General features: G+C 58.4%; 53 protein-coding genes and 2 pseudogenes (1 of these 55 running past the window's edge). 27 read left to right on the top strand and 28 right to left on the bottom strand.

Annotated elements, in window-relative coordinates; all coding sequences use genetic code 11:
• Positions 1-300: 300 nt before the first annotated feature.
• Both E3W21_RS22870 and E3W21_RS22875 read left to right on the top strand, forming a co-directional pair.
• Entirely contained in the window at positions 301-1,275 is a 975-nt protein-coding gene (locus tag E3W21_RS22870) for a D-glycerate dehydrogenase (RefSeq protein WP_134421954.1), read from the top strand.
• A 139-nt stretch (positions 1,276-1,414) separates the two neighbouring features.
• On the top strand, positions 1,415-1,924 hold the full coding sequence (locus E3W21_RS22875; protein WP_134421955.1) for a DUF2165 family protein: 510 nt from the start codon (positions 1,415-1,417) through the stop codon (positions 1,922-1,924).
• 27 nt (positions 1,925-1,951) lie between these two features.
• Here E3W21_RS22875 and E3W21_RS22880 read toward each other — a convergent pair whose 3' ends face one another.
• The gene (locus E3W21_RS22880) at positions 1,952-2,854 is read right to left on the bottom strand and encodes a DMT family transporter (protein WP_134421956.1); all 903 of its coding nucleotides are present in this window, start codon (positions 2,852-2,854) and stop codon (positions 1,952-1,954) included.
• A gap of 138 nt (positions 2,855-2,992) precedes the next feature.
• Between E3W21_RS22880 and E3W21_RS22885 the strand changes: the two genes are divergently transcribed.
• Complete coding sequence (locus E3W21_RS22885) at positions 2,993-3,868, top strand: AraC family transcriptional regulator (RefSeq protein ID WP_134421957.1); 876 nt, start codon at positions 2,993-2,995, stop codon at positions 3,866-3,868.
• 149 nt (positions 3,869-4,017) lie between these two features.
• On the opposite strand, the gene E3W21_RS22895 is transcribed toward E3W21_RS22885, so the two are convergent.
• The 8 genes from E3W21_RS22895 to E3W21_RS22930 all read right to left on the bottom strand — a co-directional run bounded on the left by E3W21_RS22895 (position 4,018) and on the right by E3W21_RS22930 (position 12,226).
• A complete protein-coding gene (locus tag E3W21_RS22895) occupies positions 4,018-6,447 on the bottom strand; it encodes a TonB-dependent receptor (protein WP_134421958.1) in 2,430 nt (809 codons plus the stop codon).
• A gap of 234 nt (positions 6,448-6,681) precedes the next feature.
• Entirely contained in the window at positions 6,682-7,671 is a 990-nt protein-coding gene (locus E3W21_RS22900) for a FecR family protein (protein ID WP_134421959.1), read from the bottom strand.
• Entirely contained in the window at positions 7,668-8,231 is a 564-nt protein-coding gene (locus E3W21_RS22905) for an RNA polymerase sigma factor (RefSeq protein WP_134421960.1), read from the bottom strand. Before E3W21_RS22905 ends, E3W21_RS22900 begins: the two co-directional genes overlap by 4 nt.
• A 4-nt stretch (positions 8,232-8,235) precedes the next feature.
• Positions 8,236-8,562, bottom strand: coding sequence for a DUF3325 domain-containing protein (locus E3W21_RS22910; protein ID WP_134421961.1), 327 nt, complete (start codon positions 8,560-8,562; stop codon positions 8,236-8,238).
• Entirely contained in the window at positions 8,563-10,143 is a 1,581-nt protein-coding gene (locus tag E3W21_RS22915; RefSeq protein ID WP_134421962.1) for a PepSY domain-containing protein, read from the bottom strand.
• On the bottom strand, positions 10,140-10,445 hold the full coding sequence (locus E3W21_RS22920) for a DUF3649 domain-containing protein (RefSeq protein ID WP_134421963.1): 306 nt from the start codon (positions 10,443-10,445) through the stop codon (positions 10,140-10,142). Before E3W21_RS22920 ends, E3W21_RS22915 begins: the two co-directional genes overlap by 4 nt.
• A 212-nt stretch (positions 10,446-10,657) precedes the next feature.
• Positions 10,658-11,065: an HPF/RaiA family ribosome-associated protein gene (locus E3W21_RS22925; protein WP_008150614.1), complete on the bottom strand. Its 408-nt coding sequence runs from the start codon at positions 11,063-11,065 to the stop codon at positions 10,658-10,660.
• 213 nt (positions 11,066-11,278) lie between these two features.
• Positions 11,279-12,226, bottom strand: coding sequence for a LysR substrate-binding domain-containing protein (locus E3W21_RS22930; RefSeq protein ID WP_134421964.1), 948 nt, complete (start codon positions 12,224-12,226; stop codon positions 11,279-11,281).
• A 135-nt stretch (positions 12,227-12,361) separates the two neighbouring features.
• On the opposite strand from E3W21_RS22930, the gene E3W21_RS22935 reads away from it, so the two are divergent.
• The 3 genes from E3W21_RS22935 to E3W21_RS22945 all read left to right on the top strand — a co-directional run bounded on the left by E3W21_RS22935 (position 12,362) and on the right by E3W21_RS22945 (position 15,973).
• A complete protein-coding gene (locus tag E3W21_RS22935; protein WP_129438349.1) occupies positions 12,362-13,738 on the top strand; it encodes an L-serine ammonia-lyase in 1,377 nt (458 codons plus the stop codon).
• A 229-nt stretch (positions 13,739-13,967) separates the two neighbouring features.
• Complete coding sequence (locus E3W21_RS22940; protein ID WP_134421965.1) at positions 13,968-15,269, top strand: serine/threonine transporter; 1,302 nt, start codon at positions 13,968-13,970, stop codon at positions 15,267-15,269.
• Between the two features lie 386 nt (positions 15,270-15,655).
• On the top strand, positions 15,656-15,973 hold the full coding sequence (locus tag E3W21_RS22945) for a DUF3509 domain-containing protein (RefSeq protein WP_129438355.1): 318 nt from the start codon (positions 15,656-15,658) through the stop codon (positions 15,971-15,973).
• Here E3W21_RS22945 and E3W21_RS22950 read toward each other — a convergent pair.
• Entirely contained in the window at positions 15,970-16,470 is a 501-nt protein-coding gene (locus tag E3W21_RS22950) for a phosphate-starvation-inducible protein PsiE (protein WP_008150634.1), read from the bottom strand. The two genes, E3W21_RS22945 and E3W21_RS22950, sit on opposite strands and share 4 nt — an antisense overlap.
• Positions 16,471-16,778: 308 nt before the next feature.
• On the opposite strand from E3W21_RS22950, the pseudogene E3W21_RS22955 reads away from it, so the two are divergent.
• A pseudogene (locus E3W21_RS22955) lies at positions 16,779-17,033 on the top strand (YebG family protein); the annotation flags it as partial.
• Positions 17,034-17,195: 162 nt separating this feature from the next.
• Here the strand turns inward: E3W21_RS22955 and E3W21_RS22960 are convergent.
• The 4 genes from E3W21_RS22960 to E3W21_RS22975 form a co-directional block, all read right to left on the bottom strand.
• On the bottom strand, positions 17,196-18,305 hold the full coding sequence (locus tag E3W21_RS22960) for a dihydrolipoamide acetyltransferase family protein (RefSeq protein ID WP_134421966.1): 1,110 nt from the start codon (positions 18,303-18,305) through the stop codon (positions 17,196-17,198).
• 16 nt (positions 18,306-18,321) lie between these two features.
• Complete coding sequence (locus E3W21_RS22965; protein WP_134421967.1) at positions 18,322-19,308, bottom strand: alpha-ketoacid dehydrogenase subunit beta; 987 nt, start codon at positions 19,306-19,308, stop codon at positions 18,322-18,324.
• A complete protein-coding gene (gene pdhA / locus E3W21_RS22970) occupies positions 19,301-20,395 on the bottom strand; it encodes a pyruvate dehydrogenase (acetyl-transferring) E1 component subunit alpha (RefSeq protein WP_134421968.1) in 1,095 nt (364 codons plus the stop codon). The genes E3W21_RS22965 and pdhA overlap by 8 nt, the downstream gene beginning before the upstream one ends.
• A 115-nt stretch (positions 20,396-20,510) precedes the next feature.
• Complete coding sequence (locus E3W21_RS22975; RefSeq protein WP_129438370.1) at positions 20,511-21,530, bottom strand: Glu/Leu/Phe/Val dehydrogenase dimerization domain-containing protein; 1,020 nt, start codon at positions 21,528-21,530, stop codon at positions 20,511-20,513.
• A 183-nt stretch (positions 21,531-21,713) separates the two neighbouring features.
• On the opposite strand from E3W21_RS22975, the gene E3W21_RS22980 reads away from it, so the two are divergent.
• Positions 21,714-22,517: a SirB1 family protein gene (locus E3W21_RS22980; RefSeq protein WP_134421969.1), complete on the top strand. Its 804-nt coding sequence runs from the start codon at positions 21,714-21,716 to the stop codon at positions 22,515-22,517.
• A gap of 108 nt (positions 22,518-22,625) precedes the next feature.
• On the opposite strand, the gene maiA is transcribed toward E3W21_RS22980, so the two are convergent.
• Genes maiA through hmgA form a run of 3 tightly spaced genes read right to left on the bottom strand, consistent with a single transcriptional unit; the run spans position 22,626 to position 25,886 of the window.
• Positions 22,626-23,261: a maleylacetoacetate isomerase gene (gene maiA, locus E3W21_RS22985; protein WP_134421970.1), complete on the bottom strand. Its 636-nt coding sequence runs from the start codon at positions 23,259-23,261 to the stop codon at positions 22,626-22,628.
• A gap of 12 nt (positions 23,262-23,273) precedes the next feature.
• Complete coding sequence (gene fahA, locus E3W21_RS22990) at positions 23,274-24,578, bottom strand: fumarylacetoacetase (protein ID WP_134421971.1); 1,305 nt, start codon at positions 24,576-24,578, stop codon at positions 23,274-23,276.
• Positions 24,579-24,581: 3 nt separating this feature from the next.
• Positions 24,582-25,886: a homogentisate 1,2-dioxygenase gene (gene hmgA / locus E3W21_RS22995; RefSeq protein ID WP_129438377.1), complete on the bottom strand. Its 1,305-nt coding sequence runs from the start codon at positions 25,884-25,886 to the stop codon at positions 24,582-24,584.
• Between the two features lie 165 nt (positions 25,887-26,051).
• Between hmgA and E3W21_RS23000 the strand changes: the two genes are divergently transcribed.
• A complete protein-coding gene (locus E3W21_RS23000) occupies positions 26,052-26,843 on the top strand; it encodes an IclR family transcriptional regulator (protein ID WP_129438379.1) in 792 nt (263 codons plus the stop codon).
• Between the two features lie 52 nt (positions 26,844-26,895).
• On the opposite strand, the gene E3W21_RS23005 is transcribed toward E3W21_RS23000, so the two are convergent.
• The 4 genes from E3W21_RS23005 to E3W21_RS23020 form a co-directional block, all read right to left on the bottom strand.
• Positions 26,896-30,411, bottom strand: coding sequence for a dermonecrotic toxin domain-containing protein (locus E3W21_RS23005; RefSeq protein WP_134421972.1), 3,516 nt, complete (start codon positions 30,409-30,411; stop codon positions 26,896-26,898).
• A 161-nt stretch (positions 30,412-30,572) separates the two neighbouring features.
• Complete coding sequence (locus E3W21_RS23010) at positions 30,573-33,128, bottom strand: LuxR C-terminal-related transcriptional regulator (protein WP_134421973.1); 2,556 nt, start codon at positions 33,126-33,128, stop codon at positions 30,573-30,575.
• 244 nt (positions 33,129-33,372) lie between these two features.
• Entirely contained in the window at positions 33,373-34,740 is a 1,368-nt protein-coding gene (locus E3W21_RS23015) for a DUF1329 domain-containing protein (protein WP_134421974.1), read from the bottom strand.
• Between the two features lie 23 nt (positions 34,741-34,763).
• The gene (locus tag E3W21_RS23020) at positions 34,764-36,557 is read right to left on the bottom strand and encodes a DUF1302 domain-containing protein (RefSeq protein ID WP_134421975.1); all 1,794 of its coding nucleotides are present in this window, start codon (positions 36,555-36,557) and stop codon (positions 34,764-34,766) included.
• A gap of 754 nt (positions 36,558-37,311) precedes the next feature.
• On the opposite strand from E3W21_RS23020, the gene E3W21_RS31950 reads away from it, so the two are divergent.
• The 4 genes from E3W21_RS31950 to E3W21_RS23035 all read left to right on the top strand — a co-directional run bounded on the left by E3W21_RS31950 (position 37,312) and on the right by E3W21_RS23035 (position 40,743).
• Complete coding sequence (locus tag E3W21_RS31950) at positions 37,312-38,547, top strand: hypothetical protein (RefSeq protein WP_256661627.1); 1,236 nt, start codon at positions 37,312-37,314, stop codon at positions 38,545-38,547.
• A gap of 32 nt (positions 38,548-38,579) precedes the next feature.
• Positions 38,580-39,482 carry an S-type pyocin domain-containing protein gene (locus E3W21_RS31955; protein ID WP_256661628.1) on the top strand — a complete coding sequence of 301 codons (903 nt, stop codon included), beginning with the start codon at positions 38,580-38,582 and terminating at the stop codon, positions 39,480-39,482.
• Positions 39,479-39,751, top strand: coding sequence for a bacteriocin immunity protein (locus E3W21_RS23030; protein ID WP_256661629.1), 273 nt, complete (start codon positions 39,479-39,481; stop codon positions 39,749-39,751). The genes E3W21_RS31955 and E3W21_RS23030 overlap by 4 nt, the downstream gene beginning before the upstream one ends.
• 224 nt (positions 39,752-39,975) lie before the next feature.
• Positions 39,976-40,743: an N-acetylmuramoyl-L-alanine amidase gene (locus tag E3W21_RS23035; RefSeq protein WP_134421976.1), complete on the top strand. Its 768-nt coding sequence runs from the start codon at positions 39,976-39,978 to the stop codon at positions 40,741-40,743.
• A 77-nt stretch (positions 40,744-40,820) separates the two neighbouring features.
• On the opposite strand, the gene E3W21_RS23040 is transcribed toward E3W21_RS23035, so the two are convergent.
• The 5 genes from E3W21_RS23040 to E3W21_RS23060 form a co-directional block, all read right to left on the bottom strand.
• Positions 40,821-41,732 (bottom strand): SDR family oxidoreductase, encoded by a 912-nt coding sequence (locus E3W21_RS23040; RefSeq protein ID WP_134421977.1) that lies wholly within the window; start codon positions 41,730-41,732, stop codon positions 40,821-40,823.
• A 111-nt stretch (positions 41,733-41,843) separates the two neighbouring features.
• Positions 41,844-42,746: an alpha/beta fold hydrolase gene (locus E3W21_RS23045; RefSeq protein WP_134421978.1), complete on the bottom strand. Its 903-nt coding sequence runs from the start codon at positions 42,744-42,746 to the stop codon at positions 41,844-41,846.
• Complete coding sequence (locus E3W21_RS23050) at positions 42,746-43,528, bottom strand: class II aldolase/adducin family protein (RefSeq protein ID WP_134421979.1); 783 nt, start codon at positions 43,526-43,528, stop codon at positions 42,746-42,748. Before E3W21_RS23050 ends, E3W21_RS23045 begins: the two co-directional genes overlap by 1 nt.
• Positions 43,529-43,675: 147 nt before the next feature.
• Complete coding sequence (locus tag E3W21_RS23055) at positions 43,676-44,362, bottom strand: LrgB family protein (protein ID WP_134421980.1); 687 nt, start codon at positions 44,360-44,362, stop codon at positions 43,676-43,678.
• Positions 44,352-44,750 carry a CidA/LrgA family protein gene (locus E3W21_RS23060; RefSeq protein WP_134421981.1) on the bottom strand — a complete coding sequence of 133 codons (399 nt, stop codon included), beginning with the start codon at positions 44,748-44,750 and terminating at the stop codon, positions 44,352-44,354. The genes E3W21_RS23055 and E3W21_RS23060 overlap by 11 nt, the downstream gene beginning before the upstream one ends.
• Positions 44,751-44,846: 96 nt before the next feature.
• Between E3W21_RS23060 and E3W21_RS23065 the strand changes: the two genes are divergently transcribed.
• Positions 44,847-45,743, top strand: coding sequence for a LysR family transcriptional regulator (locus tag E3W21_RS23065; RefSeq protein WP_134421982.1), 897 nt, complete (start codon positions 44,847-44,849; stop codon positions 45,741-45,743).
• On the opposite strand, the pseudogene E3W21_RS23070 reads toward E3W21_RS23065, so the two are convergent.
• Positions 45,727-46,179 (bottom strand): annotated as a pseudogene (locus E3W21_RS23070) (flavodoxin); the annotation flags it as partial. The gene E3W21_RS23065 and the pseudogene E3W21_RS23070 overlap by 17 nt on opposite strands.
• Before the next feature lie 154 nt (positions 46,180-46,333).
• Between E3W21_RS23070 and E3W21_RS23075 the strand changes: the two are divergent.
• On the top strand, positions 46,334-46,810 hold the full coding sequence (locus E3W21_RS23075) for a PAS domain-containing protein (protein WP_134421983.1): 477 nt from the start codon (positions 46,334-46,336) through the stop codon (positions 46,808-46,810).
• 54 nt (positions 46,811-46,864) lie between these two features.
• Positions 46,865-47,470: a hypothetical protein gene (locus tag E3W21_RS23080; protein WP_129438411.1), complete on the top strand. Its 606-nt coding sequence runs from the start codon at positions 46,865-46,867 to the stop codon at positions 47,468-47,470.
• 1 nt (position 47,471) lies between these two features.
• On the opposite strand, the gene E3W21_RS23085 is transcribed toward E3W21_RS23080, so the two are convergent.
• Positions 47,472-48,431, bottom strand: coding sequence for a MerR family transcriptional regulator (locus E3W21_RS23085; protein ID WP_134421984.1), 960 nt, complete (start codon positions 48,429-48,431; stop codon positions 47,472-47,474).
• Between the two features lie 211 nt (positions 48,432-48,642).
• On the opposite strand from E3W21_RS23085, the gene E3W21_RS23090 reads away from it, so the two are divergent.
• From E3W21_RS23090 to E3W21_RS23140, 11 genes are all read left to right on the top strand, one after another.
• Entirely contained in the window at positions 48,643-49,212 is a 570-nt protein-coding gene (locus E3W21_RS23090) for an antibiotic biosynthesis monooxygenase (RefSeq protein ID WP_134421985.1), read from the top strand.
• A 183-nt stretch (positions 49,213-49,395) separates the two neighbouring features.
• A complete protein-coding gene (gene folM, locus E3W21_RS23095) occupies positions 49,396-50,106 on the top strand; it encodes a dihydromonapterin reductase (protein WP_134421986.1) in 711 nt (236 codons plus the stop codon).
• A gap of 22 nt (positions 50,107-50,128) precedes the next feature.
• Positions 50,129-50,689 (top strand): GTP cyclohydrolase I FolE, encoded by a 561-nt coding sequence (gene folE, locus E3W21_RS23100; protein WP_129438419.1) that lies wholly within the window; start codon positions 50,129-50,131, stop codon positions 50,687-50,689.
• 2 nt (positions 50,690-50,691) lie between these two features.
• Positions 50,692-51,063 carry a dihydroneopterin triphosphate 2'-epimerase gene (gene folX, locus E3W21_RS23105; protein ID WP_129438421.1) on the top strand — a complete coding sequence of 124 codons (372 nt, stop codon included), beginning with the start codon at positions 50,692-50,694 and terminating at the stop codon, positions 51,061-51,063.
• 65 nt (positions 51,064-51,128) lie between these two features.
• On the top strand, positions 51,129-51,425 hold the full coding sequence (locus tag E3W21_RS23110; protein ID WP_008150700.1) for a DUF1244 domain-containing protein: 297 nt from the start codon (positions 51,129-51,131) through the stop codon (positions 51,423-51,425).
• On the top strand, positions 51,418-51,756 hold the full coding sequence (locus E3W21_RS23115) for a HopJ type III effector protein (RefSeq protein WP_134421987.1): 339 nt from the start codon (positions 51,418-51,420) through the stop codon (positions 51,754-51,756). Before E3W21_RS23110 ends, E3W21_RS23115 begins: the two co-directional genes overlap by 8 nt.
• A 218-nt stretch (positions 51,757-51,974) precedes the next feature.
• Positions 51,975-53,225, top strand: a complete 1,251-nt coding sequence (locus E3W21_RS23120; protein ID WP_134421988.1) for an aspartate aminotransferase family protein — start codon at positions 51,975-51,977, stop codon at positions 53,223-53,225.
• A 131-nt stretch (positions 53,226-53,356) separates the two neighbouring features.
• Entirely contained in the window at positions 53,357-54,331 is a 975-nt protein-coding gene (locus E3W21_RS23125; RefSeq protein ID WP_134421989.1) for an amino acid ABC transporter permease, read from the top strand.
• 60 nt (positions 54,332-54,391) lie between these two features.
• On the top strand, positions 54,392-55,120 hold the full coding sequence (locus tag E3W21_RS23130) for an amino acid ABC transporter ATP-binding protein (RefSeq protein ID WP_134422119.1): 729 nt from the start codon (positions 54,392-54,394) through the stop codon (positions 55,118-55,120).
• 46 nt (positions 55,121-55,166) lie between these two features.
• Positions 55,167-55,994, top strand: coding sequence for a transporter substrate-binding domain-containing protein (locus E3W21_RS23135; protein WP_134421990.1), 828 nt, complete (start codon positions 55,167-55,169; stop codon positions 55,992-55,994).
• Between the two features lie 137 nt (positions 55,995-56,131).
• A protein-coding gene (locus E3W21_RS23140) for an FAD-binding oxidoreductase (protein ID WP_134421991.1) crosses the window boundary here: on the top strand, positions 56,132-57,038 show its 5' portion. It continues 377 nt past the right edge of the window; 907 of the gene's 1,284 nt are visible here — the first part of the coding sequence; its start codon is at positions 56,132-56,134; its stop codon lies off the right edge, out of view.

Consider the following 57,038-nt stretch of genomic DNA (forward strand, 5'->3'; position numbering starts at 1 on the left):
TTCCACGCTTCCTTCCCACACTCGGTCGCCCTCATGCAGTTGCGCTTCGCTTCATTCGCTGTGGCCAGCTCAAGAGAGGACTTTCACCTCTAGGATGGCGCCCATGCTGGGCGCACAAGTGCCTCGCCGTAAGGGCGAAACCGCCAGCCGCCGTTACCGCAGAAATGGATATGTACACCACCAACAGGAACATGGTCGGCCCAAAGGCCGCCAAGGACAAAAGAGCCCAACGGCCTCGCCCAAATCCAAAGAAGAATGTTAGCGTGCTTGGCATTCACCTGCGCCGAGAGCCCTCCTCCCATGAAAAAGACCGTCCTCGCCTTCAGCCGCGTCACTCCCGAAATGGTCGAACGCCTCAAGCAAGACTTCGACGTTATCGTGCCAAACCCGAAAAACGGCGACATCAACGCCCAATTCAACGAAGCCCTGCCCCACGCGCATGGCCTGATCGGCGTCGGTCGCAAACTCGGTCGCGCACAGTTGGAAAACGCCGCCAAACTGGAAGTCGTCTCCAGCGTCTCGGTCGGCTACGACAACTACGACGTCGCCTACTTCAACGAACGCGGGATCATGCTCACCAACACCCCCGACGTCCTCACCGAAAGCACCGCCGACCTGGCCTTCGCCCTGCTCATGAGCAGCGCCCGCCGCGTCGCCGAACTGGACGCCTGGACCAAGGCTGGCCAATGGCAAGCCACCGTCGGGGCGCCATTGTTCGGCTGCGATGTGCACGGCAAAACCCTGGGCATCGTCGGCATGGGCAACATCGGTGCGGCCATCGCCCGTCGCGGGCGTCTGGGCTTCAACATGCCGATCCTCTACAGCGGCAACAGCCGCAAGACCGAGCTGGAGCAAGAACTCGGCGCGCAGTTCCGCAGCCTTGATCAACTACTGGCCGAAGCCGATTTCGTCTGCCTGGTGGTGCCGCTCAGTGAAAAAACCAGACACCTGATCAGCCATCGCGAACTGGCGTTGATGAAGCCGAGCGCGATTCTGGTGAACATTGCCCGCGGCCCGGTGGTGGACGAACACGCCTTGATCGAAGCCCTGCAAAACAACCGGATTCGCGGCGCCGGGCTGGACGTTTACGAGAAAGAACCGCTGGCCGAGTCACCCCTGTTCCAACTGAAAAACGCGGTGACATTGCCGCACATCGGTTCGGCGACTCATGAAACCCGCGAAGCCATGGCCAACCGTGCCTTGGCTAACTTGCGCAGCGCCTTGCTGGGGGAGCGACCGCAAGATCTGGTGAACCCACAAGTCTGGAAAGTCTAACTAAAACGGGCAGGTGCTTAACCGCCTGCCCGTGACCTACACACCTTGCAATTCAGTTAACTGCTAAAAAAAAGATGCTCACTATAGACTCCCAACACTTAGTCTAACTTACGGACTTTAGTTATGGAGAGCACCTACCTTGAACCACCTTACGACCGACAAACTGATTAGATACAGCAAAGTAGTACTAATGGCCTATATAAGCTTCTTTGGCTTGATGGTGATGTACAGCAACTTTACCGACTACCCATCCAATTACGAATACGTCGGCCATATTCTCAGCATGGACACCACCCGAGAAAACCTGAACCTGAGCTACAGAGCAATCACTTCGCCGATGCTCCATCACCGCACCTATTGGTTCATCATCACTCTGGAAGTTGTTTACACGGCTTTCTGCTTGCTGGGTACTTACCATCTTTATCGAAACATCAATGCACCTGCCGCCGATTTTCACGAAGCGAAGAAGTTTGCGATCGTCGGATTATTGATTGGCCTTTTTGTCTATTACATCTGCCTGCAAGTGATCGGCACCGAATGGTTCAACATGGATGAATCTGCAATCTGGAACGCCAAGGATTGGGCCAGGCACATCGTGGACTTCATGTTTCCACTGCTGATTTACATCACGCTCAACATCGAACGCTGAAGTTTCAGCGCTCGATTAACCAAACCTTCACGCCAGTTTGCCGTTCCCTTGCACTATTGCCGCCCTGGGCTTACGAAACACCAGCACATTGCCCAGCATCACCAGTACCAAACCCATCAATGCGGGCGCGGTCCATTGGTAGCCTTCGGCAAACGCCGACACGTTCAGCGCCACGACGGGGAACAGTACGGTGCAATAGGCTGCGCGTTCCGGCCCCATCCGCCCGACCAATGTCAGGTAGGCAGTGAAACCGATCACCGACCCCGGAATCACCAGGTACAACAGCGAACCGATGTAGCGCGCATTCCATTCCATGTCGAACGGAATGCCTTTGACCAGGCACCACGCCGACAGCATGGCCGCGCCATAGGCCATGCCCCAGGCGTTGGTGGTTAGCGGTTTGAGCCCGGCTTTCTGTTGCAGGCTCGACAGCATGTTGCCCGCCGAGAAGCACAACGTCCCGAGCAACGCCAGGCCCAACCCGAGCAAGGTTTGCGGGCTCGCGGTGTGGCCCGCCACCTCAGGCCAGAACAATAGGCCAAGCCCGAACAAGCCCAGCGCACCGCCCATCAGCACATTGCGAGCGACTTTCTGACCGAAGAACACGCGTGCATTGAGTGCGTTCCACAACGTGGCGGTAGAAAACACCACCGCGACCAGACCACTGGGTATCCACTGGCTGGCAGTCAGAAAACACATGAAATTGATGCAGAACAGGCACAACCCCTGCGCCAGGCAGATCAGGTGCCCGCGACGGTTCATCACTTGCAGGCGGCGACTCAGCAGCAGCATCACGAACAGCACCAACGCTGCGAGGCCGAAGCGATAGACGATCGACACCGGAATCGCCACCACGCCCAGTTGCCATTTCAAGGCAATCCAGGTGGTGCCCCAGATCAGCACGGTCAGCAGATACAACGAAAGGTTCATGGCAAAGACTCCTGAATAGGCCTTCAGTGTCCTGCGCCAAGGCCTTTCGCACTTGCATAAACTTGCGCTTTTGTCGGGCCACAGGCTGGCAGCCGAACGGCTACGGAGTAGGATGCAAGGCGTTGGAGAGAACCGATCATGCCCGCACTGGAAACCCTGCAAGTCTTTCAAGCCCTTAACCGCTCGCCCAATGCTCGCCTGGAGCACAGCGCCGAGCTCGGTGACGGCATGGCTGCAGCCTTGTGGAGCAACCATCACGACGCCCAAGATTACGAAGCGCCGAGCCATCACACCTTGTCCTGCTACATCGCCGGCGGCACCGGGACCTTTCGCCGCGACCAGCCCGGCACCAAGGGCGGCCCCGACAAGCTGTGCATCCTGCCGGCCGAGCATCAATCGGGCTGGGTGATCAACGGCGATATTCGCCTGGCCCATGTGTATTTCAGCCCCGAACAATTTGCCCTCGGCTGCGTTACGTTGCTGGACCGCGAACCTCGCGAGCTGCAGTTGCGCGAAGCCACTTTTCTGGACGACCCGGCGCAAGCCCGGCGCTTTCGGCAAATGCTCACACTCAACTGGGACGAGCCCGGCGAACGCGTGCTCACCAGCAGCCTGGCCCATGAAATGCTCAGCCACGTATTGCTCGGCCAGGTCGGGATGCGTGAGGGGTTGCGGCTTAAAGGTGGATTGGCTGCGCATCAGCGACGGCAGTTGGTGGAGTTCATCGACAACCAATTGGCCGAGGCCATTAGCCTGGGACAATTGGCGGCGTTGTGCGCGCTGTCGGAGTATCACTTTGCGCGGATGTTTCGAGAGAGCTTTGGGTTGCCGCCGCATCAGTATGTGCTGTCGCGGCGACTGAGCCGGGCGCGGGAGTTGTTGCGTTCGACGTCGCAGCCGTTGGGGGATATTGCACTGGCGTGTGGGTTTGCCAGTGCGAGTCATTTCACCAATCGGTTTCGGCAGGCATTGGGCGGAACGCCTGGAGAGTATCGGCAGGCGTTTTTGCGGTAGGCCTGAGATTTTCGGTGTCTGGGATGCAGCCTTCGCGAGCAAGTCGAATCGTCGCACCGCCGCTCCCACATTTGATCGCATTCCCATGAGAGAACTCGGTCAAATGTGGGAGCGGGCTTGCTCGCGAAGAACGATGACGCGGTCTGCGATCAGAACTCCAACGTGCTGGACAACGAAATCTGCCGCGAATCCCCCATCGACACAAAGAACCGGCTCGCCGCCGAGGTGTAGTAGGTGCGGTCAAACAGGTTCTTCACGTTGAGCTGGAATTTGACCTTCTGCCCCTCGACTTTGGTGTCGTAAGTGGCGAATGCATCAGCCACGGTGTAGCTCGGCAAGTCGAAATCGTTCACGGCGTTACCCGCTCGCTCGCCGACATAACGCGCACCCGCGCCAACCCGCAACTGATCACCACCGACGATGGTGCCAAAGTCATAAACCGCCGACAGCGAGCCGCTATTCTTCGCTACGTTTTGCAGTTTTTTGCCTTTGTAGATCGGGTCTTCGGTGACTTCGGCATCGGTGTAGGCATAGCTGCCGATCATGCTCCAGCGATCACTCAGCTGACCGCTCAGGTCCACTTCCAGACCACGGGAACGCACTTCACCGGCGGCGCTGTAGATCGTCACGGGTCCTTCGGAGTTGGCCACCAGCACGTTGCGTTTCTTGATGTCGAACAGCGCGACGTTACCGGTGACGCGGCCCGGCATGTCGAGCTTGGCGCCGATTTCCCAGGACTTGGCTTCTTCCGGCGCGACGCTGCCGTCAAGCACGGTGCTGCTGCCGCTCAACGGCGCGATGGTCGAGTTGGGTTTGAATGACTCGGTGTAGCTGCCGTAGAACGACAGTTCATCGGTGTAGCGATACACCAGGCCGGCGCGAGGCACCCATTTCTGGCCGTTGCTGTCGGTGTTGGCCTGGAACGGTACACCTTTGCCGGCGTACTGGTCGTATTCCTGGAAGCGCGCACCAGCGACGAAAATCCATTGATCGGTCAGGTGAATCGAGTCCTGCAAAAACAACGACTCGCTGCGCAGTTCATCGGTCTGCGCACTGTCGGCCGGGCTGACCGTGGTGCCGGCGACTTCGCGGCCGTATACCGGGTTGACGTAGCTGAAGGTGCTCAGGCTTTTCTGACGGATCAGGTCTTCGCGGTAGATCTTGCGGTACTCGTCATCGACGCCGAACACCAGGTCGTGCTTCATTCCCGCGAGCTGGACATTGCCTTCAAGACTGGCGGTGGTGAAGCGGTCGGTGCTGATCGCGTTCTGAGTACCGTCCATGCTGCGAGTCAGGGTGCCTTTCTTGGTGTCGATGGCGGTGATGCGCACCTGGCTGGCGTCGTAGGATTCGCGGTTCCAGCTGTAGCCGAAGTGGGCTTTCCAGTTGTCGCTGAGCTCGTGATCGGCCTCGAAGTGATAGAGGTCCGAGCGGCCTTCCATGTTGTTGAACGGCTCGTCGAGACGACGCTCGCGAGAGATGTCCAGCGGATGATTGTCACGCGGGTCGATGATCGTGCCACGGTCGAACGGGGTCAGAAACTCGCGGTGTTCGTAGGCGAACAGCAGCTTGGTGCTTTCGCCGAACCAGGCCAGTGACGGTGCTACCAATGTCTCGCGGTGAGTGCCGAAGTTGCGCCAGTAATCTTCGTCTTCGTGGTCCAGGACCATGCGATAGGCCAACCCGGATTCGCCGAGCGCACCCGTGCTGTCGAGACCGCCACCGCTGCCGTTTTTGCCGTCGCCGTAAGTCGAACCGCGCAGGGTCAGGGCGTTGTACTGCTCAAGCTCGGGTTTCTTGCTGACCATGTTCACCACACCGCCCGGGTCTTGAATGCCATAAAGAAGCGAGGCCGGGCCCTTGAGCACTTCGACCCGGTCCACGGTCGCATTCATGCCTCGGCCCTGCACGAGCGGCATACCGTCGCGCATGATCGAGCCGTTGCGGTTGTCGCCGAAGCCGCGAGTCATCACCGAGTCCTGAGTGCTCGCCAGTGTGTTGCCTTGGGTAATGCCGCTGACGTTGGCCAGCGCGTCATCCAGATTGCGCGGCGCTTGATCACGAATGACCTGAGCCGGAACCACGTTGACGGTCTGGGGGATTTCCTGAAGCAAGGCCGATGAGCGCATCACCGAACTGGTGGGCGGTGGCTGATAGCTCATGGATTGATCGGCCACCGAGGTGATGGTCGTCGCGCCCAGGTTCAAGGCACCCTCGGTAGGCAACGGCTCCAGCACCCATGTGTGGCCGTCGGTACGGCGGAAGGTGAACCCCGAACCGCTGAGCAAACGCTGCATCGCCTGTTCGGCACTCATCTGCCCGCTGAGCGCTGGGGCGGTTAGACCGTACGGCGCCTCATCGGTGTAGACCACGCTGATGCCGGTGATCCGGCTGAAGTCGCTCAAGGCCTGGGGCAGCGGTTTGGCGGCCATCGCGAAGCTGAACTGCGCATTCTGTCGGGCACTGCCGGCCTCAGCCGCCACCGCCATACTCAACGGCAGCAATGCCAACGCCGAAAAGCTCAAGGCACACGTACCCAACCATTGTTTGACCGAACCCGATTTTGCCCTGGACTTCATTGCTCATGACCTGTGTAGAACCACAACGGAATGCGAATGACTCGCAGTTTCAGTCACTACACGAATGGGGCTTGGGTTTACCTCACCAAAATTTTGAAAATAATTTTATCGGGATTATGTATTGCTTGACTGGACGCCTTCGCGAGCAAGCCCGCACACACATTTAATTGCATTCCCTCTGAAGGAACTCGGTCGAATGTGGGAGCGGGCTTGCTCGCGAAAGGGCCGGTAGCCTTACCGCAAAATAATCAGATGCCCCAGAACCTTGTGTTGCTCAAACCCCAACACCCCTTGCAACGAACTCAGCACCGCCTGCGGATCCTTGCTCGGAAAGCTGCCGCTGATCCGCCGCGCCGCGAGTTCATCGTTGAGCAGCACAATCCGTCCCGGGTAATAACGCCCCAGGTCCTCCACCACATCAGCGAGCGTCGCCTTGTAGTAATTGAGCCATCCCTGACGCCACGCCAATTGCGCTTCGCTGTCTACCGCGTGGAGTGTTTCCGCCGAACCCTCGCCATAGGCCACTTGCTGGCCAGCGGTGAGGATTTGTTGCGCGGCGTGCTTGTCCGCCGTCACACCAACCCGCCCGGACAACACCGTGACCTGCGCGCCATGGGGTTGCAGGCGTACTTCGAATTGAGTCCCCAGCACCCGCGCCTGACCCTTTTCAGCGTCCACCACAAACGGCTCGCCGGTGTGGGTCACGCTGAAAAATCCGGCGCCGCGCCGCAGCTGAACGTGCCGCTCACCACGACTGAAATCCACCGCAATCGCGCTGTCAGCATCAAGCGTGACTTGCGACTGATCCGCCAGCGTGACGGTGCGAATTTCCCCCGGCGCCGACACATAGTCCGCGCCCAGATCATCGACCCAGCGCGACGGTTGCCAGCCAGCACCGAAGCCGATCATCAGCACCAGGCACGCCGCCATCGCCAACGCCCCCGACCAACGCCGAACGCTGGTACGGCGCGAGCGATTCATGGCGTTGAGGTAACCCTGCAAGGCAAACGCGTCTTCATCGGCCAACGTTCGGGCCGGTGTTTCGGTCAACTCCCACACCACTTGCGCCTGGGCGTAAGCCTCGGCATGGGCGGGGTCGGCCTGTAGCCAATGGCTGAAGGTGGCCTGATCGCCGCTGCTGGGCTGATCATGCAACAGACTCAGCCAGGCGAAGGCCGCCTGCTCCTGAGCAGGCGTCGGGGTGACGCGTTCGGTGTAGTTCACGGTGCTTTCCCTGGCATGCGCGGTTCGGGTTCCCGCAGGCTGGCCTTGCAAGCCTCGAGGGCGCGCATCATATGTTTTTCCACGGCGCTTTGGGACAAACCCATGGCCTTCGCGATCTCGGCGTATTTGCGCCCGTGAATACGGTTGAGCAAAAAAATCTGCCGCGTGCGCTCAGGCAGCGCGCGCAACGCCGCTTCGACGTGACGCAAGTCGTTGCCCGCCTCCAATGCCGCTTGCGGTTCGCTGCCGTGGCTGTCCGGTTGGTCCGGCATCCAACCCTCGTTGACCCGCACCCGCGTGCCTTCGCTGCGCAAATGGTCGATGGCGATGTTGCCGGCGCAGCGCAACAGGTAAGTGCTGAGCTCTTCGACCTGCACCAGCGGCCGGCGCCAGAAACGCAGGAACAAGTCCTGCACCAGGTCCGCGGCCGTCGCCCGACACCCGACTCGGCGGCTCACCAGCGCTTCCATTTGCGAACGCTGGGAAAGGAACACCTGCAGGAAATGCGCACGCGCACCGTGATGTTCATCGTCATGGGATTCCGGTGGACGGGTGATCATCAGGTCAGCCCTTTGCAAACACGGCTACGGGGCTGGCGAGCAGACTCAAACCGGCCAACACCAAGGCTAGGCGCGGGCGATACGGCATCAACAACACCAGCAGCAAAGCGCTGAGCATCAACACCGCAAACCACTCCACCAATCCAAGTCCCCAGCCCGTCGACGACACTGCGGCCCACAGCGATAACGCTATCAACAGCCAGCCACTGAGCTTCATCCCTTGGCGGCGACGGGCCGAGGGCTTGCGCCCCAAAAGTTCGGCGTGATGCCGATCCATCGATAAACAGAGCGCGGTGAAACCGCCGTAGCACAGCAACCAGGCCAAGAACATTCAGTGCGCCTCTTGCTCAAGCATTATCGATTCCGCCCGCGGCCGGGTGACGGTTCCAGCCTGCCCCGAGCGCTGCATTTTCCACGCAGCCCACGCGAAAAACAGACCACTGCCCAGGCACGTCAGATCGAAACCGGCCATGGCCCAATCGCCCTGAATCAGGGTGACGCCCAAGTGATAAGGCGTAGTCAGCGCGTTCAGCAGCGGCAGCGCACAGAACAGCAACGCCGCCAGCGCCAACTGTTCGACCCACGCTGCACGACCACGGCGGACCATGGCGTGCAACACACTCAAGCCCCAGACGATGAAGAAGCCGTTCACTTCCCAATCCGCCCGCCCGGCCATTGCGACCGGCAACAATCGATTGGCCCAGAAGAACGCCGCCACCGCGACCATCAACCCCGACATGCTGGCGATGTTCAGGACTTCCACCAGTCGCAACTCAAACGGCATCACACCGCTCTTTGCATGTTTGAGCTGACGCTTGCCGAGCCAGATCACCAGCCCGGTACCGATCATCGCAGTGCCCGCCAAACCACACATGAAGTACAGCCAGCGCAACACCGGACCGGCGAAATGGCCCATGTGCAAGCCATAGAAACTGCCGGCAATCGCCATGGGTAGTGCTTGCTTCGGCGTCGTGCTGAGTAGCTGCCCGGTCACGCCGTTGAATGTCAACGCGCTGCCAAAGTCGTGGACCACTCGGTCGGCGCCGTCACGCGCAAGAATGACCGAGGCATTCGCATCGCCCGGATTGTTGACCGTCAACCGTCCGGCCCGCCCGCCCGACCATTGCTCGCTGGCCCGTTCCAGCAGCGGTGCCAACGGTGCCAACTGACCCGGTGTACCGGCAAGTTCGGGGATACTGGAAGCAGGAAACACCTCATCGTAAAACGTATCGAAGTCACTGCCATAAGAGGCGACGATGCTCGCCGGCATCACCATCGACATGAAAATCACCAGGCTGCTGTAAGTGATCATCAAATGAAATGGCAACACCAGAACGCCCACCGCGTTGTGCCCGTCGAGCCAGGAGCGCTGGCCCTTGCGCGGTCGGAAGGTGAAGAAGTCCTTGAAGATTTTCTTGTGGGTGATGATCCCGCTGATCAGCGCGACGAACATCACCATCGCTGCGAGGGTCGACAGCCAGCGACCCCACGGATAGGGCATTTGCAACTGAAAGTGGAAGCGGTAAAAGAACTCGCCACCGCGTGTGTCCCGGCCCTGCACTTCTGCGCCTGTTTGCGGATCGAGGCGTTTTTCGGTGAATTGACCGCGCGTGCCGGGCCTGGCCGGTGCTTGCTGCCACCTCACCGACAGCCCGGGCTCGCGAGCATCCGGCAAATCGATAAGCCATCGCGAGGCACCCGCGGCGTGCTGCTCAAGGTAGTGCTGGGCCAGGGTCAAACTGGCTTCGGAGGACACTGCACGGGCGGGAATTTCCGGCTGCATCCAGTGGCTGATCTCATCCTTGAAATACGCGAGCGTGCCGGTCAGGAAAATCGCGAACAGCAGCCAGCCGAAGATCAACCCAGCCCAGGTGTGCAGCCAGGCCATGGCCTGTCGAAAGCCCTCTTTCATGAGAGGCCCATCCAGTACGTCAGCCCCGACACCGCCGCCAAAACCACGCTCGGCACGATCAATCCCAACCAGGCTTGCCACGCACTGCGACAGGCAAAGCACCAGAGTACGGCGACCAGATACACCAGAAACGAGGTCATCATCCCGGTGACCACCGCTTCGCCGCGAGCCATGGGCATCCACATCGTCAGGCTGACACTGGCCAATGCCGCAACGAGGTATCCCCCCAACACGGCGGCCAGCACTCGGGAAGTGACGGCCAGTCGGTAGGAAACGGGGAGCGCGGTGATTTTGCCTTTCATGTTTCGACCTTGAAACGGGTGAAGCCTCGTGAAGGTCACGGAGCCAACAAGGCCGTAATATTAATGATAAATATTCTCATATGCAAAATAGATCCGATGGGATCGTTGTTACGGCAGTCCAAATGATCGTTCCCACGCGCAGCACAAACAAGAACGGGCCTGCATAAGCAGGCCCGTTTTCAGTGGTGGAAAGGTAAAAGGTGAATCAGGCTTCAACCGTTTTGCGCAGCCTGTTCGTTCTCGAGAAATTCGTCTTCCAGCAGCGCATCGGCTGCGACTCTCTCGAACGGCACCACAGCGGCACGTGGTTTGCCCCGCAGTTTGCCGAACAGGTGTTCCAGCGCATGTTCAAGTTTTTCGGCCGCACCGTCGATCGCCAGTTCCAGGTTTGCGGCTTTATGGGTGACAGAAATCGGTTGGTGGCCTTTTGGCCGCGCTTCCAGCTGACAGCGCATGTCATGGGGACCGGGCTTGTCGCCGTTCTCGTCCCGCAGATGAACCTCGACGCGTGTCAGGTCCTCTTCATAACGTTCGAGCGTGCTCTCAATGGTAGTACGTACCCACTCCTCCAGTCGGATGCTGCTTTGAATATGGTTATCGCTGTTGACTTGGATTTGCATAGTTCATCCCTTATTTCAGCTAGCTCGCGAGAGGCACATCGGCTGGCCCTTGGGCGTCATCACCGTCACCTCTGACTTACACAATCGGTCTGCTCGCAGAACAATTCAACCCCTAAAAGAAGATAAATTTTCATACGCAAAAAAAGCCGGACAAGGAGCAAAAGCGCTGTTAAGGTCGGGAGTTGGGTCGCCTGACTCTTTTGTCACAATTGCTCACATCTGCCGCTCCGCCAGCGGGTGCAAGCTTCGAAATATCCCCGCCTCCTCCACAAGCCAGTCATGCACCGCACGCACGCCCGGATGGCTCAGCGCCCCCGGCGCATAGAGCAGCACATAACGCTTGTGATTGGGCACCGCCAGGCCAAACGGCACGATCAACGTCCCCCGATCCAGCTCATCATTGAGCAACGTTCGTCGCGCAATCGCCACGCCCATACCGGCAATCGCCGCTTCGATGGTCAGGTGATTGCGATTGAAGGTGTGCCCGCGCCGCACGTCCGCACCTTCGAAGCCGATAGCGTTGAGGTAGAACTCCCACTCTGCATACTCGTAACTGCCGCGCCAGGCGGTGATGTCGTGCAGCAGCGGAAAGTGCATCAGGTCCGCCGGGCCATGCAGCGGCGGCCGGCCGCGCAGCAGGCTTGGAGCACAGACGGGAAAAATCTGCTCGTCGAGCAAGGTTGTGGATAACAAACCGGGATAGCTGCCGTCATTCAGGTCAATGGCCAAATCGAAGTCGCCTTCGTGCAATGGCACGCTGCTGTCCTCGGCCACCAGCCGTAATTGAATGTCCGGGAATCGCTGCTGCAAACGCGGCAACCTTGGGGTCAACCACTTGCTCAGGAACGATGGGATCGAGCGCACTCGCAAAATCCCGCTGATCATTCCCGCGTCCAGTCGTCGCAATTCAGCATCGATGCTGCCGTAAGCCTCGTTGACCGTGATGGCCAGTCGCTGGCCCTCGGCGCTCAGTTCCACACCCCGAGCGCGGCGGCGGAAAAGTCGAAACCCAAGCCGTTCTTCCAGCTGCCGGATTTGCTGACTGACCGCACCCGGCGTGATGTGCAGTTCTTCGGCGCATCGAGTGAACGACAAGTGCCGCGCGGCACAGGAAAACACGTGCAGCCAGACGTAAGTCTGGGCGTGCAATTGGCGACTCATTGATTAGTCCTGCTAAAGGCTGTCTTAGGAAGTTTCGTTGGTCACGTAGGACCGAGGTAGGCAGTATCGCCGACATTGCGCTTGTCCTACAAAAATGGCAGCGATTTCTCTTCCATTGCTTGTATAGGCTTTAGCATGGCTATCAGTGTTTTCGATCTCTTCAAAGTCGGCATCGGCCCGTCCAGTTCCCATACCGTCGGCCCGATGCGCGCCGCCGCGACCTTCGCCCAAGCCCTGATTGACCAACAATTGCTGGCCGACGTACGGCGAGTAGAAATCCGACTTTATGGCTCGCTGTCGGCGACCGGCGTCGGTCACGCCACCGACCGCGCCTGCGTCATGGGCCTGATGGGCGAATGGCCGGACAGCATTGATCCCACGTCCATCGACAGTCGAATCCAGTCTCTGCGCGAAACTGGCGAACTGTCTCTGGCAGGCAAAACCACCATCGCCTTCAACTGGCAACGCGATCTCCTGCTGCTCGAGGAGAGCCTGCCCTACCACCCCAACGCCATGTCCCTGACAGCCTTTGGCGAAACCGGTGAGTTGTGGGAGCAAACGTACTACTCGATCGGTGGCGGATTCATCATCGAAGCGGCCGAAGCCGAGTCCGGCATCGCGCCAACCAGCGATGTGGTGCTGCCGTACGATTTTTCCAGCGCCGCCGAACTACTCAAGCTCTGCAACCTGCACGGTCTGCGCGTTTCCGAATTGATGATGGCCAATGAATTGGCCTGGCGCAGCGAAGCCGAAATCCGTCAGGGCCTACTGCACATCTGGTCGGTGATGCGCGAATGCGTCGAGCAAGGGCTGCGCCATGAAGGCATCCTGCCCGGCGGTCTGAATGTTCCCCGTCGCGCAGCGAAATTGCACCGCAGCCTGCTGGAAATCGGCAAGCCGAATGTCATCACCTCCACGCTGTCGGCCATGGAGTGGGTGAACCTGTTCGCCCTCGCCGTGAACGAAGAAAACGCAGCGGGCGGGCGCATGGTCACGGCGCCGACCAACGGCGCGGCGGGGATCATTCCGGCGGTGCTGCATTACTACATGAAATTCAACCCGGACGCGTCGGACGATGACGTCGTCGCGTTCTTTTTGGGCGCTGCTGCTGTAGGCATTCTCTGCAAGAAAAACGCCTCTATCTCCGGTGCTGAAGTCGGTTGCCAGGGCGAAGTCGGCTCGGCCTGCGCCATGGCAGCCGCCGGTCTGGCGGACGTGCTCGGCGCCACGCCGGAGCAACTGGAAAACGCCGCCGAAATCGGCCTGGAACACAACCTCGGCCTGACCTGCGACCCGGTCGGCGGCCTGGTGCAAGTGCCGTGTATCGAGCGCAATGCGATTGCTGCCGTGAAGGCAATCAACGCCACGCAAATGGCCCTTCGCGGCGACGGCAAACACTTCATTTCCCTGGACCGGGTCATCCGCACCATGCGCGACACCGGCGCCGACATGCATGACAAATACAAAGAGACTTCACGGGGCGGCCTGGCTGTTAGCTGGGTGGAGTGCTGAGGAGCATTCCGAAGCAGGTAGTTTGAAAACGTAGCGAGCGAAGGCAAGACAAGGCAAAAACAGGCAAGGACGCGGGGTTTACGGGTTGTAAATGAGCAGTCCGCGCCTGTTTTTAACGCAGTATTGCCTGCGTAGCAACGAAGTCGCCCAGCGCGCAGTAGTTTTCAAACTGCCTGCCTGACCGTCCGGAACACGTGAGCCCTAGCAAGAACAATAACGAGGCCAAACGATGACCGATGTACGTACACCTGCTGCCGATAACCCAGCTGTAGAACTCAAACGCGACACAGCAACAGCCACCAAAGGCTGGAGTAAACACGACACCACCTGGATGCTCGGTCTTTACGGCACCGCCATCGGTGCCGGCACGCTGTTCCTGCCGATCAACGCCGGCGTGGGCGGTTTCTGGCCGCTTCTGATCCTGGCAGTGCTGGCGTTTCCGATGACCTTTTTCGCCCACCGCGGCCTGACCCGCTTCGTGCTGTCCGGGCGTTCCGGGGACATCACCGAAGTCGTGGAAGAGCATTTCGGCATCGGTGCCGGCAAGCTGATCACGCTGCTGTATTTCTTTGCGATCTTCCCGATTCTGCTGGTGTACAGCGTGGCGCTGACCAATACCTTGAGCAGCTTCATGGAGCATCAGTTGCACATCGCCCCGCCACCGCGGGCGATTCTGTCGCTGGTACTGATCCTCGGTCTGATGGCCATCGTCCGTTGCGGTCAGGGTGTCATCGTCAAATGCATGAGCGTGCTGGTGTACCCGTTTGTCGCGGCGTTACTGTTGCTCGGCTTGAGCCTGATCCCGAACTGGAACGGCGCGTTCTTCGCCATCGCCAGCGAAGGCATGCCGATGCCGCTGTTCTTCAAGACGTTGTGGCTGGCGATCCCGGTGATGGTGTTTTCGTTCAACCATTCGCCGATCATCTCTGCCTTCTCCGTCGATCAGAAACAGCGTTACGGCGAACAGGCCGAACGCAAAAGCAGCGGCATCCTCGCCATCGCCCACGCGATGATGGTGGTGACGGTGATGTTCTTCTGCTTCAGCTGCGTGCTGGCCTTGTCCCCGGCTGATTTGGCGGCGGCAAAGGCGCAAAACATCTCGATCCTGTCGTACCTGGCCAACCACTTCCAGACGCCGGTCATCGCTTACGCTGCGCCGCTGATTGCGCTGGTGGCGATCACCAAATCCTTCCTCGGCCATTACATCGGCGCCAGCGAAGGCTTTCAGGGCCTGATCGTGAAAAGCCTGCGCGGCCGTGGCCGGGTGATGTCTGCCAGTTGGCTGAACCGCGTGACCGCGCTGTTCATGATCCTCAGCTGCTGGGCCGTGGCGACATTCAACCCGAGCATCCTCGGCATGATCGAAACCCTCGGCGGGCCAATCATCGCGTGCCTGCTGTTCCTGATGCCGATGTACGCCATCCGTCGCGTGCCGGCCTTGCGCCAGTATTCGGGTCAGGCCTCGAACGTGTTCGTAGTGTTGATCGGTTTGATTGCACTGTCTGCGATCATCTACTCATTCATGCCCTGAAACGGGCAGGCAAAAAGAAGGCGGGCTGTAGCAGCTGGCGAAGCCTGCGTTCGGCTGCGTAGCAGTCGTGAAACCTGAGTTTGCGGTCTTCCTGAAACACCGCATCGCCTGATTTCACGACTGCTTCGCAGCCGAACGCAGGCTTCGCCAGCTGCTACATGGATCGCGTTACAACGTGAATACTCGGCATTAGCCACAGAGCCCGCCTTCTTTTTTGCCGTATTCATTGTTCGACAGTTTTCCCGGCATGGCCCTTGCTAAGTCACCTGTGAGGCAAAAGGACTTTTGAAAACCTCAGCGAGCGACATGCCGGTGGTCTGGTGTTGCGAACTAATCCCGATCACGGCGGGTCAACAACTGCACGTTCAATCAGGCGGTAACGCATCATGGACAACCCTTTTCAGCTCATTACCGATGCTTTTGCACCGGATTATCAGATCAACCTGAGCATTCAGGGTCTGGATGGCAGCATCATGCTGACCCTGTCCAACAGCGGTCACGTGGTCGCCAAACGGATGATCAGCGCCGAACAACGCAATGACCCCCAGCGCCTCAAACGCCTGGTGCAAAGCATTCAATTCGGCATTGCCATCGAACAGGGCCACAGCGCCGTGGCCATCCTCGAAGCCATGACCGACGGCGACAATCACAACCTGCCGCCGCCACGCGTCAAGGGCCACAGCCGGCCAGCCATGAGGCTTTAAAGCTCGCCCTTCTCGACTTCGGGATGCTCACCGGAACCCGCACCGATCTTGCGCTGCGGGTGTTCGATCTTCACCGAAGGGAATTGCGACGAGGCGTAACGCACCACCAGAATCGAGAACGCCAGCAGCAGAATCCCGCCGCACAGGTAGATGATGCCGATATCCGGCGGGTTGTGGTGCGAAACGTTGGAGATCAGCAGCCGCGTCAACGCGGTGATCGCCACGTAGATCAGGAAGCGCACCGGCATGTGGTTGGTCTTGAAATAAATCCCGACCATCGCCCCCAGTTCCAGGTAGATGAACAGCAGCAAGATGTCATCAATCTTGATGTGCCCCGCCTCGATCATCTGCAAAAACTCCATCACCGCCGCCCACGCGGTCACAGCACCGATGGCGAACAACGCCAGGTAGTGGAAGGTCTCGACGAACAGGTTGCCCAGCGACTCGGCCAGTTGATGCACGTTCTGCCGCAGGTTCTCGGCCCAGTTGATTTTCACGATGATTCTTCCTTAGCTCGGTTCGAGCGGATGATGCGGGTTTGACGTGACGGTTGTTCTGCATGCAGAAAAAAGGCCAGAGGCTGTTGGGTGAGATGGCGATAGGCTGCCATTGGACACTTTTGTGGAGAGTTCGAGGGCCTCATCGCGAGCAAGCTCGGCTCCCACAGGTCTTGCGCAGACCACCTGATTTCGGTCTACATTAAAAAGCCACTACCCAAAGCGCAGGGATTCGCTTATCCTTTTCGCTGTATATAAATACAGTGGTCGAATAAGACAACTTAATGTGAAGGCATGTGAGGTGGTGAATGGCCGTCGAAGTGGTATACCGCAGCAGCCGAGATCTGGAGCGCTTGTTCATGGATAAAGCCGAAGCTGACCGTCATGACAAAATGCTCGAACTGGCCGAGTTGCTGGCCGAAGTGTTGCAAAAAGCCGTTCCGTCCCTGACCGAACAGCAAGTGGAAGAAGCCGGGATCTACATGGCGAAGAACCGCGATGTGTTCGCCAAGGCGTTCAAGAGTCAGCCGGACGCGTTGTCCGAATTGCTCAATGCGCCTGCTGAAGTCGTTGAAAAGGCCGCCCCTGTTGAGGCGCCTGCACCTGTTGAAGTCGCTGAGCCGACCAAGCCAGCTAAAGCCCCCAAGGCTGCCAAGTAAGCAACGCCCGAATTGAATAGGCCCTGAGTCAAATGACTCAGGGCCTTTTTCATGCCTGCGAAAAAATCAGGCTTCAGGTTGTTCCAGTGCTTCGACCAGCGCCTTGAAGAAACGCGCCGCCTCACCGCCCGTCACCACGCGATGATCGAAGGTCAGGGACAGCGGCAGGACCGGATGCACCACCACCGCGCCATCGACCGCCACCGGTTCGTCGCGGATCGCACCAGCGGCGAGGATTGCCACTTGCGGCGGTACCACCACCGGGTTGGCGTAGCGGCCGAACAAGGTACCGAAATTCGACAACGTCAGGGTCGCCCCCATCATTTCCTTGGGCGGAATCGATCGCGCCTGCACGTCGGCCCTTAATCGCATGACGCCTTCCTTCAACTCAGCCGGGGTGCGGTGACCGACATCGCGCAGCACTGGCACGAACAAGCCGTCCGGGGTGTCCACGGCGATGCCCAGATCGAGCCGCTCGTGTTGTTTGAGCGACAGGCTTTTGCCGTCGAAGGCACTGTTGAGCACCGGTTCCACGGCGCACGCGGCCGCCATCGCCTTGGCCAGGCGAATCAGCGGTTCGCGGGCCTGACCCCAGCGATGCAGGTCGGCGTCACCGAAAATCGTCACCGGCACGACTTCGGCGTGAGACCGGGCCATGTTCAGCGCCATGCTGCGCCGCACACCGCGCAACCGTTCGCCGCCGAAGCGATCCAGTTCAGTTTGAGCCGCGTTTTCCACATCCGTGCGGGTGATCAGCCCCCCGTGGCCGGAGCCCGTCAACCCGCTCAACTCCACGCCGAGTTGCCGAGCCAATTGCCGCACGGCCGGCGCAGCGCGAGTCGCCAGGTGCTCTCGGGTCGAAGGGGCCGCCCCGATGAAAAACGAGTCCTCCTGACTGCTGCCGCCACCTTCGAGTCGCCCCACTACGGTGCCCGCATCGGCTTCGCCTTCGTAGCCGAGCAAGGGTTCACCGACGTGAATGATGTCGCCCTCGCCGCCGTAGAGTTTTGCCACCACGCCGTCGTACGGCGCGGGAATTTCCACCAAGGCTTTGGCGGTTTCCACCGACACCAGCGGTTGATCGGCCTTGACCGTATCGCCGACTGCGACGTGCCAGCGGACGATTTCCGCCTCCTGCAAACCCTCGCCCAGATCCGGCAGTTTGAAATATTTCATCGCGGCCTCCTTGGGTTCAGGAAAAGTGAAGTACGTTGTCGCAGGCCTGAAGAATGTCTTCGACGTTGGGCATGTACAGCGACTCCAGTCGATACAGCGGCGGCGGGATATCCGGCGCGGTAACCCGCTGAATCGGTGCCTGCAATTCCAGCAACGCCCGCTCGTAGAGGCTCGCGGCGACTTCCGCACCGACGCCACAAGAGCGAGGTGCCTCGTGGACGATCACGCAACGACCGGTCTTGCGCACCGAGGCTTCCATCGTGTCGAGGTCCAGCGGCTTGATACTCGCGACATCGATCACTTCCGCCGAGACGCCCCGCTCGGCCAATGCGGTGGCGGCTTGCAGGGTTTCCATCACACTGGCACCCCAACTGATCAGCGTGATGTCGCTGCCTTCGCGCAGGGTGAAACAGCTGTCCAGCGGCAGGCGTTTACCGTCATCCACCAGCGCTTGCGGGTTCATGCGATAGAGCCGGGTCGGTTCGAGAAACACCACCGGGTCCGGGTCATCAATGGCCGCCAGCAACAAGCCATAGGCCCGTGCCGGCGATGACGGAATCACCACCCGCAGACCTGGAATGTGCGCGAACAATGCTTCAGTGCTTTCGCTGTGATGTTCCGGCGCGCGAATCCCTGCGCCCATCGGCGTGCGCATCACCATCGGGCACGTGATCCGCCCGCGCGTGCGATTGCGCATGCGGCTGGCGTGGGACACCAGGTGCTCCATGGCCGCGTAGATGAAACCCATGAACTGAATTTCCACCACCGGTTTCAAGCCCTGAGCGGCCATGCCGACCACCAGACCGCCGAGCATGGTTTCGGCCAGCGGCGAGTCGATGACTCGCTTGAAGCCAAAGCTGTCGCGCAGCCCTTGGGTGGCGCGGAACACGCCGCCATTCACCCCGACGTCCTCACCGAGGACGATGACGTTCTCGTCTTCTCTCATGGCCCGATGCAGCGCGAGGTTCACCGCTTCCAGCAACGTGACTTTGCCGTTACTCATGGCTCGGATCTCCCGCGCGGCGCGCGGCCCGTTCGAGCAACTCTTCACGCTGCCCGGCGAGGGACGCCGGCCATTGGGCGTAGACATGATCCATGACCGATTCGGGCGCCTGAGTACCCGCTGCCTCGAAGTTATCCACAGCGCGCTGCACCAAGCCCTGGCATTCACTGATCAGCGCCTGTTCGCGGCCTTCGTCCCACACGCCCTGGTCGACCATGAAACGTTGCAGGCGTTTGACCGGCTCTTCGAGCCAGGCCTGTTTGACCTCGTCCGCCGGCCGGTAGCGTGTGGCATCGTCAGCGGTTGTGTGGTCGCCGAGGCGATAGCTCAGGCATTCCAGCAACACCGGCCCTTTACCGTGACGCGCCCTTTCGAGGGCCACTTGTACTCGGTCGTAAACCGCGAGCAGGTCATTGCCGTCGACCTGCTCACCGTGGAACCCGGCACCGATGGCTTTCTGTGCCAGCGTCGGGGCGCCGCACTGAATTCGCCGTGGCACCGAGATCGCCCATTGGTTGTTATTGACCACGAACACCACCGGCAACTGCCAGGCACCGGCGACGTTGAGGGCTTCGAGGAAATCGCCCTTGCTGGTGGCGCCGTCGCCGCAGGTGGTGACGGCGACCCGATGTTCACCGCGGATTTTGAATGCACTGGCAACGCCGCAGGCATGCAGGGCCTGGGTGGCAATCGGCACACAGATCGGAAAGTCCTGGGCCGCCGCCGGTTCGGCAAAGTCGCTGCCGCGCTCGTCACCGCCCCAGTACAGGAGGATTTCTTCCATTCGCACCCCACGCATCAACTGCACGGCGGTGTCACGGTAATACGGAATCAGCACGTCTTCGGCGTGCATCACGCTGCCGACGGCGACGCCAATGGCTTCCTGGCCCAACGTCGGCGCATAAGTGCCGATGCGCCCCGTGCGTTGCAGGGCGACGGCTTTCTGATCGAAAAGGCGGGTCAGGACCATCTGCCGATAAAGGCGCGTCAGCAAATTGAAATCGTCGGCCCAGGCAGGAAGTTCGCCGAGCAATTGGCCGTCAGGGGATAAAAATCGGGTGTAAGGCAGCTCAACCTTGTGAGGCATCAAAGGGGCTCCTGGCACGCCGCGTCAGCGTGCGTCAGTCAAGCCTGACGCTTGTGGCGCCAGGCCTTGGGGGCAAGTCTGCCGGATAGGCCCTCACTCCTTCATCGGTTCAACCTCATCGATACAGCACTTTCTCCGCCAACTCGTCAGCCACTCGGGCCGGCGAGCGTTTTTCCGCCTGGGCATGGGCGAAGACTTCGGTCAGCCGGGAGCTGATTTTCGACAGGTGTGCGGTGATGGTCGTGAGCTCTTCGCCGCGGTGCTTGAGCGAAACGTAGATCAGCCCGCCGGAATTGATCACATAGTCCGGCGCATACAGAATGCCCCGCCGCTCCAGTTGATCGGCGACTTCCAGATGGGTCAGTTGGTTGTTCGCCGAACCGGCCACCGCCGCGCAGCGCAATTGCGTCACGCTGTGGCTGTTGAGCACGCCACCGAGGCCGCAGGGCGCGAGAATGTCGCAAGGGGTGCTGAGCAGCGCCTCGTTGGCGATCGGGTGAGCGCCGAGTTGTTCCATCGCCAATTGCACTTTGCCGTGATCGATGTCACTGACCAGCAGCTCGGCACCGGCGGCGTGCAGTTGTTCGGCGAGGGCAAAACCAACGTTGCCGAGCCCTTGAATCGCCACTCGCAGGCCTTCGAGGTTATCGCTGCCCAGCCGGGCCATGGCGGTGGCACGAATACCGGTGAACACGCCCATCGCCGCGTGCGGTGCTGGGTCGCCCGCCGAGGTGGTGCTGGTGACGTGCTGGGTCTGTTGGGCGATGCAATCCATGTCCGCCACGGAGGTGCCACTATCGATCGCAGTGATGTAGCGGCCGTCGAGCTGATTGATGCAACGCCCGAAGGCTTCGAATAGCGCGGCGCGGTTTTCCACATGGACCGGGCGAACAATCACCGCCACGCCGCCGCCCTGAGCCAGGCCGGCCAGCGCCGCCTTGTAACTCATGCCTTGGGCGAGGCGCACCGCATCCTCGACGGCGGACTCGTCGCTGGGATAGGCAAGGTAACGACACCCGCCGAGGGCAGGCCCCAGACGGCTGTTATGAATGGCAATGACCGCCTTCAACCCGGTGACCGAGTCGACGCTCAGATGCAGGGATTCAAGGCGAGTGCTTTGCATGAGAGCGAACATCGTAGGGCTCCCGAATCACTTCTTGTAGTCGCCAGTATAGGCTTGCGCCCGAAAATTGCAGAAGCGCACCGGAATAAGCGACGCCGCCATGCAGACTTTCGGACATAACCTGCAACCGCCTCTGTGCGGCACTGGACGAATGGCGGAGACGGGGCTAAAACGAGGCATTACCCGGAGATTTTGATGACCCCCCGCCAACGTTTCTTCGACTGCCTGCAACGTTCACCGCCTGCGCTGTTCGAGGCGGCGCTGTGGATTGCCGCCGAACACGACACTGAGGTAAATCCCGAGGCGGTGCTGAACGATTTCAAGGACCTGCAACAACGGGTCAGTTATGGCTTGCCGATGTTGCCGGTCAGCGAGTTGGCCCAGCCGTTGTTACGGCGTATGAATGACCTGGGATTCGCTCAGGACGACTCCACGCCATTGCGTCCGCAAGTCGCGCTGGTCAATAAAGTGCTGGAACGCAGGCGCGGGCAGCCGCTGAGTCTGGGGTTGATTGCTCTGGAACTGGCCAAAGGGCTGGAAATCCCCATGGTTGGAGTCAACTTCCCCGGGCATTTCCTGCTGCGGGTACCGGGCGCCGATCACCTGCTCGACCCATGCGGCGGGCGTCGGTTGTACCCCAACGATTGCCGGGAATTGCTGCAACGCCAGTACGGCCCGAACATGCAGCTCAGCGCCGAGCATTTGCTCACCGCCGAACCGGTGCAAATGCTGCAGCGGCTGTCGCGCAATCTGCGTCAGTTACACCTTTCTAACGATGACTACATCGGCGCCCTGATCGACGCCGAACGTGTGCTGGAACTGGGCAACGCCAGTGCCTCCGACTACCTGGCCCGGGCCAGCCTCTATCAACGGCTGGATTGCCCGAACGCCGAACGCTTTGACCTGGAGCATGCCCTGCTGCTCAGTGACGACCCGATCCAGCGGATTCGCCTGACTGAGCGATTAGGGCACCTGCCGCCAAACTCCATCGTCCATTAAAAGCAAAAGATCGCAGCCTCGCTTCACTCGACAGCTCCTACAGGGGGTCGCGATTTCCTGTAGGAGCTGTCGAGTGAAACGAGGCTGCGATCTTTTGATCTGATGTTTTTAAGGGGTGTCTGGCTGGTTCGCCGGATGCGCCTTGATGAACGCCGGGTGCATGGTCGCCAACGCCGCCACTCGACGAATCCGCGGATACGCCTCAAGTGAAATGTTGAAGCGCTCGGCCGCGTACAGCTGCGGGATCAGGTAAACATCCGCCAGCCCAGGCGTCGGACCAAAGCAATAACCCTCATCGCCGATCAACTGCTCCACCGTCGCCAATCCTTGGCTGATCCAGTGCCCGATCCACTCCACCACTTGCGGTTCATCGTGCCCCAACTGCCGAAGTTTATTGAGCACGCTGACGTTGTGCAGCGGATGCACGTCGCAACCAATCACTGCCGCCACACCACGCTCATGGGCGCGAGCGGCGAGGTCTTTGGAGAGCAGCGGCACCTGTGGATAACGTTCCTCCAGGTATTCAATGATCGCCGGCGACTGGATCAACAGCTCACCTTTGTCAGTGCGCAAGGCCGGCACTCGGCCTTGCGGATTAATGCTCAGATACGGCGGCTGTCGATGTTCGCCACCTGGCGGCGCGATCAGATTGATCGGCAGCGCCTGGTAATCCAGCCCCTTGAGCGCCAACGCAATGCGTACCCGAAAGGACGAAGTCGAACGATAGTAGGTATAGAGTTCCATGACCCGATCCTCTTAGCGCGCCGGCAGCACTTTGCCGCGGCATTCACCGAAACCGATGGAGGCAAAACCCTCGCGGTTGCAACGGGCGCGCAGGATGATTTCGTCGCCATCTTCAAGGAACTTACGCACCTCGCCGGACGCGAGTTCGATCGGCTTTTTACCGCCCTCGGTGATTTCCAGCAGGCTACCGAACTGACCGTTTTCCGGCCCCGACAAGGTGCCCGAACCGAACAGGTCACCGGCCTGCAACTGGCAGCCGTTGACGCTGTGGTGCGCGACCATTTGCGCCACGGTCCAGTACATGTGTTGGGTGTTGCTCAGGGTCAGGCGATGAGCCGGCAGTTTTTGCTCGCGCAGGCCTTCGGTGAGCAGCAGCACTTCCAGCTCGATATCGAACGCGCCCGCGGCTTGATCGCGCTTGTCGAACAGGTACGGCAGCGGCTGCGGATCGCCTTCCGGACGTGCCGGTTGAGCACGACGGAACGGTTCCAGCGCTTCGGCGGTAACGACCCAAGGCGAGATGCTGGTGATGAAACTCTTGGACAGGAACGGCCCCAGCGGCTGGTATTCCCAAGCCTGAATGTCTCGCGCCGACCAGTCGTTGAGCAGGCAGAAACCGGCGATGTGATCGGCGGCGTCACCGATGGCGATCGAGTCGCCCATCTCGTTGCCCTGACCGATCCAGATGCCCAGCTCCAGCTCATAATCCAGACGTGCACATGGACCAAACGTCGGCTCGGTCTGGCCGGCTGGCAGCGTCTGGCCTTTCGGACGGCGAACGTCGGTGCCGGACGGGCGAATGGTCGAGGCGCGGCCGTGGTAGCCGATCGGCACGTACTTGTAGTTCGGCAGCAATGGGTTGTCCGGACGGAACAGTTTGCCGACGTTCTGCGCGTGCTCGATGCCGACGTAGAAGTCGGTGTAGTCGTTGATTTTCGCAGGCAGGTGCATCTCGCAACTCGCCGCCAGTGGCAGCAATTTTGCACCTTGGGCTTCGATCTTGCCGTGCAGGGTGCTGCCTTCTTTGAACAGTTCCAGCAGGCGTTCGCGCAGGGCAACGCGAGCTTCACGACCCAGTTCGAAGAACGCGTTCAGCTGACCGCCACGGGTGGCTTCGACTGCAGTTTTTGCGACGCCATCGAACAGGCCGGCGTCCAGTGCAGCTTCCAGATCAAAGATATGTTCGCCAATGGCCACGCCACTGCGCGGTGCCGAACCCTTCACGCTGAACACGCCCAGCGGCAGGTTCTGCAGAGGGAAATCAGCATGGCCGTTGGCGGAGGCAACCCAGCTACGAGTGATGGAAGTCTGAGTCATGGGTTATCTCCGGGTCGGGTCGAAAGTGGCGGGCAGCGTGGCCCAGCAGGCATCGTAGTTGTTTTGCAGTTGCGGGCAATCCAGCGCGAAACGGCTCGGGCGCAGCACCTGGCTGGTCTCGAACATGAAGGCCATGGTGTTGTCGATTTTCGCTGGCGCGAGTTCGGCGTTGATCGCCTTGGTGCAGGTTTCGCCGTCCGGGCCGTGGGCGCTCATGCAACTGTGCAAGGACGCGCCGCCGGGCACGAAACCTTCGGCCTTGGCGTCGTACTCGCCCTTGATCAGGCCCATGAATTCGTTCATCAGGTTGCGGTGGAACCATGGTGGACGGAAGGTTTTCTCGGCGACCATCCAGCGTGGCGGGAAGATCACGAAGTCGAGATTGGCCAGACCGTGGACGCTGGTCGGCGACGTCAGGACAGTGAAGATAGATGGATCCGGGTGATCGAAGCTGACCGTGCCGATGGTATTGAAACGGCGCAGGTCATATTTGTACGGCACGTTATTGCCGTGCCAGGCGACCACGTTCAGCGGCGAATGATCGAGTTCGCAGCCCCACAATTGGCCAAGGAATTTCTGCACCAGCGTGGTCGGTTGCTTGAGGTTTTCGTAATGCGCGACCGGGGTCAGGAAGTCCCGCGCGTTGGCCAAACCGTTGCTGCCAATAGGCCCCAGGTCGGGCAGGCGCAGCGGCGCGCCGTGGTTCTCGGCAATGTAGCCGCGAGCTTGCGGGTCGAGCAGTTCGACGCGAAATTTCAGACCGCGCGGCAGCACGGCGATTTCCAGCGGTTCCAGTTCCAGCACGCCCAATTCGGTCGCAATACGCAAGCGTCCCAGCTCAGGGACCAGCAACAGTTCGCCGTCGGCGTTGAAAAACACGCGCTCCATGGAGCGGTTGGCGCGGTAGCTATAAATGCTGATCCCGGCCGGTTTTTCCGCGCCCGAGTTGGCGGCCATGCTCACCAGCCCGTCGATAAAATCGGTTGGCTCGGCCGGGATGTCCAACGGATTCCAGCGCAGACGGTTGGGGGTCACTTCACCCAACGCGCCGCCGGCCAGTTGCCGATCCAGTTTGACGAACGCCGGGTGATTGGCCGACGGCTGAATCCGGTACATCCAAGTGCGCCGCGCCTCGCTGCGGGCCATGGTGAACGCGGTACCAGAGAACAGTTCGGTGTAGAGACCGTACGGGGCTTTTTGCGGGGAATTCTGGCCGACGGGCAGTGCGTCGGGCAACGCTTCGCTGCTGAATTCGTTGCCGAAGCCGGACTGATAAGCCAGCGCGGGCGCCGTTGAATCGAGGTTCATGGAGCCTCCTGAACAGGGAGTAGGCAATGGCCTGTCGCTCCGTTTGAGAGGTCTCGGCACGCCCGGGTTGTTTTTATCGTAATTCGATTACGCTTAACGTAATTTGATTGGTATTGACCGTCAAGCTATAAAGACGCCCATTCGTCCCGGGATCAGACCGCCTCCATGGAAACGCCGCGCAGCAACGATAAACAGAAAGTCCGCTCGGCCGAGGTCGGCACCGACATCCTCAAGGCCCTGGCCGAGTTGTCGCCATCCACCTCGTTGTCACGCCTGGCCGAACACGTGCAGATGCCGGCAAGCAAGGTTCACCGCTATTTGCAGGCGCTGATTGCCAGCGGTTTTGCTGAACAGAATGCTGCCACCAACCATTACGGCCTGGGCCGCGAAGCCTTGCGCGTCGGTCTCGCCGCACTCAACAGTATGGACGTGCTGAAAGTCGGCGCCTTGCCCCTGGCCGAATTGCGCGATGAGTTGAACGAGACCTGCTTCCTGGCGGTGTGGGGCAACCAGGGCGCGACCGTGGTGCATATCGAACCGGCGGTCCGCGCGGTGACGGTGGTGACTCAGTTGGGTTCGGTGTTGCCGTTGCTCAGTTCGTCCACTGGCCTGGTGTTCAGCGCCTTTCTGCCACATCGGGAAACCGATGAATTGCGCGAACGGGAGATCGCCGTCGCCGACCACCTGCTGGCGGATGAAAAGACCTACGCCATCTTGTGCGAACAGATCCGCGAACGCGGTCTGCATCATGTGCATGGCTTGCTGATGCCGGGGGTCGATGCTTTGTCGGCGCCGGTGTTCAACGCCATCGGGAATGTTGCGGCGGTGATGACTATTGTTGGCCCGGCATCGTTGTTCCACGCCGACGAAAACGGCCCGGCGGCGCAGCGATTGCTGGCGGCGACGCGGGCCGTTAGTTGGCGGATGGGGTATGAGACATCGCCCATCCATTGTTGAAATGCAGTTCTAGTTCGACGCCTGGACTTTTCCAGGCCTATTGATCACTGCATTAACCTATCAATCGAGTCGTGCTCTGCACGTCGTATTGTGGAACGGCGACTGCCGTTATATAGCTGATGCCTACCGGGACCCCGGTTACAGTCGAGACAAGGTCGGTAATATCCTTGATTCTGGACAGTAGGCCAACTGCATTAACAGGTGCTCCTACCGAAGCGACAGTACCGATATATAGAGTAATAGCCCCTCTCCAGGCAGTGGCAAAATGGGCATTGGCCGCCTTGTCATTCCCCTCGCTGGAAGCAACTATTCCCAGGACGACTGAGTGAGTGATTCGGAGCATGCTCACCACAATGCCAACTGGCGGAATTAACAACGACACCACATCGAGTGCCAAATCAATCAGGATTTTTGCTTCCTGCCATATCGCTTCGGCCGGGCTTGTCGTCTGATAATCCACATCGGCAATAAAGCGTCCAATCATGGACCAGTATTCCTGCTTGAAAGCCAACACCGGATAGCTATTCTCCAGCACAGGCGTAGACGAGATCGGACCGCTCCAATGACTGTAACGGCTTATTTTGTTTTCTATGACATTTCTATGTTCCAGACGCGCCAATTTCAAAATATGCTGGCCATAACGCCAGCTCTTCAATCGAGCGGCTAACGCTTCGACAGGAAAGAAGTCTTTGCCATCGGGCGTATCAGGTATATAGATAATTAATTCTTCACGACCATTAACCCTGCGACCAAAGACATAGGCGCCCTCCAGTTTGCGACCTTCAAGCGTAAATTCGTAAACCCCAATACCCGGCTTACCACCTGCGATAATGTAACTCTCACGAGGGATGTCTCGATCAAAACCGTCAATCAACCCCTTTAACCAGTTGAACTGTTCCTGCGACATCTCACCTTTCATTTTCTGCGTGAGTGCCGACCGAAGCATTTCATTTTGTTTTAACTTTCGATAAAGGCTCACCTTCAAATCTACGTCAGGGGCGCTCAGGAATTTGGCCCGAAGATACTCAATGTATTTTTCACCTGGCATCAGATCAATGAGGGCATTAATTACTTTTGCATTCAGCGCCGCAATGGGTTGATTGGAAAAAGTCCAGAACGATGCACTCCTCAACTGTTCCTTGAGATCGAGAAATCTTCCGCCAAAAGGATTGATACCGAAGAAAAACTTTTCAAAGATCGAGATATCACTGCGCCACAACTGCCACTGGATGAACAAGTTGGTCAAACTGATTTTCGAATCAGCGTGAAACTTCACCCACACCTCATCAGGATCAATTTCCGGATGAGATCCGGAGCGACTCAGGTACTCGTTCAGCGTCTTCATCACCAGGCTTCGAGCGAATTTATGGAATGACTCAATATCAAGCTTGTCTTTGGAAATCTGATAAATTGACTTGAAGTCTGCATTTAAGCGATTCAACAGAAGCTGATCTGCCACATTCGAGTTCCTGTACCACCGCGGCGTAGCGACTTCCACCTCGTCCGCCTCCCAGCTGATTATATTCTGGACACTCCCTTTTAATAGACCATCTTCGATCCACTGTGTCAGTTGGATCGAGGACCACCACCACTCTTGTAACATCAAGCTCGGCTTTTCTACGTGATAATTTTCTTCCAACTCTTCCCTTTCACTTGAATATCCCTTCCCCCTCAAATAGGCCTGCCCTTCTTTGTCAAAAGCCCAAAGACCAATTTGCTGTTGTAAGCTTTTCAGATCAGGAAACTGAAACCACTCCTGCCCCGTCGGAAAACCCGGCGCATAAAGTACATGAGTGCTTCTATTGACATCGGCACTTTTCCTCCGATACACCATCAAATCTTTCATCGGCTTGAATCTGGCCCCTAGCGCAATCCCAGTTATCTCTATCGACGGATCGCCGAAGTTGTAACGCTGCACTATGTCCTGAGCGACCGAGGTAACGTGGTTTTGCAAGATGGCGCCAAACATTGTCAAGGCGGTCTTTCGCCCCAAGCGCTCTCGCATCGATTCGACGACGTGATCCTGTGAATAAACCCGTTGTCTCGCCATGTTATACGCCACACGAAGGTTTAACGACTGAATCGCTCGCACAATATTAGAAGGACTTAACTTTGGATTGTTATAGAACTCCTCTACAACCACCACATACTGTCCCTCTTGATCATGAGCACCGTACATGAAAGCCTGAGTCAGCGTTTTTCGCTCACTGTGCTCTACTTTTTTTCCGTCCGCTAATTTAACAGTATGCCGAACAGTCACAAAGATGGTGTCTGGATCAATACGTTCATCTGTACCTGGCGAAATGAAATCTCCTACAACTCCGTGAACATAGTTTTTAAACGTTGAAGCACCTTTAGTCGCTTCATGAAGCTTCACCTCGCTTTCAAGCAATCTCTGCTCAAGGGACGCATAAAGTTCTTGATTAGTTTCATAACTCTCCTTCAACCATCCTGGCCGGGCATTTCTCGAAATCAACTTAATGAAAACGGCGGCACGACCTTTGGCATCCTTGGTCATCTCTTCCAGATGCAGCATTGAGCCAATTTCCTGCACCGTTTTTTCGTTATCCGAACGCGAGCCGTTCATTTCCCGTAGCTGACCAACGATATTGGCCATTTGCTTCTTCAGCGCGGCATTGATGCCAGCCGAAAATACATCTTCATCAATTCTCGAATAACGAATATCAGGACTATTGCTGACCTGATCTACGTCATCGGACGAAAGACCTTTCAGGAGCTCTGCCCGATGGGGCGGCTCACTCAGACGCTTCTTGAGTGCCTCATGCAGTGCCCGCGAAGTAACGAACTTCTCCACACCTCGACTCGGCGTATAAAGAATCACTGCGCTGTCAGTCGTCGGGATAATCGCCCCCAACGACTGACCATCCAGGCGCATGACGAAGGTCGAAGCCAATGCCGCGAAACCTCCTTCATGCAACTGAACCGAGACACCATAAAACGCGCTGGGAAGCAGAGGGCTGGCCAACTCATTGACTTTCTTTTCGTCGTCCGGTGTCAAACCACCCTCCGCCGCCATGACGGCCAACTCACGCCAGAAAAGCGTGACATAGAGGGTTCGCAATTTGCTTTTACGCGTAGATAATGGTCGCCCTGTGGCGTCGGAACCCTGAGAGGCAGACCAATACCGGTCAATAACCACAGCGTACTTTTCCGGCAGATTCAGGAGTAGTTCTGTGATCAGTTTGCCAACCGTTACGATATCCAGAACAGGGTGGCGATCCTCTTCAGCCGTCGAGTCACGCCAGTCGTATACACCATACTCAGCAGCGTTATAAACAGGTGCACGCCCACGTAACAGACACTCCATAACTACGTCATTCAGCACGCCTGTTGGCTCATTGGCAGACGCAGAAGCACTGTCGCGCCGATTGATAAAGACCCTGCTGACATACACTTCCGGATCCAGTCTCTGAAGTTCCTTCAACACACATTCCTGAAGCAATCCTTTGAACGAAGGAGCACTCGTCAACTGACTAGATAACTGCTTAATAGCCTCACTTACTTCAGCCAGTTTAAACTGCGGATTTAAAATCCTCTGATCATCCATAACCAATTTTCTCTGAATTATTTAATTGAAGGAGTGAAGCTTTTAACCTCACCCACTTGCAATCAAGCTAAATCAGACACCAGCAACAAATAAAGCCAAAATTCCTTTCAACTCATGTAGTACTTTAAAGTTACAGTTTTAACATCCGCCCCCTCAGCACTCTACTTCCACAAACCCAACAATCGGGCTTTGGCAACAGCATGAGTTCTGCGTTCCACACCTAACTTTCCGTGAATTCGCCGCACGTGAGTTTTTACCGTATGCAATGAAATAAAAAGTTGTTCGGCGATCTGCTGATTCGAATTGCCAGACGCAATTAATGTCAACACCTGTGTCTCTCGCAGACTAAGCGGGTTATCGTCACTTATTGCATCAGTTTGTTCTGCTATGCAGGCAATGATCCCCAGTTCCGCTAACAGATTCGGCTGCCGCAGACGAAGCTGGCTCAATAAAAGCGGCAAGTTGCAACGACGAACGAGCTCCAGACCTTGCTCAAGAGCCTCTCTGGCCAAAGCAAAGTTGCCCTGAACAAAAGCTACTTCCGCGATCGCCAGGTGCAACTCGGCTTCGAGACCCTGCGCGCCGCCTGCTTCTGCACGATCTGAAAAGTGCTTGAGCAGGGTCAGCGGCTCAAGCGCTCGTTGCAGATGAACCTCCGCCAGAACCAGCAGGTACTCGATACGCGGTATCAGTTCCATCGTCGCTGGTGGCGCTTGACGTGCGTGCGGTCCGCGATAGTGACGCAATACACGAGTCAACGCTTCATGAGCGAGTTCGGGGCGCCCTTGCTGGAGCCAGAAATGACTGCTGACTTGCAGCAGGGCGCCCCTGTAAACGGTGTCCGGAATCTGGCGCTGTTGCATCAGCCGCTCCGCGTCGCGCAGTCGGACAAAGGCCAGGGAATAGTCACGCTGATTGGCTGCCAGTTGCGCCTGACCGAGAAAGCCGTAAAGCACGCGCTTGTCGTGGTTGCGCAAACAAACATCCAACCCTGCCTGAAAGAGTTCCGCTGCGCGCTCGTCCTGCCCCTGGCACAAAGCCAGACGCCCGCGACGCAGGGCGATTCGGCCCAGCAATGGAGTGGAACGGGTTGATTGTTCACGGAGCAGATCAGAAATGTTGGCAAGTAATGTTTCTGCACGACCGAGAGCCCCGCGTTGCTCCAGTAATTGCGCGTGATCGAGTTCCAGCAGCCCTTCGAACACCAGCGAGCCTTGTGCTCGCGCCAGGCACAACGCATCTCGGTTTATCGCCTGCGCCACATCCAGTTCCCCCCGCAGCAAGGCCTGTTGCGTCAAACCCGACAGGCACATCAAGCGCACGGGCCAGAGGGCAGGACCGAGCACGGTCAGCGCCTCGAGAAAATGCGCGCGCGCCCCCTCCATGCGCCCCTGCAAATGCAGTAGCCAGCCTTGCTGGGCCTGCCAACGCGCAATCAATTGCCGCTGAAGGAACGCCGACGGCTGAGGGGTGAATCGAGACAGATGTTCGATGCAATCGGCCGCTTGCTCGAATCGACCGGCAAACAGCAAGGCTGCGGCGATCAACCCGACCAGTTGCGACGACCCGAGCATCAGTTCCTCGCCCTGCTGCTCATGCAAACGCAACAACAGCACGACCGTCTGTTCCTCGAACAGGTGCTCGAAACTGAAATGCTGCAACAGGCTGACGGCGACCTCGAACTCTTCAGCCAGCAGTGCTTGTTCGAAGGCGGCTTTCCAATCGAGTTCGGCCGCAAACCACTGGCAGGCACGACGATGCCAGGAACGTCCCGCCGGCCATTGCTCATCGCGCATCAACTGGGTGAGTGGCGGGAAAATCTGCAGCCAGTCTGCCGAGCCCTGCCAAGGCTCGATAAAACAACCCAATTCTTGCAACGTCCTCAAACATTGCGCACCTTCACCCGCGCCAAACAGGTGATCGCACAGCCTTGCATTGAATCGCGGTAAATGGGCGAGTACCCGCCAGGCTTCCGTCAGCTCCGGCGTCAGCGTGGTGAACAACTCGTGCTCCAGGTAATCGAGCAAGGTGTTCGTTCGGCCATGTGGCGTGTTGTTGTGTGACCAGTCGCATTTTTGCAGTAGCGCAATCCGTACGCCGGCGCACCAGCCACCACTGCGCTGGATGATCTTGCCGGCGACAGTATTGGCCTCGGCCGGTGCCAAATGTCGCAACAGCTGGGCGATCTCGCTTTGATTAAACGCCAGCGTGGAGTGCTCGCATTCATATAACTCATCATCAAGCAGCAACCGCGGCCAGTTGCATTGCGGCCGACGGCGGGAGCCCACCCACCAGGTCAACATCGGGCTACTGATCGCCAGCATGCGATCCAGCAGCAGGTCTAATTCGGGGTTCGGGACGCGGCAATAGTCATCGAGAAACAGCCAGGTTGGCGTCTGCAATCGTGACAGATACCCCAGCAAATCGGATTCGCCCGACGAAGCCAACCCCAGCGTTTCTGTCAGACGATGACGAAAATCCACCGCGCTCAACACCGTGCCAGACAATGGCAACCAGAACACGCGGCACTGCGGCGGTGCCTGCAACAGGCATTCGGCGAGCAGCGCTGTCTTGCCACTGCCGGCCGGCGCGCAAAGTAATTTCACCCGGGCCGTGGAGGCCAGTAACGGCTCGGTCAAGCGAACCCGCAACTGGTGATGAGTGGACAGACGGGGCAGAAATCCAGAACGGTCCAGACACGGGATCATGGCGGTCATTGCGGCGTGCCTTTTTATAATTGTCCGGCAACCCTAGCCCTCTCTAACCCGCTTGTTGAGAAGTATTCAGCACGCTGATTGGCAGCCATAAAAAAGGCGACCACCCGGTTAATGCCGGTCAGTTAAGGTGCAAAACCTGTGGGAGCGAGCTTGCTCGCTCCCACAGAGGTTGCGGTGTTCACACCCTTAACTGACCGGCATTAACCAACCGGTCGCCTTTTGTACTGTCGATGTATCAAAACCCTTACCGAACGCCCTCGGCGCGCAAGGCCGATGGCGTGTAGTCGGCAGCCTTGGCTTCGAAGCCGAATTCGAAACTGTGCTTCTCTTCGTTCTTCATTCCCAGGGCAATGTATCGGCCGGCAATGATGTCGTAGAGCGCTTCGAGGGTGTAGGCCGGGGTCTGGTGATCGTAATAGTACTGAGCGTGCCCCTCGGCCACCCGCCACAGCTGACCGCGACCGTCGTAGTGGTCCGCCAGCGCCACTTGCCAGCTGTCTTCGTCGAGGTACATGTGGCGTTTGGCGTAGATGTGCCGTTCGCTCGGCTTGACCGTACCGATCACTTCCCAGACCCGGTGCAACTCATAACGGGTCAGGTCCTGATTGATGTGGCCGGATTTCACAATGTCATCGTACTTGAGGCTTGGCGAATCGAGTTTGTAGCTGTTGTAGGGAATGTACATTTCCTTCTTGCCGACCAGTTTCCAGTCGTAGCGATCCGGTGCACCGGAGAACATGTCGAAGTTGTCGGACGTGCGCAGGCCGTCAGCGGCAGTACCCGGCCCGTCATAGGCCACTTGCGGTGCGCGACGCACACGGCGTTGGCCGGCGTTGTAGATCCACGCCAGACGCGGCTCTTTCACCTGATCGAGGGTTTCGTGCACCAGCAGCACGTTACCCGCCAGACGCGCAGGTGCCGTCACCGACTGTTTGAAGAAGGTCAGCACGTTGGCAGCTTTTTCCGGGTCCAGTTCCTTCATCAGTTGCGGTACGGCGATCTCTTCCTCGAAGCGGATCGGCGTGTAGCTGCCGTTCGTTTGCGGGGTCACCTGAGTGATGATGCGTCGCAGGTTGCCGCCGTGATAGCGGGTGATGTGGTTCCACAGCACCTCGACGCCGACCTTCGGAATCGGGAAGGCGTAGTAGCGGTTGCCGGTGAAGTTGGCCAGGCCGTTACCGTCGTTGATGCTGTTCACGTTCAGCGCGCTGCGCTTGGCCGACTCGTAAATCTCCGGGGGTACGGCCACGGTGCGGTGGGTCGGATAGACCGGGATCTTGTAGGTTTCCGGGTAGCGCTTGAACATCGCCACCTGACCTTCCGACAACTTGTCTTTGTACTTGTCGACGTTGGCAGGCGTGATGACGAACAGCGGTTTTTCGCTGGCGAACGGGTCGGCCAGGAAGCCTTTACTGTCCACCGCGCCGGCATTTTTCGGGATACCACCGGTCCAGGCCGGGATCGAGCCATCAGCGTTGCCGGCCTTCTCGGCGCCGAGCGGCGTGAGGCTGGTGCCGAGTTTGTTCGCTTCTTCCGGCGACACCGCCGCCATCACGTTGGCAGCCAGCAGGCTCAGGGCCAGGGCGCCGCATTGCAGAATCATCTTGCGCATTAAAATCATCCTTCTCAGCCAGATCAGAAGTTCACGCCGAAGCTCAGCGCCAGGAAGTCGCGGTCTTCCAGGGTGTTGTAGTCACCGCCGAAGAAATCGGTGTAACTGAGGCTCGCGGTATAGGTGTTGCGGTAGTCGGCATCGACGCCGACGCTGACGGCCTTGGCGCCTTCGTTGAACAGCCCGTTGGGGCCGTAGCCGGCGACGTCGTGGGACCAGGACAGGTTGGGCTTGAGGTTGATCCCGCCAATCACGTTGGCGTAATCGAGGATCGCCCGGGCGCGGTAGCCCCAGGAGGTCGAGGTGACGAAGCCGTCGGTATCGCCGCCAAAACCGTACTGGCCATAGACCGAGTCACGGCCGTAACGCAGCTTGGTTCGAGACTCCAGACCACCCACGTGCACCACCGCCGCTTCGCCAACCAGGGTCAGCCGTTGGGCACCCAGCACTTGGTCGAAGAAGTGCGTCAGGGTGCTCTGGACCTGCGTCACTTCTTTGCGGCGGTAGCCTTTGTTGTCGGCACCTGGCGTGGTCGCGACAGGCGATGCCGCGCCGCGTGCGATTGGGTTGAGCAACGCCAGGGTCAGGTCGTTGGTGTTGACTTGCACCGGAGCGTTGGGGCGATAGCTGATCTCGCCGGTCCACGCCGTGCCGGTAGACAAGGTGGTGGAAAAGCTCGCGCCGTAGAGACGAATGTCTTCCGGGTACTCAAGGTAATACTGGCCGCGTCCGAGCATCACACTCTGAGCCAGTGCAGACCCGGTACCGGGCGCGATTCTGTTGGCGGCACCGACGATGGCCGGGATCCGTGCCAGCGTTGTCAGGCCGGCTGTGGTGGTGCCGACCGTCGGGGTACGGCTGTGATAGTTCATGAAGTACAGACCGTACTCGGTGTCGTCGCCGAGCCAGCGCAACGCCGTGCCCCACTGCCCGGAGTCGCGGGCATCGCGGTCACCGCCACGTGGGACGATCACGCCTTCCCTGCCGACCTCGAAGCCTTGGCCAAACGCTGCAGCGATCGGTTGCAACGGTGCGATCGCCGGGCTGGCAACGGTGTAGTTCTTGTTGCAGCCGTCTGCCACCACGTCGTTGCCGAAGAAGGTGCCGCAGTTGTCGACGACAGTCTGGTCCCACTCCAGTTGATAGAAACCTTCCACCGAGAGCTGATCGGTCAGACCCTGGGAGGCGAACAGCATGTTCACCGGAATCAGGCCTTCCTTGATTTCGGCGCCAGGACGACGGAACGCTGAAACGTCGATCGGGTTGATGCTGTTGATCGAGTTGCCGATGAAGGTACTTTCACCCCAACTGACCACCTGCTTGCCGGCGCGCACAGTGCCCGGCAGATCGGCGATGGAATAGTTGTGATAGACGAAGGCATCGAGCAGCTGCGCCCCGGAGGATTTGGCGCCTTCTTTACGACCGCTGTCACTGATCTGCTTGAACTCACGGTCCTCGTCCTTGAGTTCGAAGTCGTACCAGTACTTGCCACGCACGAACACACCGGTGTCGCCGTACTTCAATTCAAGGTCATGAATACCTTTGAAGATCTTGGAGAAGGTTTCGCCCTTCTTGAAGTTCAGCCGCCCGTCATCCCCGGTCGAAGACTGGCCGGTCCCGCCATTGACGATGCCCACCAGGGATTTGTCGGCATCGCGCATGCCCCAGCTCGCGCCGACGGACAGCGAAGAGTCAAAGGTCCCCTCGATTTCCCCGATGTTGAATGAAACAGCCTGCGCCTGGGCGCAGCAACCCAAGGCAACCGCAGCGGCGAGCGCTTGCGGCGTGAAGATGGCGCGCATTGTTGTTTTTGTCATGCGTCTTCCCCGGTGAGTGACAGAAGGCCTCACCCTACTGCCGCACGTTGGGAGCGATAAGCGCACCAAGGAGGTATTCGCGATGTACCTCCAAAGGATGAATGCCCGCATGGGACGGCGTTTTGCGCGGGTTATGGATGGGCTGGATGGGGGGTTATCAACGCAACGCATGGCGTGTAGGCGGGGTCTGTCAGCACTGTTACTCATGCTGCAACAGTTCATGTCATGAATTGCTATTTTTCCTTTTGGCTCAAGGCCTTATTCTTGCCGGGCTTTCACGGCAAACGGCCGGAAAGCACGAAGCAATGGCCAGTGTCCCGTCCACGCCATTGGTGACAGATTTCAGAGGAGTTGAAGATTTTCGACTCATCGCCCTGTGTTCACTGACGTTGATTTATTGCTCCTTGATCAATCGTCTTACTTTGGCCGCTGCGTTTGCAGCGGCCTTTTTTATGGGCGGTGGTTTTGTGACGGTGGTGAAGAGCAACTTTTGTTTAATACATTCCTACAGGATGTTTCCGACAACGCTATAAGAAACATCTTTTTACGCAAAAGATAATCATGCAGTTATTCCTATCCAATAGAAACTTCCCTCGATCTTATATGTAACGCCCCACACACCTCTCAGACCCATGATTCCCACTTCTGCTGTAGCTTTAAATGGCACGAAGCAATAGATGGCATCCGTTTTCGTAATGACTGACCAGCAAGTCGTTATTTTTAAAGCACCAAGCACATTCAAAAGGATATGAATATGCAAAAGCCTCCAAGGCCGCCCAATCAATCAAGGCCAGTTTATTATCTCGATGAAGCTGTCGATATAACAGCTGATGCACCCGATCACATGATTACCGTACCTCGAACATCAAGCACATTGATGTCAGGTGCATTCGGCCGCAGCGTGCCGACCTATTATCAAAATCAAAACGCGGTAAAAGCCACAAATAAAGGGCTGGAACAGGAATATCAGGCGAAGGCCAGTCAATTACCGCAGTCCATCGAAGCCGAACTGGCAGCGACCCGGCTTCAAGGCCCAACTGATCCACTTCCACCCTTGCAATCAATAGTCAGGGAACTGGGAGTTCTGAATAAACTTACACAACAGAAAACCGCTGAGTTTCACAGTAAAACAGTGATTGCCAATGCGTTTTATGGGGGCGACCCATCTAACCGGCATATCAATGAGTTCATGAAGAAAGCCACGACGATGGAAAAGCGGCCGGGGCCGACCGGCATTGCCATGCAAGCCTTGAATCAATCACTCAAAGCCGCGATCGAAGCCAGATTACTGTCTCAAACCTTGCAGTCGCTCCACCAGCGAACAGTCAATCTTCAACACACCCTCAGTGCCATGCAGGCCACTGAACAGACGCGATTGGCAGCGGAACAGGAAGCTCAACGTGTCGCTGCTGAACAGGCACGCATCAGGGCGGAAGCTGAAGCACTGGCCCATGCCCAAGAGCAGGCCCGGTTAGCAGCACTGGCAGAAGCCGAGCGATTGGCCGCCGAGCAAGCCCGGATTGCCGCTGAGGCTACTGCTCGATACATCGCTGCTGAACAGGCTCGCCTCAAAGCCGAGGCCGAAGTTCAAGCCGAACTACTACGCTTCCAAGCGCAACGGGAAGTAAACAGAAAAGCGCTTATGGAGGTGTTCGCCGAATTTCAAAGGCAAAACCAGCAGGAACGCATTGAAAAACAGCTGCGAGTGGAGAGAAAGGCACAAGAACAGAAACAGCAACAAGCTCTTCTGAATGCCCAGGCTGAGGCCCAACGACAAGCCGAGCAGGCACGCCTACTCGCGCAATGGCGAGAGGAAACAGAGGCTCGTTGGCAGAGCCCCACGTTTGCCAATGTCGGTTCGATGGCGGCATTCGGCCCAACGTTTACCGGCACACTCGGAACTGTAGGCGTTAGTCCAGCGACCTCCTTGGCACTCAGGACCGCGTTACGTGCAGCGTATCCGCGGCTATCGCAGCACTCGCGTCAGTAGCAGCGCCGGTACTGGTCGGGTTCGCTGCCCTATTGGTTCCCTCCAGGCTGGGTAGCGGTGATCTTTTCTCCGTAAGTGTTCCGCTGTCAGAACTCGCTCCTGATTCAACGGCCGACCTGTATGAACTGGCAGCCGTCGGAGGGGAAATCGACCTGCCGGTGAGACTCGGCTCGAGGACGATAGGCAATAGCGTAGAGATTGTCGTTGTTGCCACTGACGGAGTGACAGTACCCGCCAGCGTGCCGGTAAGGCTTGCTCACTTTGACGCGCGCAAGAATGTTTACGTTTCCGGCAGCACCGTCTCCAACGGTCCCGTTATCACCTGGACACCGTTGGTTGAACCGCAGGATCCTTCAACGGAATTTCCTCTGATCGACACTGACCTGCCGATCTATGAAGGCGCTACCGTCACCCCCGCCGCGGGACGAATCGATCCGTTTCCGGAGCTTGACCGCTACGGGTTTGGCGGCTTCATCACCGTCTTTCCGATCGATTCCGGCATCCCTCCGACGTTCACGATGTTCAGGGATCGGCGGCAGGATCCCGGTATTGCCAGCGGGAGCGGACATTCGGTTTCAGGAAATTGGTTGGGTGCAGCCTCGACGCTGGAAGGGGCGCCGATCCCCAAGCAGATTGCGGATAAACTTCGGGGGCGGGAGTTTTCGAGCTTCAAAGCGTTTCGCAGAGTCTTTTGGAAGACAGTAGCAAGTGAGAGATTTTTGAATAGACAGTTCACTCCACTCAATAAAATTGATTTGAGAGATGGATTATCACCAAGTGCCAAGTCTTCGGAACAAGTGGGCAGACGGAAAAAATTTGAAATACACCACGTTAAACCTATCAGCGAAGGTGGCGCAGTCTACGATATAGACAATCTTCGTATACTGACACCAAAGCAGCACATCGAAGCCCACTCCAAAAAAGGAGAAATGTGAAAATAACACTTAAAGACAGATATGAAGATTACACAGAGTCCGAATACCTGAATATTATAAAACGTTTGTTCCAGGGGAGATTCTCATCAGAGAAAGAGCACGATGCTTTTGTGGATAATATTGTAAGCACTTCAGAACATCCAAACGGCACCGATATCTTATATTATCCAGAGAAGGGTGTTAAAGACGGTCCTGCCGGTGTACTAAAGGCCATAAAACAATGGCGAGCAGCCAACGGCAAACCAGGTTTCAAATCCGAAGCACAGTAATCCAAACAAAGAAGCAAGCATTCGTGCTTGCTTCTTATACTGCACCTTCACCGCCAGTCCTTATGCAAACTCGCGAGACTTCCTACCACCTACACATTTCTCGGAAAGCGACTACATAGTTCTGTAATAACGCGAAGCGTCCCAGCGATTAAGGTTAATCACAAGTCAGCCACTCGTTTAAAACCTTGCTGACTTCAACCTAATTCACTGCGAGCACTCTTTTCATGAAGCCTATTGACTACAACAAATACCGCTCCACCAAAAGTTTCAACACCCGAGTACGTTTTCTGATCTTTCACTACACAGCCGGCAACTTCTCCAGTTCGGTGAATGCACTCACCGGCCCGAATGTCAGCGCCCACTATCTGGTTCCCGACATCACCGATCCGAGCTACTTGAAAGCAGGTTATACCGGGCAGGAAGTTTTCAATCTCGTCGACGAAACCAAGCGTGCTTGGCATGCGGGTGTCAGTACCTGGGGCAATCGAAGCAATCTGAACGACACGTCTATCGGCGTTGAAATCGTCAACCTTGCGACGTTTAGCCAAGGTGTTTTCAACTTTCCGCCGTATCAGCCAGAACAAATTGCCGCCATTGAAGAGCTGGCGTTGAACATCCTTGAACGCTACCCGGACATCAGCCCGACCCATGTTCTGGGGCACTCGGATATTTCGGTCGGCCGCAAGAGTGACCCAGGGCCGAAATTCCCCTGGCATGCCCTTTACTTGAAAGGCGTCGGTGCCTGGTTCGACGATGCCACCCGAGATACCTATCTGCAGCAATATTGCGAGACCGGCATTCCAGCCCGAACCGAATTGCTCAAACTGTTCAAGACTTACGGGTACGACGTTTCCGGTGCGTCAACCGAACAAGGCTTCACACACCTGGTTCGGGCCTTTCAGCTGCACTTTCGCCCGCAGACTTACGACGGGGTCATGGATGCGCAAACGGCCGCGAATCTGGCGGCATTGGTTCACAAGTATTTTTCTTGATCACCGCTGCAAGCCAGATGTCGGGGCCGAATGTTAAGAACCAGCAAGGTCAAGAACGGTGACCTAGCTGGTTTCCATCAAAGCGAATACTTCTGCAAATTCGCCATCATTTCCTTCAGCGCTTCAAGGTTGTCCTGCGGGTGCGCCGCGCCTTCGAAATCACAAATCTGCTGCCAATGCGCCGCCACATCTTCGGGGGAGAAACCAACCCGAGGATCAAACCCCGCGCCGAGGCTTCGTTCCCAGCGCACCTTGCCCATCCAGCCGCCACCGACTTCAAACAGCCCGGAAGTTTCCTGGCAGTTCTCGCTGGCGAGGTACACCACCAGCGGGCTGACCAGTTCCGGTTTGAGTTGTTCAAAGACTTGCGGCGGGATCAGGCCTTCGGTCATGCGGGTGCCGCCGGTGGGGGCGATGGCGTTGACCAGGATGTTGTTCTTGCGGCCTTCGATGGCCAGGGTGCGGGTCAGGCCGTAGAGGCCGAGTTTGGCCATTCCGTAGTTGGACTGGCCGAAGTTGCCGTAAATGCCCGAGGTCGAAGCGGTGAAGATGGCGCGGCCGTAGTTTTGCTCGCGCAGGTGCGGCCAGGCGGCACGGGTAACTTTGTAGGCGCCTTCGACGTGGACGCGGTAAACCAGGTCCCAGTCGCCGTCTTCCATTTTGTGGAAGGTTTTGTCCCGCAGGATCCCGGCGTTGTTGACCACTACATCGACACGGCCGAAGGTGTCCAAGGCGTTCTGAACGATTTTGTCGCCGTCGGTGACGGAGTCATGGTTGGCCTCGGCGATACCACCGGCCTCGCGAATTTCGGCCACCACCCGGTCGGCCGCCGAAGCGTTTGCGCCTTCGCCCTGAGCCGAGCCGCCGAGATCGTTGACCAGCACTTTGGCGCCCTGTTTGGCGAACAGCAGCGCGTGGGCCCGGCCCAGGCCGCCGCCAGCACCCGTGATGATCACGACTTTATCTTCGAAGCGCACAGACTCATTCATTGGGGGACTCCAGCAGGCCAGGGGACAATGAGTCCGAGTGTCAGGCACGGCGACGCGGGTCACAATGAACTGGGGTGAGGCTGAATGGTGCGCGATAAGGCAGAGGGATAATCAGGAGCAGGCGGCCTTGCGCGGCGGTGAAACCAGCTGATCGCGAAACTCCAGATAGTGCTTGAGTACCTGCCCCGGCGCCTCGGTTTGCGGGTAGTGGCCGATGCCGGGCAACAAGACTGTGTCCGGGTTCGGGATCAGTTCCCGATAGCGCTCGACCATGTGCGCACCGGAAATCGGATCGACCTCACCATCGATCACCCGCAACTGCACTTCACCACGCTGCATCGCGCTGACCCAACGCTCGCGCTGGGCACGCCGCTCAGGGATGTAGGCGATCAATTTGTGCATGATCCGTGGCCCGTGATTGCTCTCGATCAGGCTCCAGAAATCATCCATTTCGCTCTCGGTGGGACGGCTCTGCGGACCGAAGATCTGCCGGAAACTCTTCACCAGACCGTCACGGGAAAAGGCTCGCCCGATCATCCAGCCCAAGGGGCTGAGCAGGAGCTTTTGCATCAGTACCGGACGATGGGTTTCGGGAAAGAGGCCGCCATTGAGGAACACACAGCTGGCGATATGGATGCGCACTTCGTAATGCCGGGCCAACAGTTCCTGAGCCACGCTGTCGCCATAATCGTGGGCCAACAGGTGCACCGGCTGCTCGACCTTCACATGCTCCAGCAAGGCCTGTTGCAGATCAGCCTGCTCCAGCAGGCTGTATTCGTGGTCCACCGGTTTTGCGGAGTCGCCAAAGCCGAGCATGTCGCAGGCAATCACCCGATAGCGCTGGGTCAGCGGCTGCCAGAGGAAATGCCAGTCCCAACTGGCGGTCGGGAAGCCATGAATGAGCAACAGTGGCTCACCCTGCCCGGCCGTCCAGTAACGGATGGTCTGGCCACGGAATACGAACGTCTGGCTGCGTTTGCGCCAGACACACAGGGGGATCTCGGCGAGTGCCATTAGAGTTTATAACCCGCGTCTTGTTTATCGAGTTTGCGCAGCAGCGCTGGCCATGCGAGTGCGCCGCCCATCCCTTGAGCACTTTTGGTGACGCCGGCGATCATTGCCTTGGCGCCTGCCAGAATCTGCGGTTCGATGGCGATCAACTCGGCGCCACCGTTCTGCGCCAGCACCTGGATATCGCAGGCGCGCTGGAAGGTAAACATCATCAGGAACGTATCGGCGATGGTAGCGCCGCAGGTCAGCAGACCGTGGTTGTGCAGCATCAGGAAATTGTTTTCGCCGAGGTCGGCTTGCAGTCGCGCCTTCTCTTCATGGTTAAGCGCAACACCTTCGTAGGCGTGATAAGCCAGGCTGGACAGGACAAACAATGATTGTTGGCTGATCGGCAAAATGCCTTGTCTCTGCGCCGACACCGCGACACCCGCCGCCGTATGGGTGTGCAGCACGCAGACGACATCGTGACGAACCTCGTGCACCGCGCTGTGGATGGTGTAACCGGCCGGGTTGATCTCGTAAGGGCTGTCCATCAGCTTGTTGCCGGCCTGATCGACCTTGACCAGGCTCGAGGCGGTAATCTCGTGGAACATCAGCCCGAACGGGTTGATCAGAAAGTCTTCGGTACCGGGGACCTTGGCCGAGATGTGGGTAAAAATCAGGTCATCCCAGCCATGCAAGGCAACCAGACGATAGCAGGCGGCCAGATCGACGCGGGTCTGCCACTCGGCGGCGCTGACCTGGTCTTTGACACTGTGTGGCGATGGGACGGGGGCTACGTTCACGGCAAGGAACCTCTAATTTTTATTCTTGGGGTTTCTATTGTTTACCGGCGTTACAGCAGTCTAGTCACGCCCCGGGAATCGTGTAGTTGCATTGGCAGCCAGCTTGATGGCCTAGCGAGTCAGTACGCCGATGATCCTGGATCCATGTCAAAGTACTGCCGCCAACAATGGTGCGGCGAACAGATTCAGCAGCCCCGTCAGAACCATGACTAACCCCGCCACCGAGCCCTCTTCACCCCCCACTTCATGTGCTCGACTAACCCCGGCACCGTGCGCGCCGACGCCAAACAATGCCCCTCGAGCCAAGGCACTGCGCAGGGGCAACCACTTGAGCAGAATGCCGCCGAGCATCGCCCCGAACACCCCGGTGAACATCACAAACACCGCCGTCAGTTCCGGTACGCCGCCCAGGTCCTGGGCCAGTGGCATGGCAAAAGGCGTGGTGATCGAGCGCGGCACCAGCGACATCGTCACCGAACTGTCCAGCGCCAGCGCCTTGGCCAACCCGAACGAACTGCCGATAGACGCTGCGCTGCCCGCCAGCATCCCAAGCAACAACGCCGACCAATGCCGCATCAGCATTTGCCGTTGCTGCCAGATCGGTACCGCAAAAGCGACGGTGACCGGTCCCAATACCAGCATCAGCCAATGGGTGTTGCTCGAATATTCGGCATACGCGGAGTGCAGCGGCACGGCGAGTGCCAACAAAAGGGCCGGGACCAGAATCAGTGGCGACAGTACATAGCGACCAGTGCGACGGTAGATCCAGCGGCTGAATAAATAAGCCAGCAGCGTGAAGGCCAGCCAGAACATCGGCATCAGCTCAAGCTTCACGAGATCTCCTCAACCGCACCACCAGTTCCACGGTAAATGCGGTCACCAGCATCACCATCAGCGTGCTGACGCCGATCACCAGCAAAATTCGCCAACCGTCGCTACGCAGCAGACCGCCGTAATCGAGCAGGCTCATCAGCGCCGGAATGAAGAACAACAGCATCTCGGCCATCAACAGGCCGGCGCCCATTTGCAGCGCTGCCGGTTTGACCACACCCAAAGCGAACGCCAGCAGCAACAGCACCATGCCGATGACACCACCGGGAATCGGCCAGGAAAACCAAACGGCCATCTGGCAGCCGAGCAGATAGATGGCCAGCAGCACGGCCAATTCGGTCGTCAGTCGAGCCAAGCTTTTTAGGGTTGATGCGTTGGTTGATACGTTCATGTCTTCAGTCCTCACAGGTGCTCATTTTACGGAGCGGGCTGCTATACCCGAAGCGAATTGTTAGACTCGAAAACATTCCAAAATGGAATCAGGCAGATGGAATTCAAACAGCTACGCAGCTTCGTCGAGGTCATGCATCAGGGTGGTTTTACTCAAGCCGCCAAGACCCTGCACATCAGTCAATCGGCGGTGAGCAAACAGGTCGCTCAGCTGGAACAGAGCCTCGGCACTGCGCTGCTCGAACGGCAGGGTTCGCAGCTGCGCCTGACCGCCGCTGGCAGCGTGGTCCTGCAACGGGCCGAAGGCATGTTGCGGCTGCGCAACGAACTGCTCAGTGAGCTGGATGACTTGAGCCAACTGGCCCGCGGGGAATTGCGTCTGGGTTTGCCGCTACTGGGCAGTGACGCGCTGTTCGCCGGACTGTTCGCTGAATACCGGCGACGCTACCCGAACATCAGCATTCAATTGCTTGAGGGTGGCAGCCTGAACATCGAACAGGCCGTTTTGAGTGGAGAGTTGGAACTGGGTGGCAGCCTGTTGACGAAAGACCCGCAATTCGCCTTCCAGCCATTCTGCGATGAGCCGCTGGACGCCCTGCTGCCGGCCGATCATCCGCTGGCGTCGAAGACGGTGATTGGCCTGGAGGAATTGGCCGACACGCCCTTCCTGCTGTATCAGCGCAGCTTCGTGCTCAACGACCGTTTGCTGCAAGCCTGCCAGCAACTGGGGTTTACGCCGAAGGAAGGCGGTCGTAGCGGCCAGGCTGACTTTCTTGCAGCGCTGGTGGCGGCCGGTCAAGGCGTGGTGTTGTTGCCGCGCGTGGTGGCTCGCGGGCTGGTGCGGCCAGGCGTGGTGCGCCTGACCTTGAACGCGCCGAGCTATCTGCGTTGGGATATCGCCTTCATCTGGCGTCAGGGCGCGTACTTGTCAAAAGCCGCGCAAGCCTGGCTCGCCTTGCTGCGCGAGCGGCCGGTCTGCCCCGCAGAGCGCTGACCAGCTCCGCCAGCCAAGGCTCGGCGTCGGTTTCCGGCGTCACGCTTTCGCTGGCGTCCAGGCGCAGCATGGGCAGGACTTCGCGTAGGCCCAGTTCGCAGAACAATTCGCGCATTTGCTCGCCGCCGCCGCAAAACGTGTCGCCGTAACTCGCATCGCCCAGACCAATCACGGCACCCGGCAAGCCACGCCAGGCAGCCGGCAACTGATCACGGATTGCGAAATACAATGGTTGCAGGTTGTCCGGCAACTCGCCCATGCCGGTGGTCGAGGTCACCGCCAGGAAGGCTTCGGGGCCAAAGGCCTGAACATCGGCGAGGCTCGCACGCGGGTTGTGCCAGGTTTCGAAACCCGCTGCTTTTAAAATATTTGCGGCGTGGCGGGCGACTTCTTCAGCCGTGCCGTACACCGAGCCGGAAAGGATGGCGACTTTCATCAATCTGATCCTGAAGCTGAGTAAAAAGACGGGGGATATTAACAGCCGTGGCAAAAAAGCTGCGATTGACTCTCAATTAACGCTGGTGGTCAGTAGACAGTGCTCAGTGTTCTTTTAGAATGCATACCACAATCAAATTGGAAAGGATTCTCCGATGATTAACGCCCAACTGCTGCAAATGGTGATCAACGCTTCCAACGACGGCATCGTGATTGCCGAAAAGGAAGGCGAGCAGGACTACATCCTGATTTACGTCAACCCGGCATTCGAACGCCTGACGGGTTACACCAGCGAAGAAATTCTCTACCAGGATTGCCGTTTTCTTCAGTCCGGAGACCGCGACCAGGAAGCACTCCCGTTGATTCGCGAGGCGTTGAGCAATGGCCGGGCTTGCCGGGAAATTCTCAGGAATTACCGCAAGGACGGCACGCCATTCTGGAACGAGCTGTCCCTTTCGACGGTGAAGAACCCTGATGACGGACAGACTTATTTCGTCGGTGTGCAGAAAGACGTCACCCTTCAGGTCAAGGCGCAGCAGCGAGTCGCGCAATTGGAGGCGCAGTTGGCCGAGGTCCAGGCCGAACTTGCCGCACTAAAAGCGACGAACGGCGAAAACAAATCAAAGAATTGATTGTCATTAACTACAATCACCAGTGACTTTGTAACTATTTCTGTCGAGCAGATTATGCAACGCGACGCACTCCTGACTCAGGATGAGCTGGATTTTATCCAGACCATGCAACACAACCCGCAACTCAATGTGCGGGATGCGACGTCGAGCCTGCTCGTCAACGGTGGTTCGCAGATCCGTGACCTGCTCACGCGCCTTGCCGCTCATGAGCAAGTCACCATCCAGGCCAACTTCGAAAATCAGCAAATGACCTTCCCGCTGCACCTGGTGGAAGACGAGTTTCATGCGCTGCATTTACGCCTCGGCGTCCCCAGCATCTATGAAGACGGACCGATGGTCCGGCCATGGCGCCTGGTACTCGAAGAACCGGTAGCGCTGGAGAATGCCAATGGCCAGCCCGGTACGATGTGGGTGCACGAAGTGTCGTTCAAAGGGGTCTTGCTGGAAGTTCGCAACAAGACCAAGCCGCCAAAGCATTTCGCCTTGTGGTTCAGCCCGTCTGGCTACGAGCGCATCGCGTTGCGCGGCACCTTCGAGAAAGAAACCGAGAGCGGCTTCTTTGCCTATCAGTTGAATCAGGGTGACAAGGACGAAACCGAGCGTCTGCGCCAGTACATCCTTCAACAGCATCGGCTGACGCATCCGGCCATGCATCTCTGATTCAAGTGTCCAGGTTGCCTGTCAGGAACTGTTTCAAACGCTGACGCATGACCAATCCTTCGTTACCCAGACATCCAATCGACGATCCAGCCAGGCTTTCCTGCACCAGATCGGACGCATCCCCCGCCAGCATCAACTGACAATCCAGGCTCAAGGCCAGGCGCTTCAATCGCCGTGGCAACTCGGGCGCAGGCGCGTGATTGGAAAACAGCACCAGCGCCTGGGCCTTGATTCGCTCGCAGACCAGGGTCAATTCGTCGAATGGCTGACCGATAGCCAACACTTGAATAGCCGAATCGACACTGCTCAGAAACAGCGCCGCTACCAGCACTTCGAGTTCACGACACTGATCGTTCAAGGCGCAGACAATCACCCGTCGCGGCTGCATGACACGCACCAGCAGCAGGCGTTGCAACACTCGAGAACGCAGAAAACCATCCAGGAAAAACCACTCGCTGGCCTGACCGAACGCTTCATGGCGCTGCAGCAATTGCTTCCAGAGTGGAAGCAGAATGTCCTGAAACACGACAGTCAGGGGATAACTGGAAAAGATCTGTCCATAGACCTGCTCCAGTTGAACCTCGTCAAAGGCATTCACCGCTACCTGAACCTGTTGCTTCCATTGCATGTAGTCAGCGTGTACGAGTTCATTCGGGATGATGTGCGACAGGGCCTGAAGCGGGGCAGTCCTGGCCAGTATCTTGCCGACTTTACTGACAGCAACGCCGCGTTCGATCCAGCCGATGATGCTGCGGACCCGATCGATATCGGTCATCGAATACAGTCGGTGCCCACCTTCGGTGCGCGTGGGCTGTATCAGTCCATAGCGGCGCTCCCATGCGCGTAGCGTGACCGGGTTGACCTTGGTCAGGCGCGCCACTTCGCGAATCGGAAACAGCTCTTCCTGTTCGAGAGGAGTTTCGGGCTGCATTACACGGACAACGTCAGTTGGCACAGGCATTTTATAATTCTACGTCCATGTATAAATTGGATCCCATTCTACCTCCGCTGCCCCCATACCATTCAAGACGTTGATGGCGACGAATGTCACTGACGTTCCAGGCAGAATCAGGAATAATCCTTGCTTGTTCCAAGACGCAGCCCACCACCCCGGCGCTGCGCCTGGCGAAACTCCTATCCGGAGCGACGCGATTGTCATACGGAGATACAAAATGTCTACTTCACCCGTCACGCTGATGGTTGCGCGCCGCGTCGCCGATGGGCGTTATCAAGACCTGATCGCCTGGTTGCGCGAAGGCGAACAACTGGCCACCGATTTTCCCGGCTACCTCGGTTCTGGCGTGCTCGCTCCGCCGCCCGACGATGACGAATTCCAGATTATTTTCCGCTTCGCCGACGAGCAGACGCTGCACGCCTGGGAGCATTCTGTATCGCGCACCGCATGGCTGGCACGCGGCAGCGACTTGTTTGCCCATCCAACGGAACATCGTGTCAGCGGCATCGAAGGCTGGTTCGGCGCGGCCGGCCAGCGACCACCACGCTGGAAACAGGCCGTGGCGATCTGGTTGGCATTCTTTCCGGTTTCCCTGCTGTTCAACTTTGTCCTCGGGCCGTTGCTGAGCGACATGGGTCTGCTGAGCCGGGTGTTCATCAGCACCTTGTGCCTGACCCCGCTGATGGTCTACTTCTTCATTCCGCTGTCGACCCGCCTGCTGGCCAACTGGCTGAACACCGCTGCGACCCGACGTTTGCCCGCCGAGCCCTCCACCCAAAACCACTGATCCCCATGTGGGAGCGAGCTTGCTCCGGGCGGCGATCCGACGATGAGGCCATAACATTCAACATCTTTGTTGGCTGTGATACCGCCATCGCGAGCAAGCTCGCTCCCACAGAGGAAGCCCCACGGTAGGTGAATGCCGCCGCGCGCTGGTATAGTTTTGCTCTTACCGCGACGCGAGCCGTTCATGACCTCTTTCGTAGCCCCAATCCTCATCACCGGTGCCGGCCAACGTGTCGGCCTGCACTGTGCGCAGCGTTTGCTCGAGGATGGCCAGCCGGTGATCTTCAGCTACCGCAGTGAACGCCCCGGCGTGCAAGTTCTGCGCGACCTGGGGGCGACCGCGGTGTGTGCCGACTTCTCCACTGAAGCCGGAATCTTCGCGTTCATCAGCGAACTGAAAAACCACACCGACAGCCTGCGGGCGATTGTCCATAACGCCTCCGAATGGCTGGCCGAAACCCCGGACACCGACGCCGCAGCCTTCACCCGCATGTTCAACGTCCACATGCTGGCGCCCTACCTGATCAATCTGCATTGTGCCGACTTGCTGCAACGCTCAAGCCCGGCGGACATCGTGCACATCAGCGATGACGTAACCCGCAAGGGCAGCAGCAAGCACATTGGCTACTGCGCCAGCAAAGCCGGGCTCGACAGCCTCACCCTGTCCTTCGCCGCGAAATACGCGCCGACAATCAAGGTCAACGGTATCGCCCCAGCCCTGCTAATGTTCAACCCCGACGACGACGCGGCGTACCGCGCCAAGGCACTGGCCAAGTCCGCGCTGGGTATCGAACCCGGCTGCGAAGTGATCTACCAGAGCCTGCGTTATTTGCTCGACAACCCTTATGTCACCGGCACGACCCTGACCGTCAACGGCGGACGGCACATCAAATAAGCGGCCCCCGCGAGGATGTTCCATGACGTTATCCCTGTCCCAGAGCTACCGCGAGATCCTCATCGGCCTTGGTGAAAACCCCGACCGCGAGGGCCTGCAAGACACCCCGGTTCGCGCGGCAAAAGCCATGCAGTACCTCTGCCATGGTTATGAGCAAAGTGTCGAAGAGATCGTCAACGGCGCGCTGTTCGCTTCCGATGCCGATGAAATGATCATCGTCGACAACATCGAGCTGTACTCGCTCTGCGAACATCACATGCTGCCCTTCATCGGCAAGGCGCATGTGGCTTATATTCCAACGGGCAAAGTGCTGGGCCTGTCGAAAATTGCACGACTGGTGGACATGTTCGCCCGTCGCCTGCAAATCCAGGAAAACCTCACTCGGCAAATCGCCGACGCGGTGCAGCAAGTGACCGGTGCTGCGGGCGTCGCGGTGGTCATCGAAGCCAAGCACATGTGCATGATGATGCGCGGCGTCGAGAAACAGAATTCGACCATGAACACCTCGGTGATGCTCGGCGCCTTCCGCGAGTCGAGCAACACCCGACAGGAGTTCCTGCAATTGATTGGACGGAGCAAGTAGCAATGCCACAACTTCAACCAGGAACGGCACGCATCCGGGTCAAGGACCTGTGCCTGCGGACCTTCATCGGGATCAACGAGGATGAAATCCTCAACAAGCAGGATGTACTGATCAACCTGACCATCCTGTATGCCGCTCAAGAAGCGGTGCGTGACAACGACATCGATCACGCGCTGAATTACCGCACCATCACCAAGGCAATCATCGCCCATGTGGAAGGCAATCGCTTCGCCCTGCTCGAGCGCCTGACTCAGGAAATTCTCGATCTGGTCATGGCCAACGAGTCGGTGTTGTACGCCGAGGTCGAAGTCGACAAGCCCCACGCCCTGCGATTCGCCGAGTCGGTGTCGATTACCCTGGCCGCGAGCCGCTGACCGTCTGGCACATTGCTCGTCAGACTTTTATCATCCGCGCACGATTTGATTGCACAGAGCCCGCCATGACCGATCAACAACGCCTGGAACTCGAAGCCGCCGCCTTTCGCCGGCTGGTCGCCCACCTGGACAGCCGCAAGGATGTGCAGAACATCGACCTGATGAACCTCTCCGGTTTCTGCCGTAACTGCTTGTCCAAGTGGTACAAGGCCGCTGCCGACGAACGCCAGATCGAGGTCAGCCTCGACGACGCCCGCGAAGTGGTTTACGGCATGCCGTACGCCGAGTGGAAAGCCCAATACCAGCAAGAAGCCAATGCCGAACAACAAGCGGCGTTCGCCAAAGGAAAACCCAATGAGTGATTTGAACACCCTGCGCGCCAGCCTCAAGAGCGGCGAACACGTTTTTGCCGACACCCTGGCGTTCATCGCCGCCGGCTACGACTATCAGCCTCAGGCTTTCAACAACGGCGGCGTGGAAAACGCAGCCGGGCAGAACGAAGGCTCGTGCAAGACCCTGGGTCTGGCGCTGCTGGAAGGCTTGAGCGATGAAGAAGCGCTGTTGGCGTTCGGCGAGCATTACCGTTCGGTGGTGGCGACGCCTGAGGGCAGCGATCACGGTAATATCCGCGCGTTGATTACACATGGTCTGGCGGGTGTGACGCTCGCGAAACAGCCACTGACTCGCCGCTGACTCAAAATCAAAAGATCGCAGTCTCGTTTCACTCGACAGCTCCTACAGCGAAATACAATCCCTGTAGGAGCTGTCGAGTGAAACGAGGCTGCGATCTTTTGACCTTCACCGCACATCCCGACTTTTAAGATTGACCCGGCAACTTTATTTCGTTTGCCGGGCACCGCTGCTCACGGCTTAGATAAAAAGAAGCATCCCTTCTTCAGAGTCGGTCATCCATGAGCAGCGAAACCATCAGCCAGTCGATCAACATCGTTCATCCCGTCACGCTCAGCCACGGCAAAAATGCCGAGGTCTGGGACACCGATGGCAAACGCTACATCGACTTCGTCGGCGGCATCGGTGTATTGAACCTCGGCCATTGCCATACGCGCATCGTCGAGGCCATTCGCGAACAAGCCACCCGGCTGACTCACTACGCGTTCAACGCCGCCCCGCATGCGCCCTACATCGAACTGATGGATCGTCTCACCGCGTTTATTCCGGTGGACTACCCGGTCAGCGGCATGCTCACCAACAGCGGTGCGGAAGCGGCGGAAAATGCCCTGAAGATCGTGCGTGGCGCCACCGGTCGCACGGCCGTCATCGCCTTCGACGGCGCCTTCCATGGCCGCACCCTCGCCACGCTCAACCTCAACGGCAAAGTCGCGCCCTACAAACAGAAAGTCGGCGTGCTGCCGGGTCCGGTTTTTCACCTGCCCTTCCCGAGCCAGGACAACGGCGTGACCTGCGCGGAGGCCCTGAAGGCCATGGACCGCCTGTTCAGCGTCGAGATCGACGTCGATGACGTCGCCTGTTTTATCGTCGAACCGGTGCAGGGCGAAGCGGGTTTCCTGGCGCTGGACGTGGAGTTCGCCCAAGCGCTACGTCGCTTCTGTGATGAAAAAAACATCCTGTTGATCGCTGATGAAATCCAGTCCGGCTTCGGTCGCACCGGCCAGCGCTTTGCATTTTCGCGACTGGGCATTGAGCCGGACCTGATTCTGCTGGGCAAAAGCATCGCCGGCGGTGTGCCGCTGGGTGCGGTGGTCGGGCGCAAGTCGCTGCTCGACACCTTGCCCAAGGGCGGACTGGGCGGCACCTATTCAGGCAACCCGATTGCCTGCGCCGCAGCACTGGCAACCCTGGACGAGATGACCGATGCGAACTTGCACGCCTGGAGCTCGCAACAGGAAGAAGCCATCGTCAGCCGCTATGAGGCCTGGCGCGCCAACAAGCTTTCCCCGTTTCTGGGCCGCTTGACCGGCGTTGGCGCGATGCGCGGTATCGAACTGATCAATCCCGACGGCACACCCGCCTCAGCGCAGTTGACCCAATTGCTGGCCCTGGCCCGCGACGCCGGTTTACTGCTGATGCCCAGCGGCAAGTCGCGCCACATCATTCGGCTGCTGGCACCACTGACTACTGAGGCAGCGGTGCTGGAGGAAGGGCTGGATATCCTCGAGGCTTGCCTGGCGAAGCTTTCCTGAAAAGCAAACTACGATCAGGGACTGACATAGCGAATTATGTTCGCTTGTAGTCCCCGATTTTGCGTCGCAATACTGGCCAAATACCCCTTTTACCAAGCGAGATCACTACCACCTACAAGCCTGAGGCATTCATGTATCACGACAATATAATTTATAAAAAAAAGTCCAATGATCCTCAATTCCTGCTTGGCGTAGCCGTGGTGCTGTTTCTCGGCTCCTACCTGATGAACCTGGGTAACAGCGCCCTCAGTCATTTCCTGCATCCGCTGCTGGGCAATGCCCCGGACAGCCTGACTGCTCGCAATATCGCCATCGGCCTGGCGATTGCCGCACTGGGCACGCTGAACTTTCACGTCCTCGGACGCTTGAAATTCAAAGTGCAGACCACCGTGGTATGGATCGAACTGCTGATCCTGTTTCTGGCGTTCTTCGACACATTCGACCTTTCCTACAGCTTCATCCTCGACAAGATCGGTTTCCTGATCATCCAGGGCGCCGCGACCACGCTGTACATCTCCGCCGTGGCGATCGTGATTGCCTTCTTGCTGGCGTTGATCGGTGCCGTGGCCAAGCTGTCGAACAACGGCCTGGCCAATGCCATCGCCTCGTTCTACACCTCGTTTTTTCGCGGTGTTCCGCTGCTGATCCAGATCTACCTGATTTACCTGGGACTGCCGCAACTGGGTTATGTGGTGGACGCAGTGCCGGCCGGCATCCTCGCGTTGTCGCTGTGCTACGGCGCCTACATGACCGAGATTTTTCGTGCGGGCATCCAGAGCATTCCGGTGGGTCAGTGGGAAGCCTCACGAGCCCTGGGCATTAGCCCGCTCAAGACCCTGAGCCGGGTGATCATGCCGCAAGCCTTGCGGGTGATCATCCCGCCCACCGGCAACCAGTTCATCGCCATGCTCAAGGACAGTTCGCTGGTGTCGGTGATCGGCGTCTGGGAATTGATGTACCTGGCCAAGACCCAGGGCCGAGCGGATTTTCGCCACCTGGAAATGCTGATCACCGCCGCGATGATTTACTGGGCCCTGTCGTTCATCCTCGAACGGGTGCAGGCGCGGATCGAAAAACGGGTCAACCGATCCATCGCAAGGGGCTGATGCGTGATGACTACGGCAGAACGAATCGACCTGGCACCTGTTGCGCAGACCAGCCCTTCGATGATTTCCATCATCGGTTTGAACAAGTGGTACGGCGACTTTCACGCGTTGCGCGATGTCGACCTGAACGTCGCCGCCGGCGAAATCCTGGTGGTGTGCGGACCGTCGGGCTCAGGAAAATCGACGATGATTCGCTGCATCAACCACCTGGAGAATTTCCAGAAAGGCCACATTCAGGTCAACGGCATCACACTCACCAGCGAAGCAGAAAGTGTCAGCGCGGTGCGCCGGGAAATCGGCATGGTGTTCCAGAGCTTCAACCTGTTCCCACACTTAAGCGTGATGGACAACCTGACCCTGGCCCCGCAACTGGTGCAAGGCGTGTCGGGCGCTGAGGCGAAAAAACGCGCTCAGGTCTACCTGGAGCGGGTGCGAATTGCCGAACACGCCGACAAGTACCCTTCGCAACTGTCCGGTGGCCAGCAGCAACGCGTGGCGATTGCCCGGGCGCTGTGCATGAACCCCAAAGTGATGCTGTTCGACGAACCAACCTCGGCCCTCGATCCGGAAATGGTCCACGAAGTGCTGGACGTGATGGGTGAGTTGGCCACCGACGGCATGACCATGATTTGCGTAACCCACGAAATGGGTTTTGCCAGCAAGGTCGCTGACCGCGTGCTGTTCATGGACCAGGGCCAGGTCATCGAACAAGCCACCCCTTCCGAGTTTTTCAACAACCCGCAAACCGAACGCGCACAGAAATTCCTGTCGCAGATCATTGGTCACTGAGCACTGCTTTGCCCCTTCAGAACAATAACGATAAGTGGAGATGGACATGGTCAGCAAAAAACACGTAATCGCAGCCGCAATGTCGCTGGTGTTCGTCGGCGCCGCCAACGCCGGAGCCGTACTGGACAAAATCCAGAGCAGTAAAACAATGACCGTCGCCACGTCGGCGACCTGGCCACCCCAAGGGTTTATCAACGACAAGAATGAAATCGACGGGTTTGATATCGATGTTTCCAAGGAGATCGCCAAGCGTCTCGGTGTCGAGGTCAAGTTCATTACCCCCGATTGGGACGTGATCACCGCCGGCAAGTGGAACGGGCGCTGGGACATGTCCGTGGGCTCGATGACCGCCACTAAAAGTCGCGCGCGAATTCTCGACTTCCCCGCGACCTACTACTACGTGCCCTACGTGTTTGCGGTGCACGCCAAATCCACAGTCACTGACCACAAAGCGTTGAATGGCAGAATCATCGGCGTCGAAGGTGGCACCACGTCCGAGGACTATTTCAGCCAGTCCCTGGCCATTGAAACCACTGACGTGCCGCCAGTCGTGTACGACGTCAAAACCGAAAAAATGAAAACCTACTCCGGTTCCGTCGGGCCGCTGGACGACCTGCGCCTGGGCGACGGTGCCCGCCTGGACGCCATCCTCACGCAACGCAGCACGCTGGATGCAGCGGTGAAAAAGGGCTATCCATTGCGGGCCGTCGACAACAACGTGGTGTTCTACGAACCGCTGGCCGTCGCCACCGACAAGGGTGACCCGGAGCTGAAAGCCAAGATCGGTGAAATCATCGCCGCGATGCACAAGGACGGCACGCTGACCAAGCTGTCGGACAAGTGGTACGGCGTCGACTATTCGACCATCAAGTAAACACCTCGGATTCCACCGCCCCCTGTGGGAGCGAGCTTGCTCGCGATGAGGCCATAACATTCAGTATCGATGTTGAGTGTTCGGCCCCCATCGCGAGCAAGCTCGCTCCCACAGAAAGCAATTTTCAAGGATTGACCATGTCCTTCCCCACCACTTGGTATTCCCAAACCTCGCTGCCCCGCGCAGCCAAGCCCGAACTTCGCACTGACGAAACTTGCGACGTCTGCATCATCGGCGCCGGGATCGCGGGCCTTACCGCGGCCCTGGAGCTGACCCGGCGCGGCAAACGCGTGATCATCCTCGAAGCCCGGCAAGTCGCCTGGGGCGCGTCCGGTCGAAATGGCGGCGTGGTCTCGCCGGGCTGGGCTGAAGGGTCGGGAGCGATCCGCAAGAAACTTGGACTGGAACAGGCCAAGGCGCTCTTTCAAATGTCGGTCGAGGGTGTGGAGATTGTCCGCCGCAACATCGCCGAACTGGCATTGTCCGGTTGCGATCCATCCGCCGGTACGATTCGGGTCAAGCGTTACGACGACAGTGCTGGTGTGAAAAACCACATCGAGAGCATGCGCCGGGACTTCGGCTATGAACTCAACTACCTCGACACCCCTCAGGTCCGCGAGCGGGCCCACACCCTGCGTTATTTCCAGGGCATCGAGGATCCGAAGGCGCTGCACTTTCACCCGCTGAATTATTGCCTGGGACTGGCCCTCGCCATCGAAGCAGCAGGAGGCCGGATCTTCGAACAATCAAAAATGCTGGCCTGGCATCGCGAAGGCGCCGACAAAATTGTCCAGACCGCTCACGGCACCGTGTGCTGCCAGGACCTGGTGTTCTGCGCCGGCGGTTACGGCGGCCCGGAGTTGCAAAAACTCAGCCGCGCCTACCTGCCCATCGCTACCTATGTGGTGCTGACCGAGCACCTTGGCGACTCGATCAAAAACGTCCTCGACTCCGGCGCCGCGTTCTCCGACGACCGCCGCGCCTCGGACTATTACCGCGTGGTCGAAGGCGACCGCCTGCTCTGGGGCGGACGCATCACCACCC

This window comes from Pseudomonas sp. F01002, from assembly GCF_004402115.1.
GTDB classification, from domain to species: domain Bacteria; phylum Pseudomonadota; class Gammaproteobacteria; order Pseudomonadales; family Pseudomonadaceae; genus Aquipseudomonas; species Aquipseudomonas frigoris.

What these genes read in the sequence shown, in the direction of transcription:
- E3W21_RS23110 (WP_008150700.1), top strand. Translation starts at nt 51,129, where the DNA reads ATGACCGATCAACAACGCCTGGAACTCGAAGCCGCCGCCTTTCGCCGG.
- maiA (WP_134421970.1), bottom strand. Translation starts at nt 23,261, where the DNA reads ATGGAACTCTATACCTACTATCGTTCGACTTCGTCCTTTCGGGTACGC.
- fahA (WP_134421971.1), bottom strand. Translation starts at nt 24,578, where the DNA reads ATGACTCAGACTTCCATCACTCGTAGCTGGGTTGCCTCCGCCAACGGC.
- E3W21_RS23080 (WP_129438411.1), top strand. Translation starts at nt 46,865, where the DNA reads ATGCAACGCGACGCACTCCTGACTCAGGATGAGCTGGATTTTATCCAG.
- E3W21_RS23015 (WP_134421974.1), bottom strand. Translation starts at nt 34,740, where the DNA reads ATGCGCAAGATGATTCTGCAATGCGGCGCCCTGGCCCTGAGCCTGCTG.
- E3W21_RS23040 (WP_134421977.1), bottom strand. Translation starts at nt 41,732, where the DNA reads ATGAATGAGTCTGTGCGCTTCGAAGATAAAGTCGTGATCATCACGGGT.
- E3W21_RS23120 (WP_134421988.1), top strand. Translation starts at nt 51,975, where the DNA reads ATGAGCAGCGAAACCATCAGCCAGTCGATCAACATCGTTCATCCCGTC.
- E3W21_RS23020 (WP_134421975.1), bottom strand. Translation starts at nt 36,557, where the DNA reads ATGACAAAAACAACAATGCGCGCCATCTTCACGCCGCAAGCGCTCGCC.
- E3W21_RS22920 (WP_134421963.1), bottom strand. Translation starts at nt 10,445, where the DNA reads ATGAAAGGCAAAATCACCGCGCTCCCCGTTTCCTACCGACTGGCCGTC.
- E3W21_RS23135 (WP_134421990.1), top strand. Translation starts at nt 55,167, where the DNA reads ATGGTCAGCAAAAAACACGTAATCGCAGCCGCAATGTCGCTGGTGTTC.
- E3W21_RS23085 (WP_134421984.1), bottom strand. Translation starts at nt 48,431, where the DNA reads ATGCCTGTGCCAACTGACGTTGTCCGTGTAATGCAGCCCGAAACTCCT.
- E3W21_RS23090 (WP_134421985.1), top strand. Translation starts at nt 48,643, where the DNA reads ATGTCTACTTCACCCGTCACGCTGATGGTTGCGCGCCGCGTCGCCGAT.
- E3W21_RS23000 (WP_129438379.1), top strand. Translation starts at nt 26,052, where the DNA reads ATGGAAACGCCGCGCAGCAACGATAAACAGAAAGTCCGCTCGGCCGAG.
- E3W21_RS22880 (WP_134421956.1), bottom strand. Translation starts at nt 2,854, where the DNA reads ATGAACCTTTCGTTGTATCTGCTGACCGTGCTGATCTGGGGCACCACC.
- E3W21_RS23005 (WP_134421972.1), bottom strand. Translation starts at nt 30,411, where the DNA reads ATGGATGATCAGAGGATTTTAAATCCGCAGTTTAAACTGGCTGAAGTA.
- E3W21_RS22905 (WP_134421960.1), bottom strand. Translation starts at nt 8,231, where the DNA reads ATGATCACCCGTCCACCGGAATCCCATGACGATGAACATCACGGTGCG.
- folM (WP_134421986.1), top strand. Translation starts at nt 49,396, where the DNA reads ATGACCTCTTTCGTAGCCCCAATCCTCATCACCGGTGCCGGCCAACGT.
- E3W21_RS23115 (WP_134421987.1), top strand. Translation starts at nt 51,418, where the DNA reads ATGAGTGATTTGAACACCCTGCGCGCCAGCCTCAAGAGCGGCGAACAC.
- hmgA (WP_129438377.1), bottom strand. Translation starts at nt 25,886, where the DNA reads ATGAACCTCGATTCAACGGCGCCCGCGCTGGCTTATCAGTCCGGCTTC.
- E3W21_RS31950 (WP_256661627.1), top strand. Translation starts at nt 37,312, where the DNA reads ATGCAAAAGCCTCCAAGGCCGCCCAATCAATCAAGGCCAGTTTATTAT.
- E3W21_RS23130 (WP_134422119.1), top strand. Translation starts at nt 54,392, where the DNA reads ATGATTTCCATCATCGGTTTGAACAAGTGGTACGGCGACTTTCACGCG.
- E3W21_RS23010 (WP_134421973.1), bottom strand. Translation starts at nt 33,128, where the DNA reads ATGACCGCCATGATCCCGTGTCTGGACCGTTCTGGATTTCTGCCCCGT.
- E3W21_RS22935 (WP_129438349.1), top strand. Translation starts at nt 12,362, where the DNA reads ATGGCTATCAGTGTTTTCGATCTCTTCAAAGTCGGCATCGGCCCGTCC.
- E3W21_RS22945 (WP_129438355.1), top strand. Translation starts at nt 15,656, where the DNA reads ATGGACAACCCTTTTCAGCTCATTACCGATGCTTTTGCACCGGATTAT.
- E3W21_RS22895 (WP_134421958.1), bottom strand. Translation starts at nt 6,447, where the DNA reads ATGAAGTCCAGGGCAAAATCGGGTTCGGTCAAACAATGGTTGGGTACG.
- folX (WP_129438421.1), top strand. Translation starts at nt 50,692, where the DNA reads ATGCCACAACTTCAACCAGGAACGGCACGCATCCGGGTCAAGGACCTG.
- E3W21_RS23075 (WP_134421983.1), top strand. Translation starts at nt 46,334, where the DNA reads ATGATTAACGCCCAACTGCTGCAAATGGTGATCAACGCTTCCAACGAC.
- E3W21_RS22930 (WP_134421964.1), bottom strand. Translation starts at nt 12,226, where the DNA reads ATGAGTCGCCAATTGCACGCCCAGACTTACGTCTGGCTGCACGTGTTT.
- E3W21_RS22980 (WP_134421969.1), top strand. Translation starts at nt 21,714, where the DNA reads ATGACCCCCCGCCAACGTTTCTTCGACTGCCTGCAACGTTCACCGCCT.
- E3W21_RS23060 (WP_134421981.1), bottom strand. Translation starts at nt 44,750, where the DNA reads ATGAACGTATCAACCAACGCATCAACCCTAAAAAGCTTGGCTCGACTG.
- E3W21_RS23125 (WP_134421989.1), top strand. Translation starts at nt 53,357, where the DNA reads ATGTATCACGACAATATAATTTATAAAAAAAAGTCCAATGATCCTCAA.
- E3W21_RS22915 (WP_134421962.1), bottom strand. Translation starts at nt 10,143, where the DNA reads ATGAAAGAGGGCTTTCGACAGGCCATGGCCTGGCTGCACACCTGGGCT.
- folE (WP_129438419.1), top strand. Translation starts at nt 50,129, where the DNA reads ATGACGTTATCCCTGTCCCAGAGCTACCGCGAGATCCTCATCGGCCTT.
- E3W21_RS23045 (WP_134421978.1), bottom strand. Translation starts at nt 42,746, where the DNA reads ATGGCACTCGCCGAGATCCCCCTGTGTGTCTGGCGCAAACGCAGCCAG.
- E3W21_RS22975 (WP_129438370.1), bottom strand. Translation starts at nt 21,530, where the DNA reads ATGTTCGCTCTCATGCAAAGCACTCGCCTTGAATCCCTGCATCTGAGC.
- E3W21_RS23065 (WP_134421982.1), top strand. Translation starts at nt 44,847, where the DNA reads ATGGAATTCAAACAGCTACGCAGCTTCGTCGAGGTCATGCATCAGGGT.
- pdhA (WP_134421968.1), bottom strand. Translation starts at nt 20,395, where the DNA reads ATGCCTCACAAGGTTGAGCTGCCTTACACCCGATTTTTATCCCCTGAC.
- E3W21_RS22940 (WP_134421965.1), top strand. Translation starts at nt 13,968, where the DNA reads ATGACCGATGTACGTACACCTGCTGCCGATAACCCAGCTGTAGAACTC.
- E3W21_RS22925 (WP_008150614.1), bottom strand. Translation starts at nt 11,065, where the DNA reads ATGCAAATCCAAGTCAACAGCGATAACCATATTCAAAGCAGCATCCGA.
- E3W21_RS22965 (WP_134421967.1), bottom strand. Translation starts at nt 19,308, where the DNA reads ATGAGTAACGGCAAAGTCACGTTGCTGGAAGCGGTGAACCTCGCGCTG.
- E3W21_RS22885 (WP_134421957.1), top strand. Translation starts at nt 2,993, where the DNA reads ATGCCCGCACTGGAAACCCTGCAAGTCTTTCAAGCCCTTAACCGCTCG.
- E3W21_RS22910 (WP_134421961.1), bottom strand. Translation starts at nt 8,562, where the DNA reads ATGTTCTTGGCCTGGTTGCTGTGCTACGGCGGTTTCACCGCGCTCTGT.
- E3W21_RS22870 (WP_134421954.1), top strand. Translation starts at nt 301, where the DNA reads ATGAAAAAGACCGTCCTCGCCTTCAGCCGCGTCACTCCCGAAATGGTC.
- E3W21_RS23035 (WP_134421976.1), top strand. Translation starts at nt 39,976, where the DNA reads ATGAAGCCTATTGACTACAACAAATACCGCTCCACCAAAAGTTTCAAC.
- E3W21_RS22960 (WP_134421966.1), bottom strand. Translation starts at nt 18,305, where the DNA reads ATGAAATATTTCAAACTGCCGGATCTGGGCGAGGGTTTGCAGGAGGCG.